54 protein-coding genes (2 of these 54 cut by a window edge) are annotated in these 57,671 nt (G+C 52.9%); 25 read left to right on the top strand and 29 right to left on the bottom strand.

Annotation, left to right across the window (positions count from 1 at the left end):
• Positions 1-306: the final stretch of an NAD(P)-dependent oxidoreductase gene (locus tag ETV65_RS08535; RefSeq protein ID WP_129952464.1), read on the top strand. Its footprint begins 729 nt before the window's first position; only the last 306 of its 1,035 coding nucleotides appear in the window; its start codon lies off the left edge, out of view; its stop codon occupies positions 304-306.
• 22 nt (positions 307-328) lie between these two features.
• Here ETV65_RS08535 and ETV65_RS08530 read toward each other — a convergent pair whose 3' ends face one another.
• Complete coding sequence (locus ETV65_RS08530; protein WP_165383712.1) at positions 329-1,162, bottom strand: N-acetylmuramoyl-L-alanine amidase; 834 nt, start codon at positions 1,160-1,162, stop codon at positions 329-331.
• Between the two features lie 11 nt (positions 1,163-1,173).
• Positions 1,174-1,500 (bottom strand): heavy metal-binding domain-containing protein, encoded by a 327-nt coding sequence (locus ETV65_RS08525; protein ID WP_013574757.1) that lies wholly within the window; start codon positions 1,498-1,500, stop codon positions 1,174-1,176.
• Between the two features lie 188 nt (positions 1,501-1,688).
• On the opposite strand from ETV65_RS08525, the gene ETV65_RS08520 reads away from it, so the two are divergent.
• From ETV65_RS08520 to sanA, 9 genes are all read left to right on the top strand, one after another.
• Positions 1,689-2,270, top strand: a complete 582-nt coding sequence (locus tag ETV65_RS08520; protein ID WP_129952462.1) for a lipoprotein — start codon at positions 1,689-1,691, stop codon at positions 2,268-2,270.
• Positions 2,271-2,479: 209 nt separating this feature from the next.
• Positions 2,480-3,208 carry an arginine ABC transporter ATP-binding protein ArtP gene (gene artP, locus ETV65_RS08515; RefSeq protein ID WP_129952782.1) on the top strand — a complete coding sequence of 243 codons (729 nt, stop codon included), beginning with the start codon at positions 2,480-2,482 and terminating at the stop codon, positions 3,206-3,208.
• Between the two features lie 47 nt (positions 3,209-3,255).
• A complete protein-coding gene (gene artJ / locus ETV65_RS08510; protein ID WP_013574754.1) occupies positions 3,256-3,987 on the top strand; it encodes an arginine ABC transporter substrate-binding protein in 732 nt (243 codons plus the stop codon).
• Positions 3,988-3,999: 12 nt separating this feature from the next.
• Positions 4,000-4,716 (top strand): arginine ABC transporter permease ArtQ, encoded by a 717-nt coding sequence (gene artQ / locus ETV65_RS08505; protein ID WP_129952461.1) that lies wholly within the window; start codon positions 4,000-4,002, stop codon positions 4,714-4,716.
• Complete coding sequence (gene artM / locus ETV65_RS08500) at positions 4,716-5,384, top strand: arginine ABC transporter permease ArtM (protein WP_129952460.1); 669 nt, start codon at positions 4,716-4,718, stop codon at positions 5,382-5,384. The genes artQ and artM overlap by 1 nt, the downstream gene beginning before the upstream one ends.
• Positions 5,385-5,614: 230 nt before the next feature.
• Positions 5,615-6,349 (top strand): arginine ABC transporter substrate-binding protein, encoded by a 735-nt coding sequence (locus ETV65_RS08495; protein ID WP_129952459.1) that lies wholly within the window; start codon positions 5,615-5,617, stop codon positions 6,347-6,349.
• Positions 6,350-6,523: 174 nt separating this feature from the next.
• Positions 6,524-7,408 carry a cytidine deaminase gene (cdd, locus tag ETV65_RS08490; RefSeq protein WP_129952458.1) on the top strand — a complete coding sequence of 295 codons (885 nt, stop codon included), beginning with the start codon at positions 6,524-6,526 and terminating at the stop codon, positions 7,406-7,408.
• A 158-nt stretch (positions 7,409-7,566) separates the two neighbouring features.
• The gene (locus ETV65_RS08485) at positions 7,567-9,264 is read left to right on the top strand and encodes an NAD-dependent malic enzyme (protein WP_129952457.1); all 1,698 of its coding nucleotides are present in this window, start codon (positions 7,567-7,569) and stop codon (positions 9,262-9,264) included.
• A 228-nt stretch (positions 9,265-9,492) separates the two neighbouring features.
• Positions 9,493-10,416 (top strand): outer membrane permeability protein SanA, encoded by a 924-nt coding sequence (sanA, locus tag ETV65_RS08480; protein WP_129952456.1) that lies wholly within the window; start codon positions 9,493-9,495, stop codon positions 10,414-10,416.
• A 139-nt stretch (positions 10,417-10,555) separates the two neighbouring features.
• Here the strand turns inward: sanA and mglC are convergent, their stop codons facing one another.
• The 7 genes from mglC to ETV65_RS08445 all read right to left on the bottom strand — a co-directional run bounded on the left by mglC (position 10,556) and on the right by ETV65_RS08445 (position 19,098).
• The gene (gene mglC, locus ETV65_RS08475) at positions 10,556-11,566 is read right to left on the bottom strand and encodes a galactose/methyl galactoside ABC transporter permease MglC (protein ID WP_129952455.1); all 1,011 of its coding nucleotides are present in this window, start codon (positions 11,564-11,566) and stop codon (positions 10,556-10,558) included.
• Between the two features lie 18 nt (positions 11,567-11,584).
• The gene (gene mglA, locus ETV65_RS08470) at positions 11,585-13,117 is read right to left on the bottom strand and encodes a galactose/methyl galactoside ABC transporter ATP-binding protein MglA (RefSeq protein ID WP_129952454.1); all 1,533 of its coding nucleotides are present in this window, start codon (positions 13,115-13,117) and stop codon (positions 11,585-11,587) included.
• A 226-nt stretch (positions 13,118-13,343) separates the two neighbouring features.
• Positions 13,344-14,342: a galactose/glucose ABC transporter substrate-binding protein MglB gene (mglB, locus tag ETV65_RS08465; RefSeq protein WP_129952453.1), complete on the bottom strand. Its 999-nt coding sequence runs from the start codon at positions 14,340-14,342 to the stop codon at positions 13,344-13,346.
• Between the two features lie 250 nt (positions 14,343-14,592).
• Positions 14,593-15,624: an HTH-type transcriptional regulator GalS gene (gene galS, locus ETV65_RS08460; protein WP_129952452.1), complete on the bottom strand. Its 1,032-nt coding sequence runs from the start codon at positions 15,622-15,624 to the stop codon at positions 14,593-14,595.
• A gap of 270 nt (positions 15,625-15,894) precedes the next feature.
• Entirely contained in the window at positions 15,895-17,049 is a 1,155-nt protein-coding gene (yeiB, locus tag ETV65_RS08455; protein WP_129952451.1) for a DUF418 domain-containing protein YeiB, read from the bottom strand.
• A gap of 113 nt (positions 17,050-17,162) precedes the next feature.
• A complete protein-coding gene (folE, locus tag ETV65_RS08450) occupies positions 17,163-17,828 on the bottom strand; it encodes a GTP cyclohydrolase I FolE (RefSeq protein WP_129952450.1) in 666 nt (221 codons plus the stop codon).
• Between the two features lie 142 nt (positions 17,829-17,970).
• The gene (locus tag ETV65_RS08445; protein ID WP_129952449.1) at positions 17,971-19,098 is read right to left on the bottom strand and encodes a YbfB/YjiJ family MFS transporter; all 1,128 of its coding nucleotides are present in this window, start codon (positions 19,096-19,098) and stop codon (positions 17,971-17,973) included.
• 199 nt (positions 19,099-19,297) lie between these two features.
• On the opposite strand from ETV65_RS08445, the gene ETV65_RS08440 reads away from it, so the two are divergent.
• The 3 genes from ETV65_RS08440 to fghA are packed head-to-tail and all read left to right on the top strand — an operon-like array spanning position 19,298 to position 22,265.
• A complete protein-coding gene (locus ETV65_RS08440) occupies positions 19,298-20,227 on the top strand; it encodes a LysR family transcriptional regulator (RefSeq protein ID WP_129952448.1) in 930 nt (309 codons plus the stop codon).
• Positions 20,228-20,271: 44 nt separating this feature from the next.
• Positions 20,272-21,396 (top strand): S-(hydroxymethyl)glutathione dehydrogenase/class III alcohol dehydrogenase, encoded by a 1,125-nt coding sequence (locus tag ETV65_RS08435; RefSeq protein WP_129952447.1) that lies wholly within the window; start codon positions 20,272-20,274, stop codon positions 21,394-21,396.
• 11 nt (positions 21,397-21,407) lie between these two features.
• The gene (gene fghA / locus ETV65_RS08430) at positions 21,408-22,265 is read left to right on the top strand and encodes an S-formylglutathione hydrolase (RefSeq protein ID WP_129952446.1); all 858 of its coding nucleotides are present in this window, start codon (positions 21,408-21,410) and stop codon (positions 22,263-22,265) included.
• Between the two features lie 98 nt (positions 22,266-22,363).
• Here the strand turns inward: fghA and gsiD are convergent, their stop codons facing one another.
• From gsiD to ETV65_RS08405, 5 genes are all read right to left on the bottom strand, one after another.
• Positions 22,364-23,284, bottom strand: coding sequence for a glutathione ABC transporter permease GsiD (gene gsiD, locus ETV65_RS08425; protein ID WP_129952445.1), 921 nt, complete (start codon positions 23,282-23,284; stop codon positions 22,364-22,366).
• Between the two features lie 8 nt (positions 23,285-23,292).
• On the bottom strand, positions 23,293-24,213 hold the full coding sequence (gene gsiC, locus ETV65_RS08420; protein WP_129952444.1) for a glutathione ABC transporter permease GsiC: 921 nt from the start codon (positions 24,211-24,213) through the stop codon (positions 23,293-23,295).
• 109 nt (positions 24,214-24,322) lie between these two features.
• Positions 24,323-25,879 (bottom strand): glutathione ABC transporter substrate-binding protein GsiB, encoded by a 1,557-nt coding sequence (gene gsiB / locus ETV65_RS08415; RefSeq protein WP_129952443.1) that lies wholly within the window; start codon positions 25,877-25,879, stop codon positions 24,323-24,325.
• Between the two features lie 71 nt (positions 25,880-25,950).
• Entirely contained in the window at positions 25,951-27,819 is a 1,869-nt protein-coding gene (locus tag ETV65_RS08410; RefSeq protein WP_129952442.1) for a dipeptide ABC transporter ATP-binding protein, read from the bottom strand.
• Positions 27,816-28,829, bottom strand: coding sequence for an isoaspartyl peptidase/L-asparaginase (locus ETV65_RS08405; RefSeq protein WP_129952441.1), 1,014 nt, complete (start codon positions 28,827-28,829; stop codon positions 27,816-27,818). The genes ETV65_RS08410 and ETV65_RS08405 overlap by 4 nt, the downstream gene beginning before the upstream one ends.
• 279 nt (positions 28,830-29,108) lie before the next feature.
• Here ETV65_RS08405 and tsgA (ETV65_RS08400) point away from each other — a divergent pair, with 279 nt between their 5' ends.
• Positions 29,109-30,308: an MFS transporter TsgA gene (gene tsgA, locus ETV65_RS08400; protein ID WP_129952440.1), complete on the top strand. Its 1,200-nt coding sequence runs from the start codon at positions 29,109-29,111 to the stop codon at positions 30,306-30,308.
• A gap of 34 nt (positions 30,309-30,342) precedes the next feature.
• Here the strand turns inward: tsgA (ETV65_RS08400) and ETV65_RS08395 are convergent, their stop codons facing one another.
• Positions 30,343-31,263 carry a LysR family transcriptional regulator gene (locus tag ETV65_RS08395; RefSeq protein ID WP_129952439.1) on the bottom strand — a complete coding sequence of 307 codons (921 nt, stop codon included), beginning with the start codon at positions 31,261-31,263 and terminating at the stop codon, positions 30,343-30,345.
• A 158-nt stretch (positions 31,264-31,421) separates the two neighbouring features.
• Here ETV65_RS08395 and xapA point away from each other — a divergent pair, with 158 nt between their 5' ends.
• Together xapA and tsgA (ETV65_RS08385) are read left to right on the top strand one after the other, a co-directional pair.
• Positions 31,422-32,255 (top strand): xanthosine phosphorylase, encoded by an 834-nt coding sequence (gene xapA / locus ETV65_RS08390; protein WP_129952438.1) that lies wholly within the window; start codon positions 31,422-31,424, stop codon positions 32,253-32,255.
• A 9-nt stretch (positions 32,256-32,264) separates the two neighbouring features.
• Entirely contained in the window at positions 32,265-33,461 is a 1,197-nt protein-coding gene (tsgA, locus tag ETV65_RS08385) for an MFS transporter TsgA (protein ID WP_129952437.1), read from the top strand.
• Positions 33,462-33,528: 67 nt separating this feature from the next.
• On the opposite strand, the gene ETV65_RS08380 is transcribed toward tsgA (ETV65_RS08385), so the two are convergent.
• Positions 33,529-33,762, bottom strand: a complete 234-nt coding sequence (locus ETV65_RS08380; protein ID WP_013574728.1) for a DeoR family transcriptional regulator — start codon at positions 33,760-33,762, stop codon at positions 33,529-33,531.
• A 245-nt stretch (positions 33,763-34,007) separates the two neighbouring features.
• Between ETV65_RS08380 and moeA the strand changes: the two genes are divergently transcribed.
• Both moeA and moeB read left to right on the top strand, forming a co-directional pair.
• Positions 34,008-35,249: a molybdopterin molybdotransferase MoeA gene (moeA, locus tag ETV65_RS08375; protein WP_129952436.1), complete on the top strand. Its 1,242-nt coding sequence runs from the start codon at positions 34,008-34,010 to the stop codon at positions 35,247-35,249.
• A gap of 2 nt (positions 35,250-35,251) precedes the next feature.
• Complete coding sequence (gene moeB / locus ETV65_RS08370; RefSeq protein ID WP_129952435.1) at positions 35,252-36,013, top strand: molybdopterin-synthase adenylyltransferase MoeB; 762 nt, start codon at positions 35,252-35,254, stop codon at positions 36,011-36,013.
• Between the two features lie 269 nt (positions 36,014-36,282).
• Here the strand turns inward: moeB and ETV65_RS08365 are convergent, their stop codons facing one another.
• Both ETV65_RS08365 and ETV65_RS08360 read right to left on the bottom strand, forming a co-directional pair.
• Entirely contained in the window at positions 36,283-37,878 is a 1,596-nt protein-coding gene (locus ETV65_RS08365) for an ABC-F family ATPase (RefSeq protein ID WP_129952434.1), read from the bottom strand.
• Between the two features lie 185 nt (positions 37,879-38,063).
• A complete protein-coding gene (locus ETV65_RS08360) occupies positions 38,064-38,951 on the bottom strand; it encodes a nucleoside-specific channel-forming protein Tsx (protein ID WP_129952433.1) in 888 nt (295 codons plus the stop codon).
• Positions 38,952-39,301: 350 nt separating this feature from the next.
• On the opposite strand from ETV65_RS08360, the gene ETV65_RS08355 reads away from it, so the two are divergent.
• A complete protein-coding gene (locus ETV65_RS08355; RefSeq protein ID WP_129952432.1) occupies positions 39,302-39,763 on the top strand; it encodes an antitoxin Xre/MbcA/ParS toxin-binding domain-containing protein in 462 nt (153 codons plus the stop codon).
• Positions 39,760-40,218 (top strand): RES family NAD+ phosphorylase, encoded by a 459-nt coding sequence (locus ETV65_RS08350; RefSeq protein WP_129952431.1) that lies wholly within the window; start codon positions 39,760-39,762, stop codon positions 40,216-40,218. The genes ETV65_RS08355 and ETV65_RS08350 overlap by 4 nt, the downstream gene beginning before the upstream one ends.
• Before the next feature lie 27 nt (positions 40,219-40,245).
• Here the strand turns inward: ETV65_RS08350 and ETV65_RS08345 are convergent, their stop codons facing one another.
• Complete coding sequence (locus ETV65_RS08345) at positions 40,246-40,698, bottom strand: DMT family transporter (protein WP_129952430.1); 453 nt, start codon at positions 40,696-40,698, stop codon at positions 40,246-40,248.
• Positions 40,699-40,701: 3 nt separating this feature from the next.
• Entirely contained in the window at positions 40,702-41,136 is a 435-nt protein-coding gene (locus ETV65_RS08340) for a DMT family transporter (protein ID WP_129952429.1), read from the bottom strand.
• Positions 41,137-41,237: 101 nt separating this feature from the next.
• On the opposite strand from ETV65_RS08340, the gene ETV65_RS08335 reads away from it, so the two are divergent.
• The gene (locus tag ETV65_RS08335) at positions 41,238-42,167 is read left to right on the top strand and encodes a LysR family transcriptional regulator (RefSeq protein ID WP_129952781.1); all 930 of its coding nucleotides are present in this window, start codon (positions 41,238-41,240) and stop codon (positions 42,165-42,167) included.
• A gap of 615 nt (positions 42,168-42,782) precedes the next feature.
• On the opposite strand, the gene ETV65_RS08330 is transcribed toward ETV65_RS08335, so the two are convergent.
• The 4 genes from ETV65_RS08330 to betI all read right to left on the bottom strand — a co-directional run bounded on the left by ETV65_RS08330 (position 42,783) and on the right by betI (position 47,155).
• Positions 42,783-43,241, bottom strand: a complete 459-nt coding sequence (locus ETV65_RS08330) for a GNAT family N-acetyltransferase (protein ID WP_129952428.1) — start codon at positions 43,239-43,241, stop codon at positions 42,783-42,785.
• Between the two features lie 91 nt (positions 43,242-43,332).
• The gene (gene betA / locus ETV65_RS08325; protein WP_129952427.1) at positions 43,333-45,018 is read right to left on the bottom strand and encodes a choline dehydrogenase; all 1,686 of its coding nucleotides are present in this window, start codon (positions 45,016-45,018) and stop codon (positions 43,333-43,335) included.
• A gap of 23 nt (positions 45,019-45,041) precedes the next feature.
• On the bottom strand, positions 45,042-46,511 hold the full coding sequence (gene betB, locus ETV65_RS08320) for a betaine-aldehyde dehydrogenase (RefSeq protein WP_129952426.1): 1,470 nt from the start codon (positions 46,509-46,511) through the stop codon (positions 45,042-45,044).
• 44 nt (positions 46,512-46,555) lie between these two features.
• Positions 46,556-47,155, bottom strand: a complete 600-nt coding sequence (betI, locus tag ETV65_RS08315; RefSeq protein WP_129952425.1) for a transcriptional regulator BetI — start codon at positions 47,153-47,155, stop codon at positions 46,556-46,558.
• A 235-nt stretch (positions 47,156-47,390) separates the two neighbouring features.
• Here betI and ETV65_RS08310 point away from each other — a divergent pair, with 235 nt between their 5' ends.
• On the top strand, positions 47,391-49,445 hold the full coding sequence (locus ETV65_RS08310; RefSeq protein WP_129952424.1) for a choline transporter: 2,055 nt from the start codon (positions 47,391-47,393) through the stop codon (positions 49,443-49,445).
• A 109-nt stretch (positions 49,446-49,554) separates the two neighbouring features.
• Here the strand turns inward: ETV65_RS08310 and ETV65_RS08305 are convergent, their stop codons facing one another.
• From ETV65_RS08305 to ETV65_RS08290, 4 genes are all read right to left on the bottom strand, one after another.
• Positions 49,555-50,667: an endonuclease/exonuclease/phosphatase family protein gene (locus tag ETV65_RS08305; protein ID WP_129952423.1), complete on the bottom strand. Its 1,113-nt coding sequence runs from the start codon at positions 50,665-50,667 to the stop codon at positions 49,555-49,557.
• Positions 50,668-50,806: 139 nt separating this feature from the next.
• Positions 50,807-52,483 (bottom strand): kdo(2)-lipid A phosphoethanolamine 7''-transferase, encoded by a 1,677-nt coding sequence (gene eptB / locus ETV65_RS08300; protein WP_129952422.1) that lies wholly within the window; start codon positions 52,481-52,483, stop codon positions 50,807-50,809.
• 232 nt (positions 52,484-52,715) lie between these two features.
• A complete protein-coding gene (locus ETV65_RS08295; protein WP_129952421.1) occupies positions 52,716-54,152 on the bottom strand; it encodes a heavy metal sensor histidine kinase in 1,437 nt (478 codons plus the stop codon).
• Complete coding sequence (locus tag ETV65_RS08290; protein WP_129952420.1) at positions 54,145-54,819, bottom strand: heavy metal response regulator transcription factor; 675 nt, start codon at positions 54,817-54,819, stop codon at positions 54,145-54,147. The genes ETV65_RS08295 and ETV65_RS08290 overlap by 8 nt, the downstream gene beginning before the upstream one ends.
• Positions 54,820-55,032: 213 nt before the next feature.
• Between ETV65_RS08290 and ETV65_RS08285 the strand changes: the two genes are divergently transcribed.
• Genes ETV65_RS08285 through ETV65_RS08275 form a run of 3 tightly spaced genes read left to right on the top strand, consistent with a single transcriptional unit; the run spans position 55,033 to position 57,081 of the window.
• A complete protein-coding gene (locus ETV65_RS08285; RefSeq protein ID WP_129952419.1) occupies positions 55,033-55,656 on the top strand; it encodes a hypothetical protein in 624 nt (207 codons plus the stop codon).
• 26 nt (positions 55,657-55,682) lie between these two features.
• Positions 55,683-56,324 carry a cytochrome b/b6 domain-containing protein gene (locus ETV65_RS08280; RefSeq protein ID WP_129952418.1) on the top strand — a complete coding sequence of 214 codons (642 nt, stop codon included), beginning with the start codon at positions 55,683-55,685 and terminating at the stop codon, positions 56,322-56,324.
• Positions 56,317-57,081 (top strand): molybdopterin-dependent oxidoreductase, encoded by a 765-nt coding sequence (locus tag ETV65_RS08275; protein ID WP_129952417.1) that lies wholly within the window; start codon positions 56,317-56,319, stop codon positions 57,079-57,081. The genes ETV65_RS08280 and ETV65_RS08275 overlap by 8 nt, the downstream gene beginning before the upstream one ends.
• Before the next feature lie 94 nt (positions 57,082-57,175).
• Here ETV65_RS08275 and ompX read toward each other — a convergent pair whose 3' ends face one another.
• Positions 57,176-57,671, bottom strand: the 3' portion of a protein-coding gene (gene ompX, locus ETV65_RS08270) for an outer membrane protein OmpX (RefSeq protein WP_013574702.1). The gene runs 38 nt beyond the window's last position; 496 of the gene's 534 nt are visible here — the last part of the coding sequence; its start codon lies off the right edge, out of view — the gene reads right to left on this strand; it ends in the stop codon at positions 57,176-57,178.

The raw sequence follows: 57,671 nt of genomic DNA, 5'->3' as shown, positions 1-57,671 counted from the left end.
GTGAAACAGCTGATGGAAAATCTGGATATCAAATACCGCATCCGTTCAGTGCCGTATCCGCTGCTGGATATGATGGCCCGGGGTATGGAGCACATCAGCAAAAGCTCGCAGAAAGAACCGGTGCTGACGCATTACAGCGTGGCAAAACTGAATTTTGATCTCACGCTCGACACACAGCGTGCGCAGAAAGAGCTGGGCTATGTGCCGGTGATTTCACTCGATCAGGGAATAATCCGTACCGCCGACTGGCTGCGTGATCATGGTAAACTTCAGGGGTTGCACGGCATCGGCCCGAAACGCGACTGACCGACATCTTCAGCCGCTGATGTCAGTCGTTCTTATCCGGAAACTGCTGTAATAACGCCCGGACAATCGCTTCGGTTTGAGCATCCGCATTGCCACGATAATCATTCTGGCGGAAATGCATCTGGAATGCCGCAATCACACGACGCTGCTGACGCGGCGTCATATTATCTTCCACTGAATATCCGTACGCTTTCAGCAACGCCAGCAACTGCGCCTGGCCGACAGGTTGCAGCGGATTACGTCCCGCCAGGTACTGATTCACACGCGCCGCATCCGGCCACGCGCCAATACCGCGTTCGGCCATCTCCTGCCACGGAAACAGCGGGCCGGGGTCATCTTTGCGCTGCGGCGCGATATCACTGTGCGCCACCACATTGCGCGGTTCTATCTGATAACGCGCAACAATTTCCTGGCTCAGATTAGCCAGTAAATCGATTTGCCCGGGCGGGAAAGGGTAGAATTTTTTGCCGAGCAAAGCGTTACTGTAGCCTTTGTTCTCCAGTTCTATTCCCACGGACGTATCATTGAGATTGGTTCGCCCGCGCCAGCCGCTGACGCCGGCATGCCAGGCGCGCATATTTTCCGGCACCAGTTGCCACGCCACCGGTTTACCCTCTTCAAGCGGCGGCTGTGCCGGGATCAGGTAATGTGCGCTGACGTGCTCATCTGTAAGCGTATTTAATGCGTTGTTGAAATCTTCCGCCGTGTAATGGATCACCAGAAAACGTATCCGCTGATCCGCGCCCTGCGCCTGTCTCGCCGTTTCCAGCCGGAACGGCGCATCAGCGTTCTGCTGGCCGGCGTGCTGACAACCGGCCAGCATGAACAATGCGGCAGTCAACAGGCCACGTTTCATTCGCCGGCAGATCATTTGCGGTGCACAATCACTGCGGTGCCGGACACGCTGACCATCAGCATGCTGCTGTCTTTGCCCACGGTTTCATAATCAATATCAATACCGACAACCGCATTTGCCCCCCGCTCTTTGGCCTGTTCTTCCAGTTCACGGAAAGCAATCTCACGCGCCTTACGCAGCTCTTTTTCATAAGCGCCGGAACGTCCGCCAACGATATCGCGTACACCCGCGAAGAAATCGCGAAAGATGTTCGCCCCTAAAATCGCTTCGCCCGTGACTACGCCACAATATTCAGCGATGGTGAAACCTTCGAGAGTCGGGGTGGTAGAAATTTGCATGAGTATTCCTTATCAGTTGTCGTCCAGATCCTGGCAATAATGCCATTAATAGCATAAACCCTGCGCGCGCGATCCGGTTATTGCCTGTGACTGTTTTTCTCATCGCCATGCATTAAGCCAAATCGGTTTTATACTGTATGGTAAAGAACGTCATGGTGAAAATGTTCAATCTTTCAGTAAGGAATACAATGAAAAAGAAAACTCTCGTCGCCGTCATCCCGCTGGTACTGATGTTAAGTGCCTGCACCACGGTAGAACCTGCCTATAAGGATATTGGTAGCCGCACCGCACCCTGTGTCGACGGCGGCCCTGACAGCGTTGCCCAGCAATTTTATGATTTTCGCATCAAACAAGGCGGCAGTGGATTACCCAATTCCAGCCAGCTTGCCGCGTACCGCCCTTATCTGAGCACTGCCTTGTATGATGCGCTGCTGAAAGCGCAGTCGCAGCCGAAAGTGGATATCGCTGCCTCACCGAACGAAAAAACCGGTGCTGGCTCAGGTGACGGCGACATTTTCTCCAGCTTGTTTGATGGCCCGACATCGGCCTCCGTTGACAGCGCCTCCAGCATTCCGAATACCGACGCCCGTAACATTCCCCTGCGAGTCACCTTCACGCATGAAAAAGACAAAGGCGCATCGACAAGCTGGAAAGATGAAGTGCTGATGGTCCGTGAGGGTAAATGCTGGACGGTAGATGATGTGCGGTACATGGCAAATCTCGATTTCGCTTCCAGCGGCACACTGCGCCAGGTTTTAGAACATCAGTAATCCCTTCTTTACGTAAAAAAGCGTATGCATCATGTTGGACGGCAATGAATTTCATCGCCGTTCAACATGTACCCTACAATTACGCAACAACATGTTGTGCTAGACTTTGGCATTCCTGCGGCAACACATAATTTTTAAGCCGCGATCGTTGCATAACTATGCTGTGGAAGTTACCATCTGCGGCATCAATGGCTATTCACTATTTGCGCATGAGTATTCAACTAAATAGCATCAACTGCTTCTACGGCGTGCATCAGGCGCTTTTTGACATTCAGCTGGACTGCCCCGCCGGTGAAACTCTGGTTTTACTCGGGCCAAGTGGTGCAGGCAAAAGCTCCCTGTTGCGGGTTCTGAACCTGCTGGAAATGCCGCGTTCGGGTACATTGCAGATCGCCGGTAACACCTTCGATTTCACCCGCAAGCCGGATGAAAAAGCCGTTCGCGAATTGCGTCAGAATGTCGGCATGGTCTTCCAGCAATACAATCTGTGGCCACACCGCACCGTGCTCGACAACTTACTGGAAGCCCCGATACGTGTACTGGGGCTGACAAAAGAGGTCGCGATGCAACGTGCCCAGAAATTGCTGACCCGTCTGCGTCTGACCGATTACGCCGATCGTTTTCCGTTGCATCTTTCCGGTGGCCAGCAACAGCGTGTGGCTATTGCCCGTGCGCTGATGATGGAGCCTCAGGTTCTGCTGTTTGATGAACCGACCGCCGCGCTTGACCCGGAAATCACCGCCCAGATCGTCAGCATTATTCGCGAACTGGCCGGTACCGGCATTACTCAGGTTATCGTGACCCACGAAGTTGAAGTTGCGCGTAAAACCGCCAGCCGCGTGGTGTACATGGAAAATGGCCGCATTGTCGAGCAAGGCGATGCCTCCGTTTTCGCACAGCCGCAAACCAAAGAGTTTGCCAGCTACCTTTCCCACTAAACGGTCTTTCTATCAATATATTGATTGATGTTTCTACGGAGTTTGCGATGAAAAAATTAGTAATTGCCGCGGTTCTGGCTACCGTCAGTTTGTCTGCCAGCGCTGCTGATACCATCCGTTTCGCGATGGAAGCGTCTTATCCTCCGTTTGAGTTTGTAGACTCCAGCAATCAGATCCAGGGCTTTGACGTCGATCTGGCTAATGCCATGTGTAAAGAGATGCAGGCGACCTGTACGTTCACTAATCAGGCATTCGACAGCCTGATCCCAAGCCTGAAGTTCCGCCGTTTTGACGCGGTCATTTCCGGCATGGACATCACGCCTGAACGTCAGAAACAAGTGGCTTTCACCAACCCGTACTATGACAACTCTGCGATTTTCATCGCCCATTCTGGTCAGTTCACTGACGTTGCAGCACTCAAAGGCAAACGTGTCGGTATGCAAAACGGCACGACTCATCAGAAATACCTGATGGATAAGCACCCTGAAATCACTGCTGTTCCTTACGACAGCTATCAGAATGCCGTGCTGGATCTGAAAAATGGTCGTCTGGACGCCGTATTTGGTGACACCGCCGTGGTGAACGAATGGCTGAAACAAAACAAAAATCTGGCCGCTGTGGGTGACAAAATCACTGACCCGACCTACTTCGGTACCGGCCTGGGTGTTGCGGTTCGTCAGAACAATACGGAATTGCTGACTAAACTGAATGATGCTCTGGCAAAAGTGAAAGCAGACGGCACTTACAAGACGCTGTATTCAAAATGGTTCCAGCAATAAGTTTGCCTATCAATGACTGAATTCCAACCTTTAGCAAGCGCCGCCGGGATGACCGTCGGCCTTGCCGTTTGTGCGCTGATCCTCGGCCTGGTGCTGGCGATGATCTTCGCCGTCTGGGAATCCGCGCCGTGGAAGCCGCTTAGCTGGCTCGGCACCGCGTGGGTAACCGTGCTGCGCGGTCTGCCGGAAATCCTGGTGGTGCTGTTCATCTATTTTGGTTCCTCGCAACTGCTGATGGTGCTGGCTGACGGCTTTAATATCAATCTCGGCCTGTTCGCTATTCCGGTCAAACTGCCCATTGAGAACTTCGAAGTTAGCCCGTTTGTGTGCGGGGTGATCGCGCTTTCTTTGCTGTATTCGGCTTACGCTTCACAGACTCTGCGCGGTGCACTGAAAGCCGTACCGCAAGGACAATGGGAATCCGGTCAGGTACTGGGCATGAAAAAATCGGCGATTTTCTTCCGTCTGATCATGCCGCAGATGTGGCGCCATGCGTTGCCGGGGCTGAGTAATCAGTGGCTGGTTCTGCTTAAAGATACCGCGCTGGTGTCGCTTATCAGCGTCAATGATCTGATGCTGCAAACCAAAAGCATTGCCACCCGCACGCAGGAGCCGTTTACCTGGTATGTGATTGCGGCGTGTATTTATCTGCTTGTCACCCTGTTCAGCCAGTTCGTGATTAAACGCATCGAACTGCGTACCACACGCTTTGAACGGAGTGCTTCCTGATGTGGGAATATTTACCTGAAGTTCTGAAAGGTTTGCACACCAGCCTGACGCTGACTGTGGCTGCGCTGCTTGTGGCGCTGCTGCTGGCGATGATTTTCACCGTTATGCTGACGCTGAAAGTGCAGATTGCCAGCCAGATCGTCAAAGGTTACATCACGCTGTTTACCGGTACACCGTTGCTTGTGCAAATATTCCTGATTTACTACGGCCCCGGTCAGTTTCCGTCGATCCGGGAGATTCCCTGGTTATGGGAGGTGCTGTCGCAGCCGTGGCTTTGTGCGATGTTTGCGCTGGCGCTGAACAGCGCGGCGTATACCACACAGCTGTTTACGGGTGCGGTACGTGCCATTCCGTCTGGTCAGTGGCAATCCTGCGAAGCGCTGGGCATGTCTAAACCACAGACCCTGCGCATTCTGTTGCCTTATGCCTTTAAGCGCGCATTGTCGTCATATTCTAACGAAGTGGTGCTGGTGTTTAAAAGTACCTCGCTGGCCTACACCATTACGCTGATGGATGTGATGGGCCACAGTCAGCTGATGTACGGGCGGACCTATGACGTGATGGTGTTCGGTGCCGCAGGGGTGGTTTATCTTTGTGTGAACGGGTTGCTGACCCTGATGATGCGCCTGATTGAGCGTCGCGCCCTGGCGTTTGAACGTCGCAACTGATACTGATAGCCAGATAGCACTCTGCAGGGACGAGAAATCGTCCCTTTTTTGTGTCTGAAAACCAGCCTCATTCCATTTTTATAGTTTTTTAATCAATTTTATTGCATATAAATTCATTTAGTGGCACTTTATCAGACGGTCTCACTTCCTGCCAGTTGCCAGATTAGAGTAATAAAATCAGTAAACTGTACCAAGAAGGGAATGTCATTTTTTAAACAGGAACGTATTGCATGAAAAAGCTGATCCTCGCTGCCCTCTTGTCTGCCAGTGCTTTTGCTGCCACCGGCGCTGATACTCTTCGTTTCGGCACTTCCGCCACGTATCCGCCGTTTGAATCGATCGGAGCTGATAACCAGATTATTGGTTTTGATATCGATCTGGCGAAAGCGCTGTGCAAGCAAATGCAGGAAACCTGTACTTTCACCAATCAGCCGTTTGATGGTCTGATCCCGGCACTGAAATTCCGTCGTTTCGATGTGATTATTTCCGGTATGGATATCACCGAAGAGCGCAGCAAACAGGTGACGTTCACCCAGCCTTACTATGCCAACACCGCGATGATCATCGGGCCGAAAGGCAAGTTCGCTTCTGTTGCAGACCTGAAAGGTAAACGCGTCGGCCTGGAGAATGGCACCACACACCAGAAATACCTGATGGAAAAGCATCCTGAAATCACCACGGTCGGCTACGACAGCTATCAGAACGCGATTCTGGATCTCAAGAGTGGTCGTCTGGACGGACTGTTAGGGGATACCGCGGTCCTGAACGGCTGGCTGAAATCCAATCCGAACCTGGGTGAAGTCGGTGAACTGATTAAAGATCCGCAATACTTTGGTACCGGCGTTGGTATGGCAGTGCGCCCTGATAATCAGGCACTGCTGGCGAAGCTAAACACGGCACTTGAAGAAATTAAAGCCAACGGCGAATTCCAAAAGATCAATGACAAGTGGTTCCCGGCTCACTGATTCCCGCTTAAATCTCTTTTAACAGTCGTCTGAAAAGGCGGCTGTTATGCGTAATATCTCCCAAATATGCAACGAAGCAGAACTTATTACATCTAAAAAGTGATATTCGTCACACTACATTCATGGAATGACTTTTACACTGTTCAACCGTAATCACTGCGAGATCGAATGTTTATGCACGCACGTTTTCACACCGCCTTTGCGGCACTCCCTGAAAATTTATCCTCCGCCCTTGAGCCGTTTCTGCGACATGATGACTTCCCGGCAATGCTCACTGCGGCTGACGTTGCGCAGATAAAACAGGCGACCGGGCTGGACGATGGCGCGCTGGCATTTGCTCTGTTGCCTCTGGCCGCGGCCTGCTCCGTTACACCTATCTCTCATTTTAATGTGGGCGCAGTGGCGCGCGGCACGTCGGGTAACCTGTATTTCGGTGCCAATATGGAGTTTGCCGGTGCCCCCATGCAACAGACAGTGCATGCAGAACAGTCAGCGGTAACCCACGCCTGGTTGCGCGGTGAAACCCGTCTGGTGTCGATTACCGTGAATTACACCCCCTGCGGCCATTGCCGCCAGTTTATGAATGAGCTGGCCAGCGGCACGGCACTGGATATTCATCTGCCCGATCGTGATGTGGCAACACTTGGCGATTATTTGCCGCACTCCTTTGGCCCGAAAGATCTGGACATCACGACCCTGCTGATGGACCGGGTAAACCACGGTTATACACTGAAAGATGCTGACTCCCTGGCACTTATTGCGCTGGATGCCTGCAATCAAAGTCATGCACCTTACAGTAAGTCACACAGCGGTGTGGCGCTGGAAACGCACAACGGTAAGCAGTTCGGGGGACGTTATGCCGAAAATGCCGCGTTCAACCCGGGCCTTCCTCCGTTGCAAGCCGCGTTAATCCTGCTGAATATGTCAGGGGAAGATTGCCACAACGTTCGCCGGGCAATACTGGTTGAACAAAAAGAAGCGTTGATCACTCAAAACGATGCTACGCGTGCCACCTTAACAGCGCTGGGCTGCGAAGATATCACCACGCTGACCTGCTGATAATGTGAGCCGGTTAACACTAAAGGCTCCGTTTCCGGAGTCTTTAGTTACATAACATTTTCATTACATTTGTCATTTGTAATACTTATTTCCTCTCTGTTACCCTCACCGCTCCGAAATATAAAAAACAACATTCTGACAACCGGAAGAGTAAAACGATGGAACTTGAATACGAAAGTAAACGCCCCCTGTACATTCCTCACGCTGGCCCGATCCTGTTAGAGTTTCCGTTACTGAATAAAGGCAGCGCTTTTACTGAAGAAGAGCGCAGTAACTTTAACCTTCATGGTTTGCTGCCTGAAGCAGTAGAGACCATCGAAGAACAGGCTGACCGTGCCTACCGCCAGTTTCAGAATTTCAAAACCGATATTGATAAACACATCTATCTGAGAAATATTCAGGACACCAATGAGACGTTGTTTTACCGTCTGCTGGACAGTCATCTCAGCGAAATGATGCCGGTGATTTATACACCGACGGTCGGCGAAGCCTGTGAGCACTTTTCCGATATTTACCGCCGCGCCCGTGGCCTGTTTATCTCTTATCCGAACCGCGCCCACATCGACGACATGCTGCAAAACGCCACCAAGCAACACGTTAAAGTTGTGGTGGTGACCGATGGCGAACGCATTCTCGGCCTGGGTGACCAGGGTATCGGCGGCATGGGCATTCCTATCGGTAAGCTTTCTCTGTACACCGCCTGTGGTGGCATCAGCCCGGCGTATACCTTGCCGGTGGTACTGGACGCCGGCACTAACAATCCGCAATTATTGAATGACCCGCTGTACATGGGCTGGCGTCATCCGCGCATTACCGGCGAAGAATATGAAGCGTTCGTTGATCAGTTCATCCAGGCGGTAAAAATCCGCTGGCCGAACGTACTGTTGCAGTTTGAAGATTTCGCGCAGAAAAATGCCATGCCGATCCTCGAACGCTACCGTGATGAGCTGTGCTGCTTTAACGACGATATTCAGGGCACAGCTTCCGTGGCCTTGGGCAGCCTGATCGCCGCCAGTAAAGCCGCCGGTGGCAAACTGAGCGATCAGACCGTCACCTTCCTCGGCGCTGGCTCTGCCGGTTGTGGTATCGCAGAACAAATCGTTGCGCAGATGAAATCTGAAGGTCTGAGCGAAGAAGAAGCCCGTGCAAAGGTCTTTATGGTTGACCGCTTTGGCTTACTGACCGACAAACTGCCTAACCTGCTGGATTTCCAGAGTAAACTGGTACAAAAAAGCAGCGCGCTGGCCAGCTGGGGCATGGAAAGCGACAGTGTCTCCCTGCTTGATGTGGTGCGTAACGCCAAGCCAACGGTACTGATCGGGGTTTCCGGCCAGCCAGGCCTGTTCACCGAAGAAATCATTCGTGAGATGCACAAACACTGCGCCCGTCCGGTGGTATTGCCGCTCAGTAATCCGACATCCCGCGTTGAAGCCACACCGGCTGATATTCTGAACTGGACCGACGGCGCCGCGCTGGTCGCCACCGGCAGCCCGTTTGCTCCCGTGAGTCACAAAGGCAAGCTTTACCCTATCGCACAATGTAACAACTCCTTTATCTTCCCGGGTATCGGGCTGGGTGTGATTGCCTCGGGTGCCACCCGCGTTACTGACGGTATGCTGATGGCTGCCAGCCGGACGCTGGCAGAGTGTTCGCCGCTGGCCACTGAAGGCACAGGTTCGTTGCTGCCGGACGTTGATGATATTCAGGGTGTATCTAAATGCATCGCGATGGCCGTCGGTAAAGCCGCCCAATTGCAGGGCGTGGCGATGGTCACGTCAGAAGATTCGCTGTCGAAAGCCATCGAGCACAACTTCTGGGCACCGCAGTACCGGAGTTATAAACGTACGTCTTTCTGATCCCGCTGTAGCAAAAGAGTTCAGAGACCATGATCCAGACCAATGCTTGGTGCGTTGGTCTTTTTTTTCGTCCAAATTGCAGTACGTCGCGCAGATTAAGAAGTAATTTACTGAAAAATGCTGAAAAAACCTGCGAAGCCTGTGGATGCGGAGTCCCACGTATTGCGAAGCCCGAAGAGGTAAAGTAGCCTTGGATCCGATTTCCATCTGGTCATAACAGGGATACCTATGATTAAGCGACTTATAGCTGGCGTTTTCGGCATCATGATTCTGATGCTGGCTGTCGCTATTGGGCTTGATCAGTGGATCAGTTTACGTACCCAGCCCTATATTTATGATGAGGTCCAGACCCTGCCACACCGTCAGGTTGGCGTGGTGCTCGGAACGGCGAAGTATTACCGGACCGGAGTCATCAATCAGTATTATCTGTACCGCATCCAGGGCGCGATTAACGCGTACAACAGCGGCAAGGTAAAATATCTGCTGCTGAGCGGTGATAACGCACAGCAAAGTTATAATGAGCCAAGCACCATGCGCCGTGACCTGATCGCTGCGGGTATCCCCGCCAGCGATATCGTGCTCGACTACGCCGGATTCCGTACACTGGATTCCATCGTCAGAACCCGCAAGGTCTTCGACACCAACGATTTCATCATCATTACGCAGCGTTTCCACTGCGAGCGGGCATTATTCATCGCATTGCATATGGGCATTCAGGCGCAATGTTTCGCCGTCCCTTCGCCGAAGAATATGCTCAGTGTACGCAGCCGCGAGATCTTCGCCCGCCTCGGCGCACTGACGGATTTGTATCTGCTTAAGCGCGAACCCCGCTTCCTCGGCCCGCTGATCCCCATTCCTGCGGTACACACTATTCCGGACGATGCTCAGGGCTATCCGGCAGTAACCCCGGAACAACTGCTTGAACTGCAACAACAACTGGAAGCCGAAAAGAAAGCGGCTATTGCCAAAGCCGCGGCCGATAAGGCAGCAGCTGAAAAGGCCGCAGCAGACAAAGCGGCCGCAGACGAAGCGGCCCGGCTGAAAGCAGAACAGGAAGCCAATGACGCGGCAGAGGATGAAACGGAAGATGTTGAGCCGACCGCGAAACCCGAACCGGCAAAGCCGGTAGGCAGAAATCCATTCCAGCAGTGATCTCCGGACTGCTCCCTCCCCTGCGAAAGGGTTTGGCCTTTAGCGCCTCCCCCTTCGCAGGGGAGAAGTTGATCGAGTTCCGAATTTAAGACAGCAAAAAAGGCCGCATAAGCGGCCTTTTGTTTTACTGCCTGATAGCTTATTTCTTCTTGGCGTATTTCAAAGAATCCAGCGCCACCGCGAAAATGATGATGCTGCCCTTGATGATGTACTGCCAGTACGGATTCACGCCGATATAGGTCAGGCCGTAGTTGATAACGGTGAATATCAGTACACCGGTCACCACCCCTGCCACAGAACCCACCCCCCCTGCGAAGGACACGCCGCCGACCACACAGGCCGCGATAGCATCGAGTTCGTACATGAATCCGAGGTTGTTAGTGGCACTGCCGATACGCCCCGCTTCCAGCAAACCACCGAACGCGTAGAACACGCCAGACAATGCATAAATCATGATCAGGTTTAACGGGACGTTAACGCCGGAGACTTTTGCTGCTTCCGGATTGCCACCGATAGCAAAGATGTTTTTACCGAAGCGCGTTTTGTTCCACAGCACCCAGACAAAGGCGATAGCAATCAGCGCATAGAACGTAATATAGGAAAGCTTCAGGCCACCTAAATGGATAAAGCCTTGTGCGAACAGGGAGAAGCCCGGGTCAAAACCCGCCACCGGTGAAGAACCGACATAATCGTAATACAGGGAGTTAATCCCGTAGACGATAATCATCGTGCCCAGAGTGGTAATAAATGGCGTTACGTTCAGGTAAGCGATAATAATACCGTTCAGCAAACCAATTAACGCGCCAACAATACATACAGTCAGAATAACCAGCGGAATAGGCACTACTTCCAGATGCGGGAAAACTTTATTGACGTTATCCATCGCCTGCAACATGGTGGCGGCGACCACCGCCGCTAAACCCACCTGCCGCCCGGCGGAGAGGTCAGTACCCTGCGTGACAATAAGCCCCGCCACACCCAGTGCAATAATGACGCGCACGGAGGACTGAGTAAGGATGTTACTTAAGTTGACGAGACTGAGGAAGCTTGGATCCTGGATGATAATAATCGCCAGTAAGACCAGCAATACCACATAAATCCCGCCCTCTTTTAAATAAGTGAGCACACTTTTCTTATTTAATGCTTTCATAATAAGAACCCTTAAAAATTAGAGATGCAAGGAAGCCAGGCGTAATATTTCGTTCTGCGAGGTATTTTTAGTTTCAACAATACCCGCCACCTGTCCATTACTCATAACCAATATTCTGTCAGTAATACCCAGCAACTCCGGCATTTCAGAGGAGATAATAATGATCCCCTTCTCTTTTTTCGCCAACTCGGTGATTAACTGGTAAATTTCAAACTTAGCGCCAACATCAATGCCGCGCGTCGGTTCGTCCAGCATTAATATCTCAGGGTTGGTCAATAACCAGCGCCCAATAATAACCTTTTGCTGATTTCCGCCTGACAATGAACCAATGCTGGTTTTATGTCCCGGCGTTTTCACCCGCATGGAATCGATAACCCATTGGGTGTCGCTTTTCATCCGGGAAGTATCAAGTAAACCGGCTTTATTTTTATATTGACGAATATTGGAAATCAGCGAGTTAAAGCCAATGTCCAGATATGCATAAATACCGGTTGAGCGACGTTCTTCTGTTACCAGCGCAAAACCATGGTTAATGGCTTCATTGGCGCTGTGATTATTAATTTTTTTGCCGTGTAATTTAATGGTTCCGGCAACTTTCTCACGGATACCAAATAATGTTTCGACGATATCTGTACGTTTTGCACCGACTAAACCGGCAATCCCGAGAATTTCCCCTTTGTGTAAATCAAAGGAAATATCACGAATTGAAGGCTGGCGCAGTGAAGTCAGATTTCGCACTTCGAGGATAACTTCACCCGGTACGTTCTGGCGGTCAGGGAAGCGCTGGCTCAGTGAACGGCCGACCATCATGGAAATAATTTTATCCATGTCGAGACCTTCCAGCGGCTGGGTAATGATCCACTGTCCGTCACGCAGGATGGTTATCTCATCACACAGCTGGAAAATTTCTTCCATCTTATGAGAGATATACACAATGCCGCAGCCACGATCTTTCAGTTTACGGATAATCGTGAACAGATGGTTCACTTCTTTTTCCGTCAGGGAAGATGTCGGTTCGTCCATAATGACGATTTTTGCATTGTAAGAAAAAGCCTTGGCGATTTCGATCATCTGCATCTGTGAAACGGACAACTTACCGACCTTGTCACGCGGATCGATATCAATGTCCAGTTCGTCAAAAATCGCTTTGGTGTCTTTGTACATTTTGTCCTGATCGACAAAAAGTCCTTTGGTCGGATAACGTCCCAGCCACATGTTATCCATGACCGTACGTTGTAACACCAGGTTTAATTCCTGATGGACCATCGACACGCCTTGTTCAAGCGCTTCTTTCGAACTTTTAAAATTAACTTCCTGTCCCTGAAAAAGAATGGTACCGGAGTCTTTACTGTATATCCCGAAAAGGCATTTTAATAATGTGGATTTACCGGCGCCATTTTCACCCATGAGGGCGTGAATGGAATGAGGACGCACCTTTAAATTCACATTATCTAACGCCCTGACGCCAGGAAATGATTTATTAATGCCACTCATTTCCAGAAGGAATTCGTCCGGTTTATGTGTTGTGTCAGATAACGTATTATCGGCCATAGTTATACCTGGCTAAAGATAAAAATAAACGGGTGTATTAATACCTGATGTCAGCCCTGCGTGCAGCCGTTAAACGCACCGCACGCAGAGCGACATGACGTCCTGTCAGATAAGCATTAACGTCTAATCATACTTAGTCTTTATTTACGGCTTAACCGCAATTATTTTTGCCACTGCTTAGCTTTGTTTATTATTGCTGTCTGCCTTTACTGCTGTTGACGTAGTCTTATTTCACAAAGGAAGACAGATTGTCTTTATCCACGGCAACGTAAGGAATACGTACAACTTTGTTTTCAATTTTCCAGGTAGTCCCTTCAGCGGCGGGTTTACCGTCAGCCAGGTTTCTCGCCAGATCAAACGTGGCTTTCGCCTGGTTGTTTGCATCGTTAAGCACGGTACCGGCCATTGCACCAGATTTCACCAGTGCCAGCGCTTCTGACAGGGCATCCACGCCAAATACCGGAATGCTGGTTTTGTTATGGGATTTCAGCGCTTCTACAGCGCCCATTGCCATGGCATCGTTGTTGGCGATAACCACTTCGATTTTGTTAGCATTCGGGCCGGACAACCATGCATCCATCTTGTCTTTCGCCTGGGCGGTATCCCACATAGCAGTATCAAGTTGCAGTTGTTGAGTTTTCAGACCTTCTTTGCCGTTCAGGGTGCTGATGACGTATTTGGTACGCGCTTCAGCATCAGGATGGCCAGGTTCGCCTTTGATCAGCACGTATTGGATCACGCCGTCTTTGTTCAGATCCCAGGCCGGATTAGCTTTCCAGTGTTTAGCAATCAGCTCACCCTGAATAACGCCAGATTCCTTAGAGTCAGTCCCGACGTAATAGGCTTTGTCGTAGCTGTCTAAATCTTTACGGGAAGGTTCTTTGTTATAGAAAACGACAGGAATGCCGGCACCGCGGGCTTTTTCAATGATTACCGGGGCAGCAGCCGGGTCAACCAGGTTAATGGCCAACGCTTTAACACCCTTCGCCAGCATAACGTCAACCTGGTCGTTCTGCGTGGACTGGCTGTTTTGCGAGTCATTCATCAGCAGTTGCACATCTGGAGACGCTTTCGCATCTTTCTCAATGGCTTTGCGAACTTCGGACATGAAGTTGTCGTCATATTTGTAGATGGTGACGCCGATTTTAGTATCAGCAGCATGTGCGGCAAAACCAAACATCATGCTTGCAGCCAGAGTCGCCAGGGTGAAGACCTTCTTATTCATTTGTATCTCCGGTTATGTAGGGTGTTACAGAATGTGGCACCGGAAATCCTTGCGGGAGCAGTACAGCTCCACATCATGATTGTGGGTGCCTGCCATCCTTGACTTATAACGTCCTGACTCGCTGTGTAACAAGTCCGGCAAACCGGACCCAAATTGAATCATATTGAAAACGAATGAATCATAATGTGGGCGATGTTAATAAACTGTGAAAGTTCTCACAGATTGAAAACGGTTACATCGCGTTATTTGATCAAAAGGTGACGGGTGCCACATTTTGCCACGGTGCTACCGAATGGCGTCTGACCAGCGTAGGCATGAAGCAATGCGAAACCCCCGTAGCTAGCTGTTCTGCCGCGCCTTTTAACGCCAGCTCCGTGGCAAGCGTCGCCATGGAAACGATGGGATAACGCACGGTAGTCATTTTCGGGCTGGTATAACGGGCAATCGGAATGTCATCGAAACCGATCAGCGAAAAGTCATCAGGAATATTAATTCCGTTTTCTTTCAACACCGCCATCGCCCCGGCTGCCATTGAATCGTTGTAGGTAAACACCGCGCTGAGGTGCAGATTGCGCCCGAGCAGTTCCACCATGGCGGCTTCCCCGCCCTGCAGATCGGGCGAACTTTGCGCCCGCCATGCGGCAGGTGGCGCTTCAGCGCTATGATGTGCCTGCGTCATTGCCTGCGAATAGCCCTGATAACGCTGCAAATCGTCTTCAATGCCATGACTTGAACCAATGTAACCGATACGCTGATGTCCCTGCGACAGTAACAGGCGGGTTGCCATTTCTGCGCCGCTGACGTTATTAAGCCAGACACAGCGGTGTTCGTAGCCCGGAATGACACGGTTAATCAGCACCATACCCGACACCTGATCCATAAACTGCGAAAGCTCGTCATCACCCAGTGCCTTAGAATGCACAATGAGCGCGTTACAGCGTTGACGAATCAAAACCTCAATGGCGTGCCTTTCTTTTTCGGCAATATGATAGCTGTTACCTATCAGGACATATTTCTGATGTTGCTGCGCGACAGTATCAACGGCTTTCACCAGTGCCCCAAAAAACGGGTCTGAAACATCCATAACCACAACGCCGATAGTATCGCTGCTTTGCGTGGCCAGTGCCTGCGCATTGGCATTAGGACGGTATCCCAGCGTGGCGACAGCCTGTAGCACCTGCTCGCGCGCCTCTTTGCTGGCAATGGTCGGATTGTTCAGAACGCGTGACACGGTGGCGACAGAAACCCCCGCCAGCCGGGCGACATCACGAATTGTGACCATGCGTCGCTCCGTGATCAGTCAGGGAATGGTACGGAGGAATACGGAAATTTTTGACCCAGGAAGTAAAAAAACCAGACAAAGAGAAGCGAGGTGAAGTGCGCATGGCGTTTCCTTTTTTAGTGTAGTGGTCATCGGAGTGGCACGACCGCTATCCTAAACATTTTGCGAAAACGCCTGCGTGAATCTCGTCACAGGAAAGAAAACGTTTACATACAAATCTGCAACCTTCATCCCAAATCTATCATTTAGGATGATGTAACGTCATCGGGTTCAGGCCGTTTTCAGTTCTACGCCGGAGGCTTTGATGGTGAGTTTCCGCCACAGCCACTCCACCGGTCCCTGCCGGAAATGACGCAACCACAGCACTGTCACGAGCAAATTACATACCCAGATCAGCGGCACCAGCGCCATCAGTTGCAACCGGTCGAAATGCTGATAGAAACCAAGGGTATTGAAAAATGTGGTACAGATGACAGTCTGCAACAGGTAGTTGGTCAGCGCCATGCGGCCAATCTGCGAAAGCCAGTGCGTCACGCGCCAGCGCGAAATCAGCGGCCAGAAGCCGTAACACAGCGCCAGATAACTCACCGCCTGCATCAGCGAGCCAATCTCACGCGGCACCTGCAACAAAAAACCGCTCCACCGGTAGTCCCAGCCGGTACGATATTGCAGATAAATCGCCGGGATCTGAATCAGTAATGAAAACGGTAACAGCACGGCTGCGACTTTGCGGTAATGGGATGAACGAAACTCGCCTTTCAGCCACCCGCTGCGCATCAGGCCGGAACCAATCAGCATAGCACCTGCCAGTTCCCAGCCGTATTGGGCGCCGATCGCCAGCAAACTGGACGACAGCAAATCGAGCCGGTTCTGAATCGCCTCCCACCCGCCTTTCAGTCGCCAGTATTGCTCATACTGAATTTCCGCCGGCCCCGGAAGCCAGAAGCTGCCAGGTTTTGGTGAGGAAATAAATCCCAGCATTGCCAGCACAGCCACACCGATCAGATACAAAATAATGCCCGTTGATATCAGCGACTGGCTGCTGCGCCCTTCCCGCACCATCCGCCAGCACACCAGACCAATCAGCCCGTAAGACAGCAAAATATCGCCGTCCCATAACAACGTGGCATGGAAAAAACCGCACAATAATAAAATTGACAACCGCGCCTGGATCCAGTGTTTGCCGCGTGGCAGTAATAAATACAGGCCACCGCCAAACAGCATGGCGAACATCATCAGGAACTTGCCCTGCGCCACAGCGTCAAGCACAGCCCAGGTCCAGGTGTCAGAAGCAGAAGGTGTCCCGGCAAATGCCGGATTCAGATAAGCGGCTTTCGGCAAACCGAAGGCGCTGATATTGAGCAGAAGAATGCCAAAAATGGCGAGACCACGGGCAAAGTCGAGCGTGGCAATACGTGAGCGCATACCTGACGTTCCTGTTAACGGTAAGGAGCTGAAAATTGTGCGGGCTTCAGACAGACTAACGGCACCCGTAAGGTGCCGCAATATAAAGTGTCTGACCGGTTAAAACGCCGCTGTTAGCTGGCGTGTCTGACCGTTCTCAGGAATTCCTGTCGCGTATTCTGGCTCGACTTAAACAGACCGCCCAGAGAGGTCGTGGTGGTCGCGCTGGTCGCGTCACGGACACCACGCGCCTTCACGCAGTAATGCACTGCATCAATCGATACCGCCACATTGGTGGTGCCGAGCAGGGTTTGCAGTGCAACCAGTATCTGCTGGGTCAGGCGTTCCTGAACCTGCGGGCGCTGCGAGAAGAATTGCACGATGCGGTTGATTTTGGACAGACCAATTACGGTCTCTTTCGGGATGTACGCCACGGTCGCTTTACCGTCGATGGTCACGAAATGGTGTTCGCAGGTGCTGGTCAGCGTGATATCGCGCACCGTGACCATTTCATCCACTTTCATCTTATTTTCGATGACGGTGATTTTCGGGAAGTTGGCATAATCAAGCCCGGAGAAAATTTCATCCACGTACATCTTGGCGATGCGGTGCGGCGTCTCCGCCAGACTGTCATCGGAAAGATCCAGATTGAGAAGCTGCATAATACCGGTCATATGCTCCTGGATCCGCTGCTTGCGCGTTTCGTTGTCGATCGGCAAAGCTTCACGCAGAGGGGTTTCCAGACCACGGGCTAACAGGGCCTCGTGAACCAAGACGGCTTCTTTACTCAGGGTTGGCATTGTTTCTTCTCCGGCAGATGTAATCACTTTGACGCAGATCACGCCAAAGTGAGGTGGCTTACTGTAGTAGAGAGCCGGTTCAGAATCCAGTGATTGCTTTCTTGATGGATGAAATAGCCCTGATGGATGAAATAGCGGCAAGTTATCGTTTGTGGCGAACCACCAGCGCACCGGCGATAATGAAACCGGCCAGCGCAACGTACAACGCGGGCTCCAGCCGATGGGTCAGCGCGGTAGAGATGGCGGAGAGCACCGGGCCGAATAACTGGCCGACGGCATAACCGGTCGTCAGCAACCCGGCCATATAACGGCTGTGGTCAGGCGCAAGCTCGCGGCTGTATTGTAAGGCTAATTGCACCACGCTGAGGAAACCGCCGCCGGTCAGTAATGCCCCGAGCACCAGTCCGCTGACACCCGGCACCACTTCCGCACACAAAATCCCCAGTCCCTGGATCCATAGCGTCAGCGCCAGACGGGTATGGGTGGTCAGACAATGCCGGGTGAGAATACCGATGACAATGCCGGTAACCGCCGCACCGCCAAACACCGGCCAGACAAACTGGGCGAACAGGCTGTCAGGGAAACGTGCACTCGCCATCTGCGATAAAAAGGTCGCGGGCAGAATGTAACCGAAACCTGCCAGGCTGTAGCTCCACACCAGACGTCTGAGTGCAGGCGTCATCACCAGCGGTGATGACGCCATATGCGACCGGTGCAAATCCCCTTTTCGCGGCAGATTCGGCGTAATGATCGCCACAAAAATCAGCGCCAGCACACCGTAAACGCACCAGGCCTGCGCTGAGGTCAGCTGTAAACTGTGGATCCCCACCGCCAGCATGCCGCTGAGGAAAATCCCCGCGCCCGGCCCGGCAAAGACTGCCGCGCTAAGCGCCGGACGACCATAGTGCGCCAGCCGTTCGTTACACCATGCCGATACCATCACCATCGCCCAGCCGCTGGTCCAGCCGATCAGGAAGCGTACAATACTGTGCAGCACTTCGCCGGAAATCACCGCCGACAGTAAGGTCAGGATCACCCCGCCCCATACCCCCAGCCACAAACGACGCTCAAGATGTTTGCTGGCACGCATGCCATCAAACGCGCCACACAGATAACCGAGATAATTGAACGCGGCGACCAGACCTGCGCCGGTCAGGCTGAACTGATGTTCAGCTATCATTAAAGGAACCTGCGGTGTAAAGGCGAAGCGCCCGATACCCATCGCGACCACAAAAGCCAGAAAACCACTTAGCGCAATGCGAAAAGCCATAATTGCTCCGTCAGAAGAAACTGCAATGCAACATATTAGAAACAATGAATAAACATACTCAAAGCCTGTCGCGGAAAACAGCAGATTTCTTAAAAGAAAGTTAATTGGAAGTTGTCGCTATGATGCCTTATGGGTACAATCACGAAAACTGAATAATACAAACCAACTTGTTTACGATTAGAGAACACAGGAACCTACCATGGATCTGACTCAGTTACGGATGTTTTGCTGCGTAGCGGAAACCGGTTCGCTGGCGCGTGCGGCCGAGCAACTGCATCGTGTGCCGTCGAACCTGACCACCCGTCTGCGTCAGCTCGAACTTGAACTGGGCACTGATCTGTTTATCCGCGAGAAGCAGCGCATCCGTCTTTCCGCCATGGGGCATAACTTCCTCAACTATGCCGAGCGCATTCTGGCGCTCAGTGATGAGGCCATGAGCATCATGCATGCCGGTGAACCCGCCGGGAATTTCGCGCTGGGTTCGATGGAAAGCACGGCGGCAACCCGCCTGCCTTCGTTGCTGGCGGCTTATCATCAGAAGTTTCCACAGGTGGCACTGTCGCTGGTGACGGCGACTTCCGGTGAAATTATCGACAGCGTGCGTGCCGGCCGTCTCGCCGCAGCACTGGTTGATGGCCCGATCGATTTTGATGATATCAACGGCTGTATTTCTTTTCGTGAAAGGATGGTGGTGATCACCCCGCCGGGTGAATCACCGCTGGAAGTGCCTGACGGTCGCAGCGGCCACACCGTTTTTGCATTCCGTCCCAGCTGTTCCTACCGCCAGCGTTTACAGGGATGGATCAGACAGATGAACGTTCCGGTCGCCAATACTCTGGAGATTCAGTCCTACCACTCCATGATGGCGTGTGTCGCCAGCGGTGCGGGTATTGCCATGATCCCACGTTCTGTGCTGGAACAACTGCCCGGCCACGAGCGGGTAGAAATTCACGACATTCCGGATGAATTCGCCGATACCGCCACCTGGCTTATCTGGCGCCGGGATGCGTTCAGCCCGAATGTCCGGGCGCTGAAGGAACTGATTATTGAACAAAATGACGGGGTCATCCCGTTACTGAAGCATCCGCTCGCCGGGGAACATGATCCGGTGCTGCATCCCACCTATTAAGTTAAAAACCTGAATAAGCAAAAACACCTGACTGGAGCTAAAAAATGCAAATGATCAAAACACGTGCGGCTGTCGCCTGGGGCCCGAACCAACCTCTGTCCATCGAAGAAGTGGATTTAATGCCGCCGCAAAAAGGCGAAGTGCTGGTGCGTATTGTTGCCACTGGTGTTTGTCATACTGATGCCTACACACTCTCCGGCAAAGATCCGGAAGGCGTATTCCCGGCAATCCTTGGCCATGAAGGCGGCGGCGTAGTCGAAGCCGTGGGCGAAGGGGTCACCAGCGTCGCCGTAGGCGACCATGTCATCCCGCTGTACACGCCGGAATGTGGCGAGTGTAAATTCTGCAAATCCGGTAAAACCAACCTGTGTCAGGCGATCCGTACCACACAAGGTAAAGGTCTGATGCCGGACGGCACCACGCGTTTCTTCAAAGACGGCAAGCCGATTTTCCATTACATGGGCACGTCAACCTTCTCTGAATACACCGTAGTACCTGAAATCTCACTGGCAAAAATCAACAAAGAAGCGCCGCTGGAAGAAGTGTGTCTGCTCGGATGTGGCGTGACCACCGGTATGGGCGCGGTCATCAACACGGCTAAAGTGAAAAAAGGTGACACCGTGGCCATTTTCGGTCTCGGCGGCATTGGTCTTTCTGCGATTATCGGTGCGGTGATGGCCGGTGCAGGCCGCATCATTGGTATTGATCTGAATACCAGTAAATTCGATCTGGCACGTAAACTCGGCGCAACCGACCTGATCAATCCGAAAGATTTCGACAAGCCTATTCAGGATGTGATTGTTGAAATGACCGACGGCGGTGTGGACTTTTCCTTCGAATGTATCGGTAACGTGAACGTGATGCGTTCCGCACTGGAATGCTGCCATAAAGGCTGGGGTGAATCTGTCATCATCGGCGTGGCAGGTGCGGGCGAAGAAATCTCTACCCGCCCGTTCCAGCTGGTCACCGGCCGCGTCTGGCGTGGTTCTGCGTTCGGTGGTGTGAAAGGCCGCAGTCAGTTGCCAGGTATTGTGGAACGTTATCTGGACGGGGAATTTGCCCTGAACGATTTCATCACCCACACCCTGCCGCTGGAAGACATCAACGAAGCCTTTGACCTGATGCATGAAGGGAAATCTATCCGCACGGTTATTCATTTTAATAAGTAAGGAATGTGTCAATGAGCAGCTCGGTTGAACTACTCGAAGAACACCGGATGTTTGGCGGCTGGCAGCAGCGCTACCGCCATACCTCTGAGAGCCTGAATTGCAGCATGACGTTCAGCGTTTATCTGCCTCCGTCACCCGATGACGCGCCGCCGCCCGTCCTGTACTGGCTGTCGGGCCTGACCTGTAATGATGAAAACTTCACGACAAAAGCCGGGGCGCAGCGCGTCGCAGCTGAACTCGGCATCATTCTGGTGATGCCTGATACCAGTCCGCGCGGTGAGGGTGTTGCCAACGATGACGGTTATGATCTGGGTCAGGGCGCCGGTTTTTACCTGAACGCGACTCAGGCACCCTGGGCTGCCCATTACCGGATGTACGATTATCTGCTTGATGAACTGCCTGCGCTGATCCGCGACCATTTCAAAATCAGCGAGCGTCAGTCAATTTTCGGTCACTCAATGGGCGGCCACGGTGCGCTGATGCTGGCATTGCGTAATCCGCAACGTTTCTGTTCGGCATCAGCGTTTGCGCCGATCGTCAATCCGGCTCAGGTACCGTGGGGGCGTAAAGCGTTCAGTGCGTATCTGGGCGATGATGAAAGCCAGTGGCTGAAATACGACAGTTGTCACCTGCTGAGTGCATTGCCAGCGGATCAAAAGCCGTTCCCGATTCTGGTCGATCAGGGCGACAGCGACCAGTTTCTGGCGGATCAGCTTCAACCGGCAAAACTGGCAGAGATAGCGCGTCAGCGCGGCTGGCCGTTACAACTGCGGGTTCAGCCGGGCTACGATCACAGCTACTTCACCATCGCCTCGTTTGTGGAAGATCACCTGAGATTCCATGCGGAGTTTTTGCACCCGAAGGCATGAGTGCAGGATCCTAAAAATAGAAGCAACCGGCTCCTCTCCCTGCTGATAGGGCAGTGTTTCGCCTTGCTCCCTCCCCTTCGCAGGGAAGGGAGCAAAAATCAATTCTTCAATTTTGGATCCAGTGCATCCCGTAATCCGTCACCCAGCAAATTAAACGCCAGTACGGTCAGGAATATGGCCAGACTGGGGAATATGGCCACATGGGGAGCCATGACCATGTCGGCGCGGGCTTCGTTGAGCATCGCGCCCCACTCCGGCGTCGGGGGCTGTGCGCCCATACCCAGAAACGACAGGCTGGCGGCGGTGATGATCGACGTACCGATACGCATGGTGAAATACACCACTATGGACGATAACGTGCCCGGCAGAATGTGGCGGAACAAAATCGTGGCGTCGGATGCGCCGATGCTGCGCGCCGATTCAATATAAGTTTGCTGTTTCAGCACCAGCGTATTGCCGCGAACCAGACGTGCGAAGGCAGGAATGCTGAAAATCGCCACAGCGATAATCACGTTCGACATACCGTTGCCCATTACCGCAACGACGGCGATCGCCAGTAAAATCCCGGGAAAAGCAAACAGGACGTCACAGACGCGCATGGTAATGCGATCCCACCAGCCTTCGTAATATCCCGCCAGCAAGCCGAACACCGTACCAATTGCCGCGCCGAGCACCACAGAAAGTACGCCTGCGGCGAGTGAAATCCGCGTGCCCATCAGGATGCGGCTGAAAATGTCACGCCCGAGAGAATCCACGCCCAGCCAGTGGACCAGCGATGGCCCGTCGTTCAGACGGTCATAATCAAAGTAATTTTCCGCATCAAACGGCACCAGCCACGGCGCAAGAATGGCCGCCGCGATCAGCAGCAGGATAAAAGCCCCCGCAATCATCGCAATATGCTGCCGGCGAAAACGACGCCAGAACGCTTTCCACGGTGTCCTTCCCGCCTGTAATTGCGCAGTTTCCGGCGTGATGACCGGTAAACTCGCGAGTACGGCATTTCGCCGCCAGTTTTTCATGCGCTTACTCACTTGTATCGGATGGAAGGGTTAATGACGGCGTACAGCATGTCTACCAGCAGATTGATCAGGATGAACTCCAGCGAAAACAGCAGCACTTCTGCCTGTATCACCGGATAATCCCGCATCTCGACCGAATCAACCAGCAACCGCCCTAACCCCGGCCAGTTGAACACTTTTTCAACCACAATCGACCCGCCGAGCAGGAAGCCAAATTGCAACCCCATCATCGTCACAACCGGGATCATCGCGTTGCGCAAGCCATGTTTGACCACCACCACCGCTTCGTGCACGCCCTTGGCGCGCGCGGTACGCATATAATCTTCCTGCATAACGTCGACAAAGGACGCGCGGGTAAAGCGGGCCATGATCGCCGCCACCGCTGCACCGAGCGTAACAGAAGGGAGAATATAGTGCCGCCAGCTGTCGGCACCGACCGTCGGCAGCCAGCCCAGTTCAACGGAAAAAATTTGCATCAGCAACATGCCCAGCGCGAAAGCCGGGAAGGAAATACCTGAGACGGCGAGCGCCATGCCCAGTCTGTCCGGCCAGCGGTTACGCCACACGGCGGAGACCACGCCAATCACCAGACCGAAAACCACTGACCACACCATACTGGTCAGCGTCAGCCAAAACGTCGGCATAAAGCGCGAACTGATTTCTTCAATGACCGGGCGTTTTGAAACCATCGAGTGGCCGAAATCACCGGTCAGCGCATTGCCGAAGAAAGTGAAAAATTGCTGATAAAGCGGCTTATCCAGCCCTAAATCCTGACGCACCAGCGCAACCACGCTGGCATCAGCATCCTGGCCAGCCATCAGCCGCGCCGGATCGCCCGGCAACAGATGCACAAACAAAAAGACCAGCACGGCCACAATCAGCAGCGTGGGTATCAGTCCGAGTAATCGTTTTAAAAAATAATTAAGCATGATTGGCTGTCTGTGATTTCACGGTAGACATCTATGTTCCGGCCCCGGAACACACGATTTCAGGGCGTCCATGCTGTTACATGACGCGCCCTGAAGGCTTCACCGCGTATTATTTCACATCTGCATCGTCAAAGCTGAAAGCCGTATCCGGCATCACATAGAAACCGGTCAGACGTTTATTTTTGGCTGAAACCAGACGTTCAGTGACCAGGAATGCCCACGGCGCATCGGTCCAGATTTGTTTCTGGGCATCAGCGTACAGTTTGGCTTTCTCGGCTTTGTCGGTCGTTTTCAGCGCATCGGACAAATCTTTATCCACCTGTGCGTTGCTGTAGAAGGCAGTATTGAACTGCTTCGGTGGCGCGGCCTGGGTGGAAAACAGCGGAGACAGTGCCCAGTCTGCTTCACCGGTAGAGGCAGACCAGCCGGTGTAGAACATACGGATGCCCGCCTCTTTTTGTCCGACGTTCTCAACCTGCGCCGCACGCTGCGCGGCATCCATTGCGGTGACTGTCACTTTAATACCCACCTGCGCCAGTTGCTGTTGGGTAAACTGCAACACTTTTTGCGCGGTACTGTTGTTATGTGAAGACCACAACGTGGTGGTAAAACCGTCCGGATAACCGGCTTCTTTCAATAACGCTTTCGCTTTTGCCGGATCATACGGCCACGGTTTAAATTTCGCCGCGTATTCGATGCCCTGCGGCAGCGGCCCTTCAGACGGCACGGCGTAACCGGCAAATGCAACTTTGATCAGCGCCTGTTTGTTAATCGCGTAGTTAATCGCCTCACGCACTTTCACATTGTCGAACGGCTTTTGCGTGACATTGAAACTGATGTAACGATGCAGAATCGACGGCGCGGTCACCAGATCCAGTTTAGCGTTTTTCTCCAGCAAGGCCGCCTGTTCGTAAGGCACCGGGAACGCCAGGTCAGCCTCGCCGGTTTGCAACATTGCCGCCCGGGTATTGTTATCTACCACAGGACGCCAGGTAATGGTGTCGAGTTTCGGCTCGCCTTTTTTCCAGTACCCGTCAAACTTCTTCACTTTCACAAAGTCAGTCTGATTCCATTGTTCAAGCGTATACGGGCCGGTGCCAACCGGATGGAAACCGATGTCTTTGCCGTATTTGGTCAGCGCCGCCGGGGAAATAATCACCGCAGACGGGTGTGCCAGAATATTAATAAAGGCTGAGAACGGCTCTTTCAGGGTGATTTTCACCGTGTTGTCATCAACGGCTTCGGTGCTGGCGATATTCTTGAACAGGTTATAGCGTTTAAGGTGACTGTCCGGATTACTGGCGCGGTCAAAGTTAACCTTTACCGCCGCCGCATTGAAGTCGGTGCCGTCCTGGAACTTGATGCCCGGATGCAGCTTGATGGTGTAAACCAGACCGTCTTTACTGACGGTGTAACTGTCCGCCAGGACGTTTTCCAGTTTCATATTTTTATCAAAGCCAAACAGGCCCTGATAGAAGGATTTGGCGACAGCCTGCGACAAGGTGTCGTTGGCGTCATACGGATCGAGCGAGGTGAAGTTAGAACCTACGGCGATGACCACGTCTTTTGCCGCCCATGCAGAAGCCGACGCCAGCGAACCAAAAACAGCGGCAGCGAGCACGGCCTGACGGACAACGTTCTTACCTTTAGATTTCTGCTGATTCATGTCAGTTCCTTTTCCTGTCTTACCCGTTTATCTTGCGAAGAATTGACGGCTCAAATAAGCCGCCAGAAAAATCAGTAAATACCCGCAATACTGTGCCTGGCGACAAAATGGCCTTCGCCCACCTTTACCAATGGCATCACCACCGGCTCATCGTGCAGCCCGCGAACCGGACTTGGGATTTCATCAACCAGCAGCGCCTGATCTTTTCGTTTGTGCGCCGGATCGGCGACCGGCACCGCCGCCATGAGTTTGCGGGTATAGGCATGTTGTGGCGTTTCAAATACCGCACGGCGGGAGCCGATTTCCACGATCTGTCCGAGATACATCACCGCCACACGGTGGCTGATGCGCTCAACAACGGCCATATCGTGTGAAATAAACAAAAATGCCAGACCAAACTCTTTCTGCAAATCCATCAGCAGATTGATGATTTGCGCACGGACAGACACATCCAGCGCCGAAACCGATTCATCGGCAATCACCACTTTTGGATTAAGCGCTAACGCGCGTGCAATGCAAATTCGCTGCCGCTGACCGCCGGAAAATTCGTGAGGATAACGCTGCGCGTGTTCCGGCAACAGCCCGACTTTTTCCAGTAACCATGCCACGCGGGCTTCGGCTTCTTCGCCTTTTGCCAGGTTGTGAACCAGCAGCGGCTCCATAATGGAATAACCTACCGTCAGGCGCGGATCGAGCGAGGCGTAAGGGTCCTGAAAAATAAACTGAATATCACGGCGCAGATGTTGCAGTTCACTGCCCCCGATATCGGTCAGCGTCTGGCCCTTAAAGGTGATAGTACCGCCCTGGCTTTTCACCAGTTTTAACAGCGAACGGCCGGTAGTGGATTTACCACAGCCTGATTCCCCCACCAGCGCCAGCGTTTCACCGGGATGCAAATCAAAACTGACTTTTTCCACGGCATGAACCCGTCGGGTTACGCGATTGAAAACACCGCTGCGCAGGTCAAAACGCGTCACCAGATCGCGCACCTGCAATATAGGAGGCGCGCCTGGTGTGAGGGTATTTTGTATCAGCGCCGGATCACTTTCCGGCTGTTCAGGCGCGGGAAAGCGTGCGGGCAGCGCTTTACCCGCCATCGAGCCGAGTTTGGGCACCGCCGCCAGCAATGTCTGAGTGTAAGGCGCCTGCGGTGAACGGAATATAGCGTTTACTTCCCCCGTTTCGACACTGTTGCCCTGATGCATTACCAGCACACGGTCCGCAATTTCGGCCACTACTCCCATGTCATGCGTGATAAAAATCACCCCCATCTGCATCTCTTTTTGCAGCACACGGATCAGTTGCAGAATTTGTGCCTGAATGGTGACATCCAGCGCCGTCGTCGGTTCATCGGCAATCAGTAACGCAGGCTTACAGGAGAGCGCCATCGCAATCATCACCCGCTGGCGCATGCCGCCGGAAAGCTGATGCGGATAACTGTCGAGAATATTCCGGGCTTCAGGAATGCGCACCAGATCAAGCATCCGCAGCGCTTCCGCACGGGCGGCGCGGTGATCTTTGTTCTGGTGCAAGCGGATCGATTCGGCAATTTGTTCGCCCACCGGAAAGACCGGATTGAGCGACGTCATCGGCTCCTGAAAAATCATCGCCATATCCGCACCACGCAGATTACGCATGGCAGGCTGCGTGGCGTTGATCAAATCAACTACCTCACCGTTACGACGACGAAACTGCATTTGACCCTGTAAAATCTTTCCGCCGCCCTGCTCCACCAGCCGCATCAGCGCCAGCGAGGTCACGGATTTTCCGGAACCCGATTCGCCAACAATCGCCAGCGTTTCACCGCGCTTTACCTGAAAACTGAGATTACTGACCGCCTGAGTGACCTGCCCTTCATGAGCAAACTGCACGCTGAGCTGGCTGACGGCAACCACGTGATCGGGTGGCAGAATAAGCGAACTGTTCATCGGGCTGTTCATGACCGGTAAATACTGACGCAGGGAGCGTCACCCACACGGGCGAAGCCGCGGTACATGCCTTCGCTGTTAAAAGGTAGCACCACGTTGCCAAATTTATCCACGGCAATCATTCCACCGCTTCCGCCCAGAGAAAGCAGTTTTTCCTGCACCACCTTATGTGTGGCTTCTTCCAGAGAAAGACCGGCATATTCGATCAGCGCCGCCACATCGTAGGCTGCCACCGTGCGCATAAACACTTCGCCGGTACCGGTGCTGGAAATCGCTACCGTATTGTTATTGGCGTAACAGCCCGCGCCAATAACCGGTGAATCGCCGACGCGCCCGGCCTGTTTGTTGGTCATACCGCCGGTTGATGTCGCCGCCGCCAGATTACCCAGCGCATCCATCGCCACGGCACCCACGGTGCCAAATTTATGTTCAGGATCCAGCGGATCATCAGACACGGGGGCACTGAGCGACGCGCCATCGTGATCAAGCATCACGCCGTTATCTGCCGCGATGGCACGTTGCAACTGATCATAACGTTCCTGCGTGAAAAAGTAGTCCGGTCCGACCATTTCCTGGCCGTGTTCGCGGGCAAAGGCTTCCGCGCCCGCGCCGGTAAACATCACATGCGGACTGACTTCCAGCACCTTACGGGCGGTGAGAACAGGATTGCGAATATGGTTCACACAACTGATGGCACCGGCATCGAGCGTACGGCCATCCATAATGCAGGCGTCTAACTCATGCGTGCCCTGATGGGTAAAAACCGCCCCTTTTCCGGCATTAAATAACGGGCACTCTTCAAGCAAACGCACCGCTTCGGTGACCGCATCCAGTGCACTGCCGCCGGAGGCCAGAATAGCCTGTCCGCTGGCGACTATTCTCTCCAGTTCGGCTAAATAAAGTCGTTCTTTTTCAGCGCTCATCGCCGCGCGGGTAATCGCCCCTGCACCACCGTGGATCGCAATAACCGGCCGCTTCTTGTCCGAAACGGAAGCCGCTGAATTATCAGTAGAAAAACTCATTAGCGCTGCACCTTTCGATGTTGTATTTATGTAGAGGAAAATGTTGAGCTGTTTTTGACTATATTTAGCCCGCAACAGTATGTAAAGCAGAAATGTCGCGCCATCAAAAGGTCGCTAATTGCTTAGATTGTTTAAGAAAAACAAATGCTGCAATTGAATATACCCGCGGGACAAATGACCAAAGAACAGCAATAATAAACGTCTTAACTGCGGATAAATGCCTCTCCGGATAAACTTCCTGCAGCTTTTTTTTATTTTCTCTTTTTAGGAAATCAGTTTATGGAAACTGTTTATAACCGCCGTCGGATTAATGTGATCTCGTGGCTCAGCTATTTCTTTACCGGTGGACTGGTTTCCACTCTGGGCATTGTTATCGGGCCGGTGGCCACTGCATTTAACAAAGATCCGGGCTTTATCGGTCAGATGTTTTCTTTAATGAACATCGGCCTGTTCCTGCCAATTATGATCAGCGGCATCCTGATGCGTAAGTTTGATCTGGGCAAACAACTGATGACCGGCTCTTTCATTTCGGTACTGGTCTGTATCGCGCTATTTATTGTGCCGTCGATTACCCTGTTTGGCGTGGGCGTATTCCTGATCGGTGCCACGGCGGGCCTGATGATGTCTATCGGCAGCTATCTGGTCGTCCGTATTAATGACGACCCGAAAAAACGTTCCGCAAACTTAATCTTCACCGACTTCTTCTTCGCGCTTTCCGGTATGACGTTGTCACTGGTGCTGGGCTTCCTGTTCAAACACGGCGCAAGCTGGCTGGCAATGTACGGCATCATGGGTGCACTCAGCCTGCTGATGATTTTGCTGTGCGCAGGTCAGAAATTCCCGCATGTACCGCAACCGGTAAAAAATGAATCGACGCACAACGTGGCGAAAGAGCCGTGGGGCATTGCGGTCTTCTTCCTGTGTATCGCACTGTTTGCTTTTGTCTTTACCGAACTGGTCTTCACATTGTGGATGCCAAGCTGGTTGCATGAGCATTTCAGTATGGAAACGGACCGTGCTGCGATTTACATCACCACTTACTGGATGGTGAAAGCGATTGGCCTGTTCCTGAATCAGTTCACCGTGCGTTTCGTCAAACTGCGTACTTTCCTGCTGGTTTCCGTGATTGTCGGTATGGCAAGCCTGGCGGCGCTGACCACCAGCAATTCACCGGTACTGGTGCTCTTCGCCGTGGGTCTGTTCGGTTTCTGTAACTCCGGTCTGTTCTCCGGCCTGATGAGCTACGGCAGCTTGCAGGTGAAAAACTCCCCACCTACGCTGACATCCGCACTGCTGACCACCAGCTCCGTCGGCACGCTGATTTTCGCGTCCTTCTCTTCTTTCATCTACAACGAGTACGGCTTGTTCTGGGCGCTGAATATTGCGACCGTTTCTTACGCGTTGCTGGTGCTGATGGTGGTGCTTGCCAGCCTGAAGAGCAAGGCAGAGAAAATTAACCACGAAGTCACCGCGCACTAAACTCTCCCCGCAGCAGGGCTCCGGCCCTGCTTTCTCAATTCACCTCGCCCAGTGAATCCAGAAAACGTGTTGCCGCCGGCGTCACCGAATCCGCCTGATAAATGGCATACAAATCTGCAGGCAGCCGTTCGCTGAGCGCACAAAAACGCACGCCCGGCCAGTGAATGCGCGCGTAGCTTTCCGGTAAAAGTGTAATGCCATTCCCGTTGGCCACCAGTGCCAGCGCAGTTTGCGGTTCGTTTACCTGATGTTTCACCTGCGGTAAGAAGCCGTATTGCCGGCACATCGAATACAAATAACTGCCAAGACTTGAAGCACTCATCGGCATCACAATGAAATCCTCATGCGCCAGCTCACTCAGCACCACGCTGTTTTTTGTCGCCAGCCGGTGGTGTTCTGAAATCGCCAGCGCGACGTTTTCCCGTCCCATCAGCCGGCTTTTCAGCCCCTGTGGCAGCGTCAGTTTAGCCTCACGCCAGATGCCAATATCGATCCGCTGCAATTGTAAGGCATCGATTTGCTGCACCGGGGTCAGTTCGGTCATCGTCCAGCTTATTTCCGGTGCATTTTTTCCAAAGCGGTTAAGGGCAGGCATCAGCGGGCCCCAGACTGCGGTACCGACGGTCCCCAGCTGAATATGCCCGACCTCCCCGCGCCCGATTTTACGTACCCGATGTAACGATCGGTTGATACCGTCGAGCATCAGCCCGGCCTCACGCATCAGCGCCGCGCCCGCCGGCGTCAGCGAAACAGATCGCGTGGTACGCAGAAATAACGGCGTACCCAGCAGATGTTCCAGCTCTTTAATGTGAAGGCTCAGCGGCGGTTGCGACATATTCAGCCGTACCGCCGCCTTACTGAAACTCAGTTCTTCGGCCACCACGCGAAAATAGTGCAATAACCGGAGATTGATCTGGCCGAGATCAAACACCGAATCGGTAAACGGACGTGTCATGCCGGACTCCGCAACATAATTTCTCTCTTAAATTTAATGAGTTACATTTATAGATTTTGTCTATAAATCCGCATAAAGAACGGTATTAGACCGTAAACGCTGCTCACACTAGCATTGCCCGCATCCTCCCCCTACTGTGAAAAATGAGAGAAGTGATCATGCTCAATAACCATGCTTTTGACTGCGCCGCGATTATTCGCCAGCGCGCCCCTGATTTTATTCCGCAGGCCGCACTGATTTTAGGCTCCGGCCTCGGTACGTTGTGCGACGACATGAGCGACGCAGTGACCATTCCCTACAACGAACTGCCGGGATTTCCGCAAAGCAGTGTCGCCGGTCATGCCGGTGAACTGGTACTGGGTTATCTGGAAAATGTGCCGGTGATGTGCATGAAGGGTCGCGGCCATCTGTACGAAGGGCACGGTATGTCAGTGATGACCTGTGCGGTGCGCACTTTTAAACTGCTCGGCTGCGAATTTATGCTGGCCACCAACGCCGCCGGGTCGATGCGTAAAAGCGTCGCGCCGGGTCGGTTAGTTGCGCTGACCGACCATGTCAGTTTCATGCCCGAATCGCCGCTGACAGGCCCGAATGACGAGCGTTTTGGTCCGCGCTTTTTCAGTCTCGCCAATGCCTACGACAAAGATCTCCGCGCACAACTTCACACCGTTGCCGCAGGGCTGAACATTGAGGTCGCAGAAGGCGTATTCGCGGCCTATACCGGCCCGAATTTCGAAACCCCGGCGGAAATCCGCATGATGCAAATTTTAGGGTGCGACGTAGTGGGCATGTCCATCGTGCCGGAAGTGATTTCTGCCCGTCACTGCGGGCTGAAGGTGCTGGCGATTTCCGCCATGACCAATTTCGCCGAAGGGCTTTCTGATACACCGCTTTCCCACGAACAAACCTTACGTTGCGCCAGGCTGGCCGTCGGAGATTTCACGCGACTGATCCGCGCCTTTTTCGCCCATCTTTCAGCCAGCGTAAAATAAGGAGCGGCTATGGAACAGGCATTCAACCGCCAGCGGATCAATATGATTTCCTGGCTAAGCTATTTCTTTACCGGCGCGCTGGTCTCCACACTCGGGATTGTTATCGGCCCCGTTTCGCAGGCCTTTGGCAAAGATCCGGGATTTATCGGCCAGATGTTTACGCTGATGAATATCGGTCTGTTCCTGCCGATCATGGTCAGCGGCGTGCTGATGCGTAAATTCAATCCGGGCAAACAGCTGATCACCGGTTCAGCCGTTTCCGTGCTGGCCTGCATTGCGCTTTTCCTGATGCCCACCATCACGATGTTTGGCATCGGCGTGTTCCTGATTGGCGCGTCGTCGGGGATCATGATGTCCATCGGCAGTTATCTGGTGGTACGTATTAATGAAGATCCGAAAAAACGCTCGGCGAATTTAATCCTCACCGATTTCTTTTTCGCTCTGGCGGGCGTGGTGCTGTCGCTGCTGCTGGGCTATCTGTTCCAGCATGGCGCAAGCTGGCTGGCGATGTATGGCGTAATGGCGGTGCTGAGTCTGGCGATGATTGTGCTGTGCGTCGGGCAGACATTCCCGTCGATTCCGCAGGCCGCACAAACCACGATGGCAACTGAAACTGAGGTGACGCGCTGGGGGATGTCGGTCTGGGTGCTGTGTTTTGCACTGTTTGCCTTCCTGCTGGCCGAGCCGATTTTTACCATGTGGCTGCCGAGCTGGCTGAAAGCGCATTTCGGCATGGCGGCGGATCGGGCCGCATTTTATATCACGACGTACTGGACGGTGAAATCCATCGGCCTGTTTGTGAATCAGTTCACTGTCCGCTTCGTTAAGCTGCGCACTTATCTGCTGCTTTCCGCGTTTGTCGGACTGATGTGCCTGGCGGTTGCCGCTAACAGCGCGGACCCGATGTTGATCCTTGTTTGTGCCGGTTTGTTCGGTTTCTGCAATTCGGGGCTGTTCTCGGGCATCATGAGTTATGGCAGCTTGCAAGTCAGTAATTCTCCGCCGACGCTGACCTCTGCCTTGCTTACCCTCGGCACCCTTGGCACGCTAATTTTTTCCACACTCTCGTCGCTGGTATACAGCCGGTACGGTCTGTTCTGGGCGCTCAATAGCGCGACTGTGGCTTACGTTTTCCTGCTGCTGGCGCTGATTTTCGCCGCAGTAAACAGCAAAGCGGAAGCCCTGGAACAACAGCCTGCACGCTGAACGCGGTATCGTGCATATAAAAAAAGGAAGGCTTAAAAGCCTTCCTTTTCCCTCTTCGTTGCTGCGTTTATAGCTGCGGGCAACGTTGCAAACTGTTTAGCCAGGATGTTTCAGGCTGAGCGGCCAGACGACGCGCGCGTCCGTGGCGACGTAAAATCAATCCTTTGTCCTGCATTTCACTCAGATCGCGTCTGATCGTTTCGAGACTTACATCCAGCGATTGTGCCAGTTCGCTTACCTGTAGTACTTCATGTTGTTCAACCAACTGAAGGATGGCCTGATGGCGATTTTTTTTAAGCACCGGTTATTCCTGTTTATATGACAGTTGTGTGACTTGAATCACAAATAACGGTAACTATCATACCCGCGTTACATTGTTAATTTTGGGATCGATCTCAATTATTCAGGAATCTCCGTCGAATTTTTACGCCCTTAGCGATTTTTGGTTCGCTGCGTTTCTCTGTCATACTGTGCGTATGCTTCATTTCCCTGCCCGGCTCTGGTGAAATTATCTGCACAACCGGGACGAATTACTGAGGATTTTTCATGGAATTCAATACTGCCGGTCTGATCTCGCTCGACGAAGCGCTGGATAAAATGCGTGCCTGTGTATCGCCTAAAATAATTCAGGATGCCGAATCCCTCCCGCTCGCCGGCGCGGCTGGCCGCATTACCGCCACCCCGGTGCTTTCGCCGGTTTTCGTCCCACCTTTTGATAACTCAGCCATGGACGGCTATGCCGTGCGCTGCGCAGATTTACAGGATGGTGCGGTTTTCCCGGTCGCGGGCAAAGCCTTTGCGGGTGCGCCTTTTCATGGCGAATGGCCAGCCGGAAGTTGTATCCGTATCATGACCGGTGCGCCGGTGCCTGCGGGCGCTGACGCCGTGATCATGCAGGAGCAGACCGACGTTTCGGATGCCGGTGTACGTTTCACGGCTGAAATCACCCGGGGCCAGAATATCCGTCTGACCGGTGATGACATAAAACGGGGCGACAGCGTGCTACCTGCCGGTGTCCGGCTGGGTGCGGCAGAATTGCCACTGCTGGCTTCTCTGGGCGTCACCGATGTGAATGTCTGGAAGCCGCTGAAAGTCGCCGTATTTTCGACTGGCGATGAACTGCAGCCGGTGGGGACGCCTTTGCAGGAGGGGCAGATTTACGATACCAACCGTTTCGCTGTACGCCTGATGCTGGAACAACTGGGCTGCACCGTGCTGGATTTAGGTATTATTCGCGACAATCCGCAGGCGCTGCGTAAAGCTTTTGAAGAAGCCAATGCTTTTGCGGATCTGGTGATTTCCAGCGGCGGCGTGTCGGTCGGTGAAGCCGATTACACCAGGCAAATTCTGGATGAACTGGGTGAAATCGGTTTCTGGAAACTTGCCATGAAACCGGGCAAACCTTTTGCTTTCGGCAAACTGAAAAACAGCTGGTTCTGCGGTTTGCCGGGGAATCCGGTGTCGGCCGCACTGACGTTTTATCAACTGGTTCAGCCCTTTATTGCGCAGTTATCCGGCCATACGGCCTGGAAGTTCCCGCCACGTCTGAAGGCAATAGCGGTGACGCCACTGAAAAAATCCCCCGGACGTCTCGATTTTCAGCGCGGTATATTCAGCACCAGCGCCGGGGGGCAACTGGAAGTACTTACCACCGGCCATCAGGGGTCGCATGTATTCAGTTCATTCAGTCAGGCCAACTGTTTTATCGTGCTTGAACGCGGGCGCGGCAACGTAGCAGCGGGCGAATCCGTTGAAATCGAACCGTTTAACGCCCTGCTGCGGAGCTGAACATGTCTCAATTGCCGGAACTGACGGACGCCGAAACCCTGCGTTATAACCGCCAGATCGTACTGAAAGGGTTTGATTTCGACGGTCAGGAACAGCTGAAATCCAGCCACGCACTGATTGTTGGTCTGGGCGGTTTAGGCTGCGCCGCCGCTCAGTATCTGGCTGCCGCAGGTACCGGCACGTTAACATTGCTGGATTATGACACCGTCTCGCTGTCAAACCTGCAACGCCAGACGCTGCATACTGATGCCCGGATCGGTATATCGAAAGTAGAATCTGCCGCTATAGCGCTGGCGGCAATCAATCCGCATATCGTTATCCATCAGATTAATGCACAGGCCAGCGACGACAGGCTGCGTGAGGTGATTGCTGCCTGTGACGTGGTGGTCGACTGCACCGACAACGTCACCACCCGGAATCAGCTGAACGGTGAATGTTTCGCGCAAAAAAAACCGCTGGTTTCCGGCGCTGCCATCCGCATGGAAGGCCAGCTCAGTGTATTTACTTATCAGCCACATGAACCTTGTTATCAATGCCTGAGCCGGTTATTCGGTGAAAATGCGCTGACCTGCGTGGAAGCCGGGGTTATGTCCCCTCTGGTCGGCACCATCGGCAGTTTACAGGCGATGGAAACCATCAAACTGCTGACGAAATTCGGCGAAACGCCGCGCGGCAAACTGCTGATGTATGACGCCATGACGTTGCAGTTCCGCGAAATGAAACTGATGAAAGACCCGCATTGCGAAGTGTGTGGGGGTTTTTGAATCAGTAAATTCAGACACAAAAAAACCGCCTTTATCGGCGGTTTTCTATTTTTTATGACACCCAAAACAATTCGCAAAATCATTCGCGTTGTATCAAGGCGGCAACTGCACGAATCCCCGGGAGCTTACATCGGTAAGTGATCGGGGTGAGTGACCAATCTGCCGGGAGCAGATTGGAACGCTGCTTGCAGCGGCTCCTTCAGGAACGAGGCCCATGGATGGGCCGAGTAACGCAGCCAACGCCGAGACAACGCGAAGGATGCAGCGAATTAACTATTGATGCCCTGACTACGCAGGTAGTCTTCATAATTACCGGAGAAGTCGATCACACGCGTCGGGGTCATTTCCAGAATACGGGTTGCCAGAGAGCTGACGAATTCACGGTCATGAGAAACGAAGATTAGCGTGCCTTCGTACATTTCCAGTGCCATGTTCAGCGACTCGATGGATTCCATATCAAGGTGGTTGGTTGGTTCATCCATAATCAGAATGTTAGGGCGTTGCATCATCAGTTTCCCGAATAACATACGACCTTTTTCACCACCGGAAAGCACTTTCACTTTCTTCTTGATATCGTCCTGACCAAACAGCAGACGGCCTAACACACCGCGTACGGCCTGCTCGTCGTCTTTCTCGGATTTCCACTGGCTCATCCAGTCGAAGACGTTCAGGGTTTCGTCGAATTCATATTCGTGATCCTGCGCGTAATAGCCGATCTTGGCATTTTCAGACCATTTTACTGAACCACTTTCCGGCTCATGCTCACCGACCAGCGTTTTCAGCAGGGTGGATTTACCGATGCCGTTGGCACCCAGAATCGCGACTTTTTCGCCCACTTCCAGCATCAGGCCGAGATTTTTAAACAGCGGACCGTTGTCAAAACCTTTGGTGATTTTTTCCACTTCCAGCGCATTACGGAACAATTTCTTGTCCTGTTCAAAACGCATGTAAGGGTTCTGACGGCTGGATGCTTTGATTTCATCAAGCTGAATTTTATCAATCTGACGGGCACGGGAAGTCGCCTGTTTAGATTTTGAGGCGTTCGCGCTGAAGCGGCTGACAAACGATTGCAGTTCTGCAATCTGCGCTTTCTTCTTGGCGTTATTGGCACTGAGAAGTTCACGGGCCTGCGTTGCCGCCGTCATGTATTCATCGTAGTTGCCCGGATAAACACGCAGTTCGCCGTAATCCAGATCCGCCATGTGCGTACACACCATGTTCAGGAAGTGACGGTCATGCGAAATGATGATCATGGTGCTGTTACGTTCGTTCAGCACCTGCTCCAGCCAGCGAATGGTATCGATGTCCAGGTTGTTCGTCGGTTCGTCGAGCAGCAGGATTTCCGGGTCGGAGAACAGCGCCTGCGCCAGCAAAACACGCAGTTTAAAGCCCGGTGCGATTTCGCTCATCGGGCCATAATGTTGTTCGACAGGAATGCCCACACCCAGCAACAATTCACCCGCACGGGATTCTGCGCTGTAGCCGTCCATTTCACCGTAAGCGACTTCCAGATCAGCCACTTTGTAGCCGTCTTCTTCACTCATTTCCGCCATTGCGTAAATACGGTCGCGCTCTTCCTTCACTTCCCACAATTCAGTGTGGCCCATGATAACGGTGTCCAGCACGCTGAACTGTTCGAAGGCGAACTGATCCTGGCGCAATTTACCCAGACGCTCGTTCGGGTCCAGCACGACATTACCGCCAGAAGGCACTAAGTCGCCACCGAGGATCTTCATGAAAGTGGACTTGCCACAACCGTTCGCGCCAATCAGGCCATAACGGTTACCGCCGCCAAATTTCACGTTAATGTTTTCAAATAACGGCTTGCTGCCGAATTGCATGGTGATGTTGTAAGTACTTAGCACAACGCTCGCTCTTAATTGGGAAATGTGATTTGGCGCGCATTATGCCACAACGGCGCGTCAGGATCGCCTGTAGTTGTGGTCATTTTTCATTCAATAGCTAAAAAAATGCCTGACAGGGGACTTTTCAGAAAGCAACAAAAGCAAAAACCCGACATAAGCCGGGTTTTCCAGAACAACGGTTGAAATCAGAAGTTGTAGCCGATTACACCGTAGTAACCCCAGCCGGTGGACTTCACATCGAAGTTACCGTTACCGAAGTTCAGCTCAGCGCCGTCAGCCCACTGGCCGCCGTTATGGAAGTAACGCGCCACGAACGAGTAATGCCAATGTGTGTAGTTCAGCGACAGGATATGGCTGGAGGCGATAGAGTTGTTAGAACGCGCTTTATTGCCGTTCAGATCACGGAAATCGTCATCGCCCAGTGAGGAACCCCAGTCAAAGTTGGTGAACCCGATATAGCTCAGGTTGCCGCCCCATAATTGCGTCAGAGGAACGAAGTATTTCACTTTGAAACGGTAACCGTCCCAGCTGTTTTCATTCGCCGCGCCGTAGTTTTCCCACTGATATTTCGCATACACGTTCAGGGACAGGCTCATCGGCAGACCGGTGTCGATGTCGGTGCCCAGACCCATGTACCAGGTATTCTGACGGTTATCGCTGTCCGGCCCCATATCGTAGATATAGTTGTTGGCGAAGTACCATTCTTTGAACGGACCGAAACTCAGATCAGTACCGGTCAGTTTATCGATAGAAAAACGAGGTTCAATTTCCATAAACAGCGGAGAACCGTTTTTATCCCAGATACCGGTATCATTGCCGTTACCGGCGCCGAAGGTTTTAGGAATATCGATATAGCCGTAGAAATCAAACCAGTCTTTGTGTGCAAACGCTTCATATTCAAGGTAAACATCGTTACGCAGCGTAGGCCCGAAACGGGTATCGGCGCTACCTACAACGTTGACACTCTGGTGCCACCAGTCAGAAACAAATTCGCCCTTGCTATCATCAGCGAGCACGGTCGCGCTGTAGGACAAAGCCATCAAAGCGCCTGCTGCAATAATTGTATTTTTCATATTTTTACCAGAAGCGGGGGGTGGAACAACGCCTTGCCACCTTCAGGCGTTGCATAAAACAAACCCTAAAACTGTGATCCGCAACCGATTGCTGCACATAGTGCAAAAAACCTGCAATTTCCAGTTACTTCCTACAAGAGTCGACTTTTCTTAGCTAATAAATAGATTTGGTCAAGGTTTGTCAATTTCTGTTTCATTCCGATACATCTCCAATGTGATATCGATCACAATAATGTTTCAGCATAATTTTATTTCTACGGTCTGATGCAGAAAATCACTGTTGATAAAATGACCATACCGTTATTTGTCATGCTATAATTACGACAAATAACGGTATGGAGGTATACATCATGAATTCAAAAATTACCGGGCTGTCTTCCGGCTCTGTGCAAGATTCTGCAACGCCGCTTTGGCAATCTGCGGGCCTGCCCGCAAGCAGCGGAATCAGTTTGATAAATGCCATACAAAAAGGGTTTCCGGTTGATAGTATCAGCCGTCTTAATACTGAGCTGGGATGGCCAAAAATGGTGTTACTGGAAATCATGGGCATTAATGAACGCAACTATGCGCGGCGTAAAGCCGGGAACGGCTTGCTGAAAAGTGAAGAGAGTGAACGGGTGGCACGGCTGGTTCGCATCGTGGATGCCGCCACTGATTTGTTCGAAGGTGATCGTGTCTCGGCGCTCGAATGGTTCACCCGCCCTGCTCCGGCACTCGATGGTTCACGTCCGCTGGAACTGCTGTCTTCTGAAGCTGGCGCGGTAGAAGTCAGCCGTCTGATTGGTCGTCTCCAGCACGGTGTTTTCAGTTGAAGCTGTTTCGTATCGTGCAGACCCGTCATCTGGCCACAGCCTGGTCGGGAGCCGGTGCGCAACTTTATGGCGGCCGCTGGAATCCGCCGGGCAGACCGGTAGTCTATGTCACCACCAGCATCTCGCTGGCGATTCTGGAAATTCTGGTGCATGTGCAAAACAGTATGCTGATGCGCGCCTATACTTTACTGAGTATTGAAGTACCGGAGGAATGGCTTGATACGCTTGAAGTTTCAGAGCTGCCCGCCGACTGGCGCAGTGCATCAGCACCTGACAGCACACAACGTCAGGGTGATGACTGGCTGGAGGAAGGTGAGTATGTCGGGCTGAAAGTGCCGTCAGTGATTGTGCCGTCAGAATACAACGTATTACTTAATCCGCTGCACCCGACGTTTGGGGATTTGCTGAGTTCTGTCGAACGCGAACCGATGATGTTTGACCCGCGCCTTCAGTAAAGCACGGGCCCGCTCCCGGTCAGAAGATCACTGTGCTTTCCGGTTGCTGCGATAAATCAGTGCCAGCGCGATGACAAGACAGGGAATAGCCGCCACCCGGTGCCATGACAGCGCGATCTGCGGGTTATCCAGCCAGCCGAAATTATCAATAAGCATGCCCATCGACAGTTGACCGAGAATAACCGCGACCGTTGCCGCCGCCGTCCCGACCCGGGGTACCGCAGTCACCATCACAATAATGTAAGGCACGCCAAATAATGCGCCCGCAAGTTGCCACTTCGGCACGGTGAGCAAGGTTTCCGGTTGCGGTGTTTGCAAAAACAGCACCAGTACCGCGGTAATGGCAGCTCCGACGCTGAACGTCAGGAATGCACTTTTCAGCACCCCCACCTTCTCGCCTAACTGTCCGTTCACTGCCGCCTGCATACTCAGCGCGGCCCCCGCCACAATGGCCAGAATGATCATAATCAGTTCAGTCATGGTTCAGTCCCAGGCAATCAAAACAAGTGCTACAACGATAAACAGCAGTGCCAGCAGGCGCTCACCGCCGACTTTCTTATGTGGCGTACCGAACCAGCCGTAATGGTCGATCAGCACACTTTTCGCCACCTGCCCTGACAAAATCGCGATCATGGTCATGCCGATACCAATAACCGGTGTCGCGAGCGTCAGTACTACCACATAGACCGGCCCGAGCACGCCGCCCAATAACTTCCAGCCCGGTTGCGTACTGAACGACGGTGCATTACGCGGGCTGAAAAACAGCACCAGCAGCCCGGTCAGCACCGCACCCACGCCAAAAATACTCAGTGTGGCCCATAAATGCCCCACTTCAGTACCCAGCGGGCCTATCAGCCCGGCCTCCAGTGAAAGCCCCATCCCCGCCAGGATGACCAGCGGAATTAACATCAGATTCATCATTGTCCTGCTTTTAGTTTTTTCGAAACGGCAACTATAACGTGGCACAACTATGCGAAAAACAGCACAATCAGGAAAATAGTTTTGCGGAAAATGCACAGATGAACGGTTTTAATCAGATCAACATCCAGTCTTTACGCCTGTATATCGCAGTACTCGACCAGGGGAATTTCTCAGAAGTGGCGCGGCGTGAGGCGATGTCGCCGTCAACCGTATCGCGGGTGATTTCCCAGCTGGAACAGGCATTACAAACACAACTGCTGTATCGCAATACGCGCGCCGTCAGCCCGACTGAATCCGGCAAACTGCTGGCCGGCCATGCGCGGCAGGTGCTGGCGCAGTTAGATCTGGCGGCTCTGGATTTGCAGGAACAGGACAGTGAACCCGGCGGACTGGTACGCATCAATGCACCGGTAGTGTTCGGTCAGCGACATCTTGCGCCGTGGTTGCATGAGCTGAGTACCCGTTATCCGCGTCTGAATATTGAGCTGATGCAAACCGACGATTTTGTCGATCCGTTGCAGGACAGCGTTGACTTGCTCATCCGTATCGGCGTGATGGCGGATTCCACTCTGCAGGCGCGTACACTCGGCCATCAGACTTTCCGTCTTGCCGCCAGCCCTGCGTATCTTGCCCGTGCAGGAACGCCCGGATCGCCGGAAGATTTGGCCGGTCACAGTTGTCTGGTGTTCAAGGGATTTGCCGGTTCGCAGCGCTGGTACTTCCGTCAGCCGGATCAGGAATGGCACTCGCTGCATCTGGGGGGATTACTGACCAGCAATAACGCAGAAACGCTGACGCAGGCGGCTATCGACGGCGTGGGGCTGGTGGTCTTTCCCACCTGGCTGATTGGCGATGCCCTGCGCGACGGACGGCTGGTCAGCGTGCTGGAAAGTTATCAGGTATCGACCTCGCCGGAACCGCAGACAATATCAGCACTGTATCCGAACAGCCGCCGCCCCTCGATCAAAGTCCGCGCGGTGATTGATTTTCTGGTGGAGAAATTTGGCAGTCCGGCGTACTGGGAGTGAGGCGTTGCACTAAAGCTTTTTTAAAGACAGATCGAGAATATTTCGGTTTTTCAAGTACTGCGATCACCTGACCCGCCGCGCCGAAACCGACCAGAGGGGAAAAGCTTTTCCCCTCTGAACTCCCCTCGCTTTTCTCAACACGCGCTCCGCTCGCTGGCTATGTTTCAGGTATCACCGCGACAGGCTGGAAATCTTGCCGCTGCGCGGTTTCCTCACTCGGTCCTGAAGCCTTTGGTCTTCAGGCCGCTCCGTTCGGCAAGATTTCTAAACCGCCCGCAGGATCTTAAATTCAAAACCAATCGGTTTTTCAAATCAAATATGGTGAGGTTGTGAAGTTGAAGCCTGAGGCCGGTTCCAAAATCACGCCGCAGGAGAGGTGAAAAACCGCGCGTCTTTATGCGCGGGTTGTAACCCGAACGGAGGGAACCGCGCAGCGGCGGGATTTTGCGGCTATCGCTGTGGTTGATGAAACATAGTCAGCGAGCGGCAGCGCGCAGTTTAAGAGCCAGGGATTCTTAAGGGTGGCGGCGATAAGCCACCCTTAAGGCCAGTGTGGGTGGCAACCCACGGTTTTGACTTTGAAGTTGAAGTTGAAGTTGAAGTTGAAGTTGAAGATTAAATCCTCAACTCCATCCCCACATGCGGAATCCCATCTTCATCGTAAATTTCGGTATACGCCACAAACCCCAGTCTGCCGTAGAAGCCCTGTAAATGCGCCTGAGCGGAAATCGCGACGCGCTCACCCGGCCAGTGTTTCTGGCAGGCAGCCAGTGCCTGTTCCATCAGCTGATGGCCCAGTTTCAGGCCACGGGCGGAAGGCGCGACAATCACCCGGCCGATAGCCACGTCTTCCGCATGACGTAAAATTCGTGCATAGGCGGCAGGTTTTCCCTCCAGCCAGGCGACGATATGACGGTTTTCTCCGGTCAGATCCTGCCCGTCGATATCCTGATAAATACAGGTTTGTTCCACCACAAACACTTCGCTTCGCAGTGCCAGAATGGCGTAAAGCTGCGCCGCGCTCAGTTCGCTGTGATGGTAATCCTGCCAGTGAAGTGATGATAATCCGCTCATCAATGAATGCCCTGCCTGTTTTCTGAAAGCCAAAAAAAAAGAGATATTCCTGAGAATATCTCTTTTTAACACCGGTTTTACAGCTAATTGATCAGGCAGATTTTTTTAGCGGCTGGGTACGGACCGGGGCATCGCCTGCGGTGTAATACTGCGCAGTACTGCGGGGTAATGGCTGACGGCCACGAATTTTATCGGCAATCTTTTCGGCAATCATGATCGTCGTCGCATTCAGATTACCGGTAATGATCTGCGGCATGATGGAAGCGTCTACCACGCGCAGCGCCTGCAATCCGTGAACACGCCCTTCTCCGTCGACCACAGCCATCTCATCAGTGCCCATTTTACACGAGCATGACGGATGGAACGCGGTTTCCGCATGCTCACGGATAAAGGCATCCAGCTCTTCGTCAGTCTGCACATTTTCGCCCGGGCTGATCTCGCGGCCACGATAAGGATCCAGCGCCGGTTGATTCATGATTTCACGTGTGATGCGGATAGCATCACGGAATTCCTGCCAGTCCTGCTCCGTCGCCATGTAATTAAACAAAATGCTCGGATGCTGGCGCGGATCTTTCGATTTCACCTGAACGCGCCCACGACTTGGGGAACGCATTGAACCGACATGCGCCTGGAAACCATGCTCTTTTACTGCGTTACTGCCGTTGTAATTAATCGCCACCGGCAGGAAGTGATACTGAATATTCGGCCAGGCAAATTCTTCACGACTGCGGATAAAACCGCCCGCTTCAAACTGATTGCTGGCACCGGTGCCGGTGCCTTTAAACAGCCATTCGGCACCAATCGCCGGCTGGTTATGCATCTGTAATGCCGGATACAAAGAGACCGGCTGCGTACAGCTGTATTGCAGGTACATTTCCAGATGATCCTGCAAATTCTCGCCGACGCCCGGCAGGTCGTGTACCAGCGGGATATTCAGACGGTTTAGCAGTTCAGCCGCACCCACACCGGAACGTTGCAGAATTTGCGGAGAGGCAATCGCGCCGCTGCACAGCAACACTTCGCGTTTCGCCTTCGCTGTTTTGGCGTTGTATTCGTCACCGTGGAAATAGCTGACACCTACCGCACGCTTGCCGTCGAACAGGATCCTGTCGGTCAGCGCGTGGGTTATGATAGTCAGATTGGCGCGCGGTTTGGCCTGATCCAGATAGCCACGGGCCGTACTCGCACGGCGGCCTTTTGGCGTTACGGTTCTGTCCATCGGGCCAAAACCTTCCTGTTTGAAACCATTCAGATCATCCGTGCGCGAATATCCCGCCTGCACACCGGCTTCTATCATCGCGCCAAACAGCGGATTATTGCCGTTTTTAGGTGTCGCCACACTCACCGGCCCTTCGCCACCGTGGAAGTCATTCGGGCCGATATCGCGGGTTTCTGCTTTACGGAAATACGGCAGACAGTCCAGATAGCTCCAGTCTTCCAGACCCGGTGCTTTCGCCCAGTTATCGAAATCCATTGCGTTACCGCGGATGTAACACATGCCGTTAATCAGCGACGAACCGCCCAGACCTTTACCGCGCCCGCATTCCATGCGGCGGTGATTCATATGCGGTTCCGGGTCGGTTTCATACGCCCAGTTGTAACGGCGTCCCTGTAACGGAAACGCCAGCGCCGCAGGCATTTGCGTGCGAAAATCCAGACGATAATCCGGGCCGCCCGCTTCCAGCAGCAAAACAGTCACATTGCTGTCTTCCGTCAGACGGGTAGCGAGTACGTTGCCGGCAGAACCCGCACCGATGATGATGTAATCGTAATCCATTGAATCTCCTCTGTTGCAGCGGATCAAAATACTGAGCTGAATTCGCCCAGTTCGACCTGCACGGATTTGATTTGGGTGTAATGCTCAAGCGTGGTGAGGCCGTTTTCACGCCCGACACCGGAATGTTTGTAGCCACCGACCGGCATTTCTGCGGCGGATTCGCCCCAGGTGTTCACCCAGCAGATCCCGGCTTCAAGTTTATGAATCGCGCGATGAGCACGGTTGAGATCCTGCGTCACCAGCCCGGCGGCCAGGCCATAGTCAGTATCATTGGCACGGCGGATCACTTCTTCTTCACTTTCATAGGTCAGAATGCTCATTACCGGCCCGAAAATTTCTTCCCGGACGATCAGCATGTCATCACGACAGTCGGTAAATACTGTTGGCGCGACGTAGGCGCCTTTGGCGTATTCGCCGGTAGTGATGCGCTCACCGCCTGTCAGTAAAGTCGCCCCTTCACGCTTGCCGCTTTCGATGTAACGCAGCACTGATTCCATATGCGCGAAACTGACCAGCGGGCCGAAGTTGACGTTTTCATCGGTCGGATCGCCTGAGCGGATACGTTTCACCCGCTCCAGTACTTTGGCTTCGAACGCTTTATGCAATGCGGCGGGTACAAACACCCGGGTACCGTTGGTGCATACCTGACCGGAGCTGTAAAAATTCGCCATCATGGCAATGTCGGCGGCTTTATCGAGATCCGCATCATCAAAGATGATCAACGGCGATTTACCGCCCAGTTCCATGGTTACTTCTTTCAGTGTGGAAGCCGAGGCGCTGGCCATCACTTTCTTGCCGGTTTTAATGCCGCCGGTGAACGAGACTTTGGCAATATCCGGATGCTCCGTTAACGCCTGGCCGACACTGGCCGCACCCGTCACCACACTGAACACACCATCCGGTACACCGGCTTCGGTGTAGATTTCAGCCAGTTTCAGGGCCGTCAGTGACGTGTTTTCACTCGGTTTGAACACCATCGCGTTACCGGCTGCCAGCGCAGGGGCAGATTTCCACAAGGCAATCTGAATCGGGTAGTTCCATGCACCGATACCGGCGACCACGCCCAGCGGCTCGCGGCGGGTATAGACGAATGACGAATCACGCAGCGGAATTTGCTGCCCCTCAATTGCCGGAATTAACCCGGCGTAATACTCCAGCACATCCGCGCCGGTGACGATATCCACGGCCAGTGTTTCAGAAAGCGGCTTACCGGTGTCGGCTGTTTCAATGGCCGCCAGTTCGTCGTTGCGCTCGCGCAGAATATCCACGGCGCGGCGCAGAATACGGGCGCGGCTCATGGCAGTCATCGCAGCCCAGACTTTCTGGCCTTTCTGCGCGGATTTCACGGCCAGATCGACATCCGCGTGCGTGGCGGATTGCACGGTCGCAATCACTTCGCCGTTGGCCGGATTGACTGCGTCGAAGGTTTCATCCCCGGTGCTGTCCTGAAAACGCCCGTCGATATAAAGTTTTTGCTTGCCGTAGCGGGACATATATCTCTCCTCGGTCTGTGCGGTCTGAAATTTTTCAGCCCGGTTTACTGCTCAATGGCATGCGGTGCGATCTGCGATTCAATATGGCGGTGTGTAATTTGCATCGCCTCAGCGTGGTTGAACGCTTTACCGCTGAGGGCCCCGCGCAGCCACAAGCCATCAATCAATGCAGCGGTGCTTTGCGCCGCGAGACGCGCCTCATTTTTTGGCAGAAAACGTCTGAATTCAGCACATAAATTTGAATAGAGCCGGCGGCTGTTAACCTGTTGCAGCCGGTACAACTGCGGGTGATGCATGCTGCTCGCCCAGAAGGCCAGCCAGGTTTTCATCGCCGCGCTGTTGGTCTGACTGTCATCAAAGTTGGCTTCGGCAATCGCATGCAACCGCGCCGTCGGTGCGGTATCCGTCAGTTGCGACAGCCGCAACTGTACGCCTTCCCCCAGGTGACTGAGTAAATAACGCATGGTCGCTTCCAGCAGACCGTTCTTGTCACGAAAGTAGTGACTGATGATGCCATTTGAGACGCCAGCACGGCGGGCAATTTGCGAAATCGACGCATCGTGCATCCCGACTTCGTTCACTGCGGCCAGTGTTGCCTCAATTAATTGCTGCCGCCTGATGGGCTGCATTCCTACTTTGGGCATGGTTCCGGCTCCTGAAAATGAGCGGGTTGAACGCGCTTAACAGCCTTTTTTTGCGCTCCTGCTCAACCTTGTTTCAACGCTCTGACGCCCTCTATTTAACTTTTTTTTGATTGAACGTTCAATTAAAAATGCATATATTTTATTACCAATACGTTAGTAATTTGTATGAATTCTGGAACCTTAAAGCATCCAATTTATTGAAAAATAGTGATTAATTAACATAACAGGGGAAAAGATGGCGATTGCCAATACGACAGAGAAAAAGAGCGAAAAACCGCGCGACCAGCTGAACAAGGTGGTGTTTTTCACCTCCGCCGGGCTGATTTTAGCCTTCACATTAATGACCATTTTCTTCACCGGTTTATCGGGAAAATGGATCAGCCTGACCCTTAACTGGGTGTCGGCCACCTTCGGCTGGTATTACATGCTGGCGGCTACGCTGTACATCGTGTTTGTAGTGTTCATAGCCTGTTCACGTTTTGGTTCGATCAAACTGGGCCCTGAACAATCCAAACCCGAATTCAGCATGATGAGCTGGGCCGCAATGCTGTTTGCTGCGGGTATCGGTATCGACCTGATGTTCTTTTCCGTTGCTGAACCGGTGACGCAATACATGTTGCCACCGGAAGGAAACGGGCAAACGCTGGAAGCCGCGCGACAGGCCATGACCTGGACGCTGTTCCACTACGGTCTGACCGGCTGGGCGATGTATGCGCTGATGGGGATTGCACTGGGATATTTCAGCTACCGCTATAATCTGCCGCTGACGATACGTTCGGCGCTGTACCCGATTTTCGGTAAGCGCATTAACGGCCCGATCGGCCACAGTGTGGATATCGCTGCCGTGGTCGGCACTATTTTCGGTATCGCCACGACGCTCGGCATTGGTGTGGTACAGCTTAACTATGGCCTGAAAGTGCTGTTCCACATTCCGGAAAACCTGACCGTGCAGGCCGCACTGATCCTGCTTTCTGTGATTATGGCGACGGTGTCGGTGACATCCGGTGTTAACAAAGGCATCCGTATTCTGTCGGAACTTAACGTGCTGCTGGCGCTGGGGCTGATTCTGTTTTTACTGTTCTTCGGCAATACCGAATTCCTGCTCAATGCGCTGGTGCTCAATATTGGCGATTACATCAACCGCTTTATGGGCATGACGCTTAACACCTTTGCCTTTGACCGCCCGACGGAATGGATGAACAGCTGGACGCTGTTTTTCTGGGCCTGGTGGGTAGCGTGGTCGCCGTTTGTCGGCCTGTTCCTGGCGCGTATCTCACGCGGACGCACCATTCGTCAGTTCGTGCTCGGCACGCTGATCATTCCGTTCGTCTTCACCCTGCTGTGGCTGTCAATTTTCGGTAACAGTGCGCTGTATCAGATCCTGCATGGCAATCTGGATTTCGCCAACGAAGTGATTTCACACCCTGAACGCGGCGTTTACAGCCTGCTGGCGCAGTATCCGGGCTTTACGCTGAGCGCGTCCGTTGCGACCATCACCGGCCTGCTGTTTTATGTCACCTCGGCCGATTCCGGCTCGCTGGTGCTGGGTAACTTCACCTCGAAACTGGCAGACATTAACAACGATGCCCCAAACTGGCTGCGGATTTTCTGGTCTGTCACCATCGGTGTGCTGACGTTGGGGATGCTGATGACAGACGGGGTTTCCGCGCTGCAAAACACCACGGTGATTATGGGTCTGCCGTTCAGCTTTGTGATTTTCTTCATCATGGCCGGATTGTATAAATCACTGCGCCTGGAAGATTACCGCCGCGCCAGTACCCAGCAGACTCTGGCACCGCTGCCTGCCACCAGCGACGCGGCGCTGAACTGGAAGCAGCGCCTGTCACGGGTGATGAATTATCCGGGCACACGCCATACGCAGAAAATGATGGACACCGTATGTCGTCCTGCCATGCAGGAAGTGGCGCTGGAACTGGAACTGCGCGGAGCAAAAGTCACGTTTACCGAGCACGGGCCGCAGGAAGACGAGAAAATCGGGCCATTGGAATTACAGGTCGCATTGGGCGAAGAGCAGAATTTTGTCTATCAGATCTGGCCGGTACGCTATGCGGTGCCTGCCTTTACCTATCGCGCACGCGCCGGTAAATCACATTATTACCGTCTGGAAACTTTCCTCCTTGAAGGGACACAGGGCAACGACCTGATGGACTTCACCAAACATCAGGTCATCAATGACATTCTGGATCAGTACGAACGTCATCTGAACTTCCTGCATATCAACCGCGAAGCGCCGGGAAACACCCTCACCTTCCCCGAACAACCGGTCTGATACAAGCCCGCCAGAAACCCGCGCAATGCGGGTTTTTTTATACGCGTTGACTCCTTTCCCCGAAGAAACGGCATTAACAGCGGCAGCCGCTCACGTTCGCGGATTGTGATTAATGTGCGTAAACCGGCTGGTTAAGCTTTTCAGCTTTGTGCACATCATGACTTTTCACCCCGGCACTGGAGAGTTTTTCTTCCACTTCCTCAATATCTTCACTGTCGATTTCCAGTGATTCCTGATCGATTCCCTGAGCAGGCGTCAGTGCCAGTTCGACCAGGATAGGAAAGTGATCTGAGCCCATAAATTCAAGACGTTTAAGATCAACCAGTGTGAAATCTTTGCTGTGGAAAACATGATCCAACGGCCAGCGCAGGAACGGATAACTGGCGTGGAACGTGTTGTACATGCCGCGACCGCGACGCGGATCCAGCAGGCCGCTGATTTTCATAAACAGGCGCGTGGTGCGCGACCACGCCACATCGTTCAGGTCACCGGTGACAATCGTCGGGTAAAGCGCTTTGGCGGCGGTATGACCGACGGCGATAAGCTCACCGTCACGCGACGTAGATTCATCCGCTTCGGTCGGGCTGGGCGGCATCGGATGCAGACAGTGCAAAATCACCCGCTCACCCGACGGCAGTTCAGCGCGAAAATGCATAGAAGGAATGTCATCAGCCACCAGATACTGAATCTTCGCTGCGTGCATCGGCAGGCGCGAATACACATGCATACCGTACAGATTATCAAGCGGGCAGCGCAGGCTGTGCGGATAACTGGCATCCAGTTCTGCCATCTGATCTTCCCACCACTGATCAGTTTCCAGTAGCACCAGAATATCCGGCTGATAATGCCTGACCTGCGCCAGTAACTTTTCCGGATCACGGTTGGTGGTCAGCACGTTGCTGTTCATGATCTTGATACGCGAATGGCCGTTGGGGACCGTTTTCTTCACCTGAACCGGATACAGGCGGGTATAAGGCAAAATCCACCAGCTCTGATACGCCATGCATCCCACGGTCAGGATGATAACGGTGGTGGTGATCGCATCACCGAACGGCATGATCGCCAGTTCGGTCAGCAAAAAAAACAGACACAGGGAGGCCATCTGTAACCGCGGAAAATCCCAGACCCGCACCCACCAGCGCTGATTTTTAGAAAGAGGAAGGAGCGTCAGCAAAGTCATAATGACCGTCAGTCCGCAAATGATGATTCGTAACGCTTGCATCGGTTATCAACCCTGATAAAAAAGCAAAAATAATACCCGCCATAGACGGGTATTTGTTGTTAACCGATTGTGACTGAAAAACAGGGAGATGTCGCCGCCTTCTCCCCTGATCAGAAAAAGGCGACAGATTTAGCCAGGATTATTTTGTGGCGGCGGCCTGTTCAGGCACATGGCACCAGTTATGCTGTTCGACAATCCCGCCATTTGGCGAGGTATAACCGATACAGCCCAGAATAGAGTCATACAGCTTTTCATGGAAAACAGGCGTTTTCGCGACAGCCAGTTTTTGCAGCTGTTCGAAACTGGCCTTGTTCTGATCATTGGACAGGAATTTGTCTGATGCCCAGACCATGATCGGCACGGCACGTTGCTCAGCCGGCGCATGATCACGCGGTGTACCGTGGAAGTGCATGCTTTTGGAAATCGACTCACCGTGATCGGAGGCATAGAACACAATCGCATTCTTGTCGCGCAATTGATCAAACACTTGTGACAGGAAGTAATCGGTATACAGCAGGGAATTATCGTAAGCGTTGATCATTTCCTCGGTAGAACAGGAATCATCGATGCCCATACATTCCGGCTTATATTTGGCAAAAGAACGCGGATAGCGGTCGGAATACAGGTAATGCGACCCCTTGGTATGCAGGATAATCAGGTGCTTACCTTTGGGATGATTGTTCATCGAGTCTTTCATTTCATCGATGAGCAACATGTCATCCACCGGTTTACCGGCGTTGCGTTTCTCAGAGGCAATGTTTTCACGCAGCGAATAATCATCCGCACGGGTTTTGTTATAGAACCAGGCTTCGCTCTGCATGGAATAAAGCTCTGAACTCCAGCCATTGCTTTTCAGCACGGAAAACACGTTCATTTCTTTCAGGGTACGCTGGGGTTCTTCAGAGGCCCCGCCTTCACGCACAAACATACAGCGCAGGGAAAGCTTGGTGGCGGTGTCACAGGAATAACCCTGCAGGGCGACCAGATTTTTCTCTTTGTCGAGATTGGGCGTGTTGTCACGATCGTAGCCGTACAGCCCCATGTGGTCGCGGCGGGCGCTCTCACCGATCACAAACACCACATACATATCTTTGGCATCCGCTGGTGCGGTATACGTGAAGTGTCTGGCCGGATCGAACAGATTTTTGGTGTCTTCCGCCTGACTGTAGCTGCTGTAAGAATATAAACCCAGTGCTGAAAGCCAGTTGGATGGCGAATAGGTTCCGGCCACCACACCGCCGTAACTCGCCATCATGCGGTTGTTCACGATGTCGTGGCGATCCTGCACTTTGCCCATCAGTTGCAGCGGCATGTAACAAAGCAGGCCGGAGACCGCGAGCAGCAAGGTTCTGACCGCCAGTTTTTTAAAGGTCGTTTGTTTCAGTGCCGCGCCCGGCATTTTGCTCAGCCACAGCAGCAGTACCGGCAACAAACTCACCAGTACTGTCCAGGCGATGAAATGTGTCCCGATGGATTCTTTTGATAAATCAATGGAATCAGACGCCAGCGCCGCCGCTAAAATTCCGTAGCCGATATCGACGTTAAACAGAATCATGTAGTAACTGGCGGCGGCAGAAGAAATCACGATGGCGCTCATCAACACACGGAAAACCGTTTTTCCGGTATATGACAGCAACATACACAGGAAGTAGACCAGCGCAAAACAGGCCACCATTTCAACAGCAATCGACAAGGCATTGTCATACTGCAATTGCTGATAACGACGGATAAAAATCGGAAGGTTTAGCAGAAGCCCGAGATAAAGTGCAATGAACAAAGAAATGCTCTGTTGCGAAAGTGAACGAATTTTATGCATTAGAAATAACTGGCTCTTTTGTGAGTCTGGTTGCGTCGTACTGACCGCTCGTACCGGAGGTGGGACCCCACTCCTTAGGACATTCAGACTCCGGGCTGGGCATTTTCGTTCAAACTGAATGACGAGTTCCAATGTGATAATGTAACAAACTTAACGAATTCCTTATGTTTCAATAACATGAAAATGAAGGATTCCCCTCTATTTTACACAATTTTTCTCATTTATTGAGTCACTATTGAGGAAACTTATGATTGGCCCCGGGAAAAGACAGCGTGAAGCATGTTTCTCCCTGTGCTGAGCTGGTCATGCTTACACTTCCGCGATGCAATGCCATGATGGCCTGAACAATCGATAATCCAAGACCGCTGGAACTGCCGCCTTCACTGCGTGAGGCATCTGCCCGATAAAAACGATCAAAGAGTTTTGCACATTTTTCCGGCGGAACCTGATCGCCCTGACTGATCACATGAATATCCATGCCCCGGGCGTGCGGTTCAGCGCGCAGCTCAATCGGACTTCCCTCCCGGCCATAACGCACTGCATTGGCAACCAGATTGCTGAGTGCACGCTGGAACAACATGGCATCGGCATACAGCACGCCTGTACCTTTACCGTTCAGCGTCATACCGCGTTCTTCCGCCAGACCCTCAAAATATTCCTGAATACGGGTCATTTCAGAAGAAACATCAATGGTGGTGATGGTCAGGACGGAGCGCGCATCTGAAGCCCGCGCCAGAAACAGGATGTTTTCCACCATACGGGAAATACGTTCCAGCTCTTCCATATTGTTCGCCAGCAGTGTTTCATATTCTTCCACCGTACGCGGCTGGTATAACGCCACCTGACAATGCCCCATCAGCGCCCCTACCGGCGTGCGTATTTCATGCGCCAGATCGGCGGAAAATTGCGTCAGTCGCTGATATCCTCCGGCGAGCCGGTCGAGCATATCGTTGAAAGAATAAATTAATTGCTGCAATTCCTGCGGTGCATTTTCAGAAGACAGTCGCGTAGACAAACTGGCCGGATGGATCTGCGCCGCCTCATGCGCCATATTGCGCAGCGGCCGTAATCCGCGGCGGATCACCAGATAACCCAGAACGGCAATCAGCAAATAAGCGAATAGCACCGCCCCGGTAATTTCCCAACGAAAAGTCTGTAACAGATGCGACTCCTCGGTCATGAAATGCGCGCCGGTGATTTCAACCGTCCGCCCGTCCTGGATTTGTACCGCCGCACGGGCAAAGCGTACCGGCGTGCCATCCGGTGCGGTGAGGTGATGCACTGTATTCAGCGTCAGCGGATAACCGTCCGGCACGGCCACCACCGGCGGCAATTCCAGCCGGGATGGATTGACGTTGATCAGCGGCTTCTCACCGGACAAACGAAACGTCAGGATATCGCGCTCGTTACCGAGCATATTTTCAAACAGGCCGGGATTACGGCTGAGCTGCGACAGCGGAAATTCGTTGGCAAGCAGATGACGGAAATACTGAACGCGGCCGCTGACCTGATAATCTGCACGGCGTACCAGTTCTTTATCCATCGAGTAATAAAGATAAAAACCAACAGCGCTAACGACCAGTGAGGCGATCAGCGCAAACAGTAAGGTGGCGCGAAGCGTCAGCGACATGCCGCGCTCAGGGAGTGGAGTAAATTGCCGATCAGTCATGTCGCACTTCGCACACATAACCAATCCCGCGCACGGTATGGATAAGTTTCACCTCAAAGGTGCGGTCAACTTTGCCACGCAGGCGCTTAATGGCAACATCCACCACGTTGGTATCGCTGTCGAAATTCATGTCCCAGACCTGTGAGGCGATCATCGTCCGCGACAGCACTTCCCCCTCGCGACGCATCAGCAACTGCAGCAACATGAATTCCTTGTTGGTCAGCGCAATGGCCTGATCCTGACGGGTGACACGACGGCGCAACACATCAAGATTCAGGTCTGCCACCGAATAGATATCGGGTTCGCGGGTGGCCGGGCGGCGCAGTAATGTACGGATACGCAACACCAGTTCGGTGAAGGAGAACGGCTTGATGAGATAATCGTCAGCGCCCAGTTCCAGCCCGTGAATGCGATCATGCACCTCATCGCGGGCGGTGAGAAACAGCACCGGCACGTCGCTTTTTTTGCGCAGGACTTCCATCACCTGCCAGCCGTCCAGCCCCGGCAGCATAACATCGAGGATCACCGCATCGTAACCGTCTTCCAGCGCCAGAAACAGGCCATCAGCACCGTTACGCGCCAGATCCACGCTGTAACCTGCTTCTGTCAGTCCTTTTTTCAGGTAGTCGCCTGTACTGACATCGTCTTCAATCACCAGTATTCGCATTCAGGCCCCCAGCGCCGTATGACCATTCACCTAAAGAATGATTCATCTGAAAGTTTATCAGTTTCGTCAGTCATCTTTGATGACAATTTTGTCATCAATTTGTCATCAGCCAATACCGGTTTATCGTCCACTCTTAAGGAAGTTATCCATCACTGGCAGGTTCAGTGATTCATCTAACAGAATGAAATAACGCTGGAAAATGGAGAGTTAATTATGAATGCACCAACACGTATCGCTGGTCTGTTACTGGGTTCCCTGCTGATGTGCAGCGGGATGACATCCGCTTTTGCCGCCGATAATGTGATTAAACCCACACGCGGAACCATTGATTCAGTTAATGACTCATCAGTACAAATCACCACCCGTCAGGGTGAAAAACTTGACGTTAAACTGACCGATCAGACCAAAATCAATGCCGTCACCAAAGGCAACATCAGCGATATCAAAGCGGACAGCTTTATCGGGACGGCAGCCGTTCCGCAGGCTAACGGCACGCTGAAAGCACTGGAGGTCCACGTCTTCGCACCCAGCCTGCGCGGCAGCGGTGAAGGCTTCAATCCGTTTGAATCCGCCGATGGCAAAATCAATACCATGACCAACGGCACCGTCGGCAAGCTGGTGAACAGCAACGGCCGCACCCTGACCGTGAAATATCACGATGCTGAGAAAACTGTCGTCGTGCCTGACGATGTGCCGGTTGTTCTGCTGGCACCGGGCGACCGCAGCCTGCTGAAACCGGGCACTAAAATCGTATTGTTTGCCATGAAAGACGACAAAGGTGCGCTGGTTGCACGGGGTATCGCTGCCGGTAAAGACGGCATCGCGCCTCCGATGTAATCCGGCCAGTCAACAGGAGATTAAGCGTGAAACCTCAGCTCTCATTACCCCGAAAACGCCGGATCCATTCCTGGCCGGTTCGTATCTGTCATTGGATCAATGTGCTGGCAATGATCGGCATGGTGATGAGCGGCTGGGGGATTTATAACGCCGATCCGCTTTTCGCTTTCACTTTTCCGCAAAACACTACCCTCGGCGGCTGGCTGGGCGGCAATATAGCCTGGCATCTGGCGGTGATGTGGCTGCTGGCGGCTAATGCCCTGCTCTATCTGGTGTGGGGTATTTTCAGCGATCATTTCAGGCATGACTTTTTCCCCTTTTCGCCCCGCTCTGTCTGGCGCGATACCGTTCGTGCACTGACATTCAGGCTCCCTCACAAGCTCGGTCAGTACAACGCCGTGCAAAAGCTGATGTACAGCGGAGTTTTATTGCTGGGCGCACTGCTGGTGCTGTCGGGTTTGTCCATCTGGAAACCGGTGCAGTTCAGCGGGCTGGTCTGGCTGTTTGGCGGTTTTGATATCGCGCGTTATGTGCATTTCTTTGCGATGAGCGGCGTGCTGCTGTTTGTCATTATTCACGTACTGATGGTCCTGCTGGTGCCTGAAACCTTCGTGGCAATGCTGACCGGCGGCAAAAAAATAAGCACGGAGGACCACGCCGATGAGTGAAAAACCACAACGGCCAAAAATTATTCTTGAGCCCGATCAGCGCAAACAACTGGTCAATGTCCAGCGCCGTTTATTACTGCGGTCAGGGCTGACGCTCGGTGCCGTTTCGATGCTGACGGGCTGCAATTTGCAGGACGGTGATCAGGTCGATAAGGTGCTATGGGCAATGTCCCGCTGGAATGACCGGGTTCAAAGCTGGCTGTTCGGCGGCCAGAAACTGGCGCAAACCTACCGCGCGGATCAGATCACCACGCCATTTCGTTTCAACGCTTATTACCCCGAATACAACGTACCGGAAATCGACATCCCTAATTACCGGCTGGAGGTTTCGGGTCTGGTACAAAAGAAAGCTGCGTGGACGCTGGAACAATTGCAGCGCCTGCCACAGGAAAGCCAGATCACCCGGCTGATTTGCATTGAAGGCTGGAGCGCAATTGGTCAGTGGAAAGGTGTGCCGCTGAAAACCTTCCTGCAACAGGTTGGCGCGGATCTGACGGCCAAATATGTCGGCTTCAAATGCGATGACCGCTATTATTCCAGTATCGATATGGCAACGGCGCTACATCCGCAAACTATTCTGGCGCTGGATTTTGGTGGTAAACCCTTACCGCCCGATTTTGGTTATCCGTTACGTCTGCGCATGCCCACCAAACTCGGCTTTAAAAACGCCAAGCATATCGGCGCGATTTTCGTGACCAATGAATACCCCGGCGGCTACTGGGAAGATCAGGGCTATAACTGGTTCAGTGGAATTTGACAGGTATAAAAAACAGGCATAAAAAAACCGCTCAGCTGAGCGGTTTTCGTTTTCGCGGGAGGGTAACGGCAAAGCGTTACGCTGCGGCGAAGAATTAGAAGCTGTAACCCACGCCTGCGATCCAGGTACCCACATCCACACTGCGGATACGGGACTGTTCGTAGGACACGTCCAGAGCAACGTTCTGGATTGGGTTGAACTGCAGACCAGCACCGTAAGAGAAGCCGTAATCGCTGGTGTCATTTTTTTCACGGTTAGCAGTAGATGCTGCTGCTTCGTTGTACTGGAATTTACCGTAGCCAACACCCACAACACCGTAGATGGAAACCCAGTCAGCCAGACGGTAAGCAGGACCCGCAGTCAGACCGTAGTATTGTGCTTTACGGTAGTCGCCAGATGCCGGGGAGCTGTCATCTTCGATGTAAGTGAAAGAACCGATAGCGCCCAGTGGGTTGCTATCTTGTTCCCAACGGTATTTTAAGTTGAAGCCGTTTGCTTTGTTAGCAACGCCTTGTGCGTCACCCTGAGCGTAGCCAGCAGTTACGGTGCTGGTGTCAGCGAAAGCGCTGGAAGAAACGCCCAGAGCAACT

This window comes from Rahnella sp. RFA10(1/100), from assembly GCF_004195115.1.
GTDB lineage: Bacteria > Pseudomonadota > Gammaproteobacteria > Enterobacterales > Enterobacteriaceae > Rahnella > Rahnella perminowiae.
The sequence above is the reverse complement of the archived record's forward strand: the minus strand, read 5'-3'. Positions and strand labels throughout refer to the sequence as shown.

Excerpts from the sequence above, each read along its gene's own strand:
- mglA (WP_129952454.1), bottom strand. The coding sequence starts at position 13,117 with ATGGCCGATAATACGTTATCTGACACAACACATAAACCGGACGAATTC.
- gsiD (WP_129952445.1), bottom strand. The coding sequence starts at position 23,284 with ATGAAAAACTGGCGGCGAAATGCCGTACTCGCGAGTTTACCGGTCATC.
- ETV65_RS08345 (WP_129952430.1), bottom strand. The coding sequence starts at position 40,698 with ATGACTGAACTGATTATGATCATTCTGGCCATTGTGGCGGGGGCCGCG.
- moeB (WP_129952435.1), top strand. The coding sequence starts at position 35,252 with ATGTCTCAATTGCCGGAACTGACGGACGCCGAAACCCTGCGTTATAAC.
- ETV65_RS08340 (WP_129952429.1), bottom strand. The coding sequence starts at position 41,136 with ATGAATCTGATGTTAATTCCGCTGGTCATCCTGGCGGGGATGGGGCTT.
- ETV65_RS08275 (WP_129952417.1), top strand. The coding sequence starts at position 56,317 with ATGAGTGAAAAACCACAACGGCCAAAAATTATTCTTGAGCCCGATCAG.
- gsiC (WP_129952444.1), bottom strand. The coding sequence starts at position 24,213 with ATGCTTAATTATTTTTTAAAACGATTACTCGGACTGATACCCACGCTG.
- ETV65_RS08485 (WP_129952457.1), top strand. The coding sequence starts at position 7,567 with ATGGAACTTGAATACGAAAGTAAACGCCCCCTGTACATTCCTCACGCT.
- mglC (WP_129952455.1), bottom strand. The coding sequence starts at position 11,566 with ATGAAAGCATTAAATAAGAAAAGTGTGCTCACTTATTTAAAAGAGGGC.
- ETV65_RS08335 (WP_129952781.1), top strand. The coding sequence starts at position 41,238 with ATGAACGGTTTTAATCAGATCAACATCCAGTCTTTACGCCTGTATATC.
- ETV65_RS08395 (WP_129952439.1), bottom strand. The coding sequence starts at position 31,263 with ATGACACGTCCGTTTACCGATTCGGTGTTTGATCTCGGCCAGATCAAT.
- cdd (WP_129952458.1), top strand. The coding sequence starts at position 6,524 with ATGCACGCACGTTTTCACACCGCCTTTGCGGCACTCCCTGAAAATTTA.
- galS (WP_129952452.1), bottom strand. The coding sequence starts at position 15,624 with ATGGTCACAATTCGTGATGTCGCCCGGCTGGCGGGGGTTTCTGTCGCC.
- sanA (WP_129952456.1), top strand. The coding sequence starts at position 9,493 with ATGATTAAGCGACTTATAGCTGGCGTTTTCGGCATCATGATTCTGATG.
- betI (WP_129952425.1), bottom strand. The coding sequence starts at position 47,155 with ATGCCCAAAGTAGGAATGCAGCCCATCAGGCGGCAGCAATTAATTGAG.
- artP (WP_129952782.1), top strand. The coding sequence starts at position 2,480 with ATGAGTATTCAACTAAATAGCATCAACTGCTTCTACGGCGTGCATCAG.
- ETV65_RS08525 (WP_013574757.1), bottom strand. The coding sequence starts at position 1,500 with ATGCAAATTTCTACCACCCCGACTCTCGAAGGTTTCACCATCGCTGAA.
- ETV65_RS08330 (WP_129952428.1), bottom strand. The coding sequence starts at position 43,241 with ATGAGCGGATTATCATCACTTCACTGGCAGGATTACCATCACAGCGAA.
- ETV65_RS08310 (WP_129952424.1), top strand. The coding sequence starts at position 47,391 with ATGGCGATTGCCAATACGACAGAGAAAAAGAGCGAAAAACCGCGCGAC.
- ETV65_RS08355 (WP_129952432.1), top strand. The coding sequence starts at position 39,302 with ATGAATTCAAAAATTACCGGGCTGTCTTCCGGCTCTGTGCAAGATTCT.
- ETV65_RS08520 (WP_129952462.1), top strand. The coding sequence starts at position 1,689 with ATGAAAAAGAAAACTCTCGTCGCCGTCATCCCGCTGGTACTGATGTTA.
- ETV65_RS08495 (WP_129952459.1), top strand. The coding sequence starts at position 5,615 with ATGAAAAAGCTGATCCTCGCTGCCCTCTTGTCTGCCAGTGCTTTTGCT.
- ETV65_RS08440 (WP_129952448.1), top strand. The coding sequence starts at position 19,298 with ATGGATCTGACTCAGTTACGGATGTTTTGCTGCGTAGCGGAAACCGGT.
- moeA (WP_129952436.1), top strand. The coding sequence starts at position 34,008 with ATGGAATTCAATACTGCCGGTCTGATCTCGCTCGACGAAGCGCTGGAT.
- ETV65_RS08295 (WP_129952421.1), bottom strand. The coding sequence starts at position 54,152 with ATGACTGATCGGCAATTTACTCCACTCCCTGAGCGCGGCATGTCGCTG.
- folE (WP_129952450.1), bottom strand. The coding sequence starts at position 17,828 with ATGCCAACCCTGAGTAAAGAAGCCGTCTTGGTTCACGAGGCCCTGTTA.
- ETV65_RS08445 (WP_129952449.1), bottom strand. The coding sequence starts at position 19,098 with ATGGCTTTTCGCATTGCGCTAAGTGGTTTTCTGGCTTTTGTGGTCGCG.
- yeiB (WP_129952451.1), bottom strand. The coding sequence starts at position 17,049 with ATGCGCTCACGTATTGCCACGCTCGACTTTGCCCGTGGTCTCGCCATT.
- ETV65_RS08530 (WP_165383712.1), bottom strand. The coding sequence starts at position 1,162 with ATGAAACGTGGCCTGTTGACTGCCGCATTGTTCATGCTGGCCGGTTGT.
- betA (WP_129952427.1), bottom strand. The coding sequence starts at position 45,018 with ATGGATTACGATTACATCATCATCGGTGCGGGTTCTGCCGGCAACGTA.
- artM (WP_129952460.1), top strand. The coding sequence starts at position 4,716 with ATGTGGGAATATTTACCTGAAGTTCTGAAAGGTTTGCACACCAGCCTG.
- ETV65_RS08285 (WP_129952419.1), top strand. The coding sequence starts at position 55,033 with ATGAATGCACCAACACGTATCGCTGGTCTGTTACTGGGTTCCCTGCTG.
- ETV65_RS08290 (WP_129952420.1), bottom strand. The coding sequence starts at position 54,819 with ATGCGAATACTGGTGATTGAAGACGATGTCAGTACAGGCGACTACCTG.
- betB (WP_129952426.1), bottom strand. The coding sequence starts at position 46,511 with ATGTCCCGCTACGGCAAGCAAAAACTTTATATCGACGGGCGTTTTCAG.
- xapA (WP_129952438.1), top strand. The coding sequence starts at position 31,422 with ATGCTCAATAACCATGCTTTTGACTGCGCCGCGATTATTCGCCAGCGC.
- gsiB (WP_129952443.1), bottom strand. The coding sequence starts at position 25,879 with ATGAATCAGCAGAAATCTAAAGGTAAGAACGTTGTCCGTCAGGCCGTG.
- eptB (WP_129952422.1), bottom strand. The coding sequence starts at position 52,483 with ATGCATAAAATTCGTTCACTTTCGCAACAGAGCATTTCTTTGTTCATT.
- mglB (WP_129952453.1), bottom strand. The coding sequence starts at position 14,342 with ATGAATAAGAAGGTCTTCACCCTGGCGACTCTGGCTGCAAGCATGATG.
- artQ (WP_129952461.1), top strand. The coding sequence starts at position 4,000 with ATGACTGAATTCCAACCTTTAGCAAGCGCCGCCGGGATGACCGTCGGC.
- ETV65_RS08435 (WP_129952447.1), top strand. The coding sequence starts at position 20,272 with ATGCAAATGATCAAAACACGTGCGGCTGTCGCCTGGGGCCCGAACCAA.
- tsgA (WP_129952437.1), top strand. The coding sequence starts at position 32,265 with ATGGAACAGGCATTCAACCGCCAGCGGATCAATATGATTTCCTGGCTA.
- ETV65_RS08405 (WP_129952441.1), bottom strand. The coding sequence starts at position 28,829 with ATGAGTTTTTCTACTGATAATTCAGCGGCTTCCGTTTCGGACAAGAAG.
- artJ (WP_013574754.1), top strand. The coding sequence starts at position 3,256 with ATGAAAAAATTAGTAATTGCCGCGGTTCTGGCTACCGTCAGTTTGTCT.
- ETV65_RS08410 (WP_129952442.1), bottom strand. The coding sequence starts at position 27,819 with ATGAACAGCCCGATGAACAGTTCGCTTATTCTGCCACCCGATCACGTG.
- fghA (WP_129952446.1), top strand. The coding sequence starts at position 21,408 with ATGAGCAGCTCGGTTGAACTACTCGAAGAACACCGGATGTTTGGCGGC.
- tsgA (WP_129952440.1), top strand. The coding sequence starts at position 29,109 with ATGGAAACTGTTTATAACCGCCGTCGGATTAATGTGATCTCGTGGCTC.
- ETV65_RS08305 (WP_129952423.1), bottom strand. The coding sequence starts at position 50,667 with ATGCAAGCGTTACGAATCATCATTTGCGGACTGACGGTCATTATGACT.
- ETV65_RS08360 (WP_129952433.1), bottom strand. The coding sequence starts at position 38,951 with ATGAAAAATACAATTATTGCAGCAGGCGCTTTGATGGCTTTGTCCTAC.